At 35.0% G+C, this 57,671-nt stretch carries 37 protein-coding genes and 1 pseudogene (2 of these 38 only partly in view); 22 read left to right on the top strand and 16 right to left on the bottom strand.

Features of this window, described 5'->3' with window-relative positions; translation table 11 throughout:
• The 4 genes in view from ACZZZT_RS14360 to ACZZZT_RS14345 are tightly spaced (at most 51 nt apart) and all read left to right on the top strand, a layout consistent with a single transcriptional unit that may run on beyond the window.
• On the top strand, window positions 1-577 hold the 3' portion of the coding sequence (locus tag ACZZZT_RS14360; RefSeq protein ID WP_073398148.1) for a phage tail protein. Its footprint begins 11 nt before the window's first position; the window shows 577 of its 588 coding nt (coding positions 12-588); the start codon falls outside the window, past its left edge; the stop codon is at window positions 575-577.
• A gap of 51 nt (window positions 578-628) precedes the next feature.
• The gene (locus ACZZZT_RS14355) at window positions 629-1,765 is read left to right on the top strand and encodes an ABC transporter substrate-binding protein (protein WP_463460889.1); all 1,137 of its coding nucleotides are present in this window, start codon (window positions 629-631) and stop codon (window positions 1,763-1,765) included.
• 41 nt (window positions 1,766-1,806) lie between these two features.
• A complete protein-coding gene (locus ACZZZT_RS14350) occupies window positions 1,807-7,311 on the top strand; it encodes a T9SS type A sorting domain-containing protein (protein WP_463460888.1) in 5,505 nt (1,834 codons plus the stop codon).
• 51 nt (window positions 7,312-7,362) lie between these two features.
• Window positions 7,363-8,211 (top strand): porin family protein, encoded by an 849-nt coding sequence (locus ACZZZT_RS14345; protein WP_463460887.1) that lies wholly within the window; start codon window positions 7,363-7,365, stop codon window positions 8,209-8,211.
• Between the two features lie 554 nt (window positions 8,212-8,765).
• Here ACZZZT_RS14345 and ACZZZT_RS14340 read toward each other — a convergent pair.
• The 9 genes and pseudogenes from ACZZZT_RS14340 to ACZZZT_RS14300 form a co-directional block, all read right to left on the bottom strand.
• The gene (locus ACZZZT_RS14340) at window positions 8,766-11,162 is read right to left on the bottom strand and encodes a TonB-dependent siderophore receptor (RefSeq protein ID WP_463460886.1); all 2,397 of its coding nucleotides are present in this window, start codon (window positions 11,160-11,162) and stop codon (window positions 8,766-8,768) included.
• 172 nt (window positions 11,163-11,334) lie between these two features.
• Entirely contained in the window at window positions 11,335-12,831 is a 1,497-nt protein-coding gene (locus tag ACZZZT_RS14335) for an aminotransferase class V-fold PLP-dependent enzyme (RefSeq protein WP_463460885.1), read from the bottom strand.
• 23 nt (window positions 12,832-12,854) lie between these two features.
• Window positions 12,855-14,818, bottom strand: a pseudogene (locus tag ACZZZT_RS14330) (protein-disulfide reductase DsbD family protein).
• A 381-nt stretch (window positions 14,819-15,199) separates the two neighbouring features.
• Window positions 15,200-17,689 carry a M16 family metallopeptidase gene (locus ACZZZT_RS14325; RefSeq protein WP_463462438.1) on the bottom strand — a complete coding sequence of 830 codons (2,490 nt, stop codon included), beginning with the start codon at window positions 17,687-17,689 and terminating at the stop codon, window positions 15,200-15,202.
• On the bottom strand, window positions 17,653-17,991 hold the full coding sequence (locus ACZZZT_RS14320) for an insulinase family protein (protein ID WP_463460884.1): 339 nt from the start codon (window positions 17,989-17,991) through the stop codon (window positions 17,653-17,655). The genes ACZZZT_RS14325 and ACZZZT_RS14320 overlap by 37 nt, the downstream gene beginning before the upstream one ends.
• A 90-nt stretch (window positions 17,992-18,081) precedes the next feature.
• Window positions 18,082-19,221: a redoxin domain-containing protein gene (locus ACZZZT_RS14315; protein ID WP_463460883.1), complete on the bottom strand. Its 1,140-nt coding sequence runs from the start codon at window positions 19,219-19,221 to the stop codon at window positions 18,082-18,084.
• A gap of 115 nt (window positions 19,222-19,336) precedes the next feature.
• Window positions 19,337-20,743 (bottom strand): RagB/SusD family nutrient uptake outer membrane protein, encoded by a 1,407-nt coding sequence (locus tag ACZZZT_RS14310; RefSeq protein WP_463460882.1) that lies wholly within the window; start codon window positions 20,741-20,743, stop codon window positions 19,337-19,339.
• A 17-nt stretch (window positions 20,744-20,760) separates the two neighbouring features.
• Window positions 20,761-24,297 (bottom strand): SusC/RagA family TonB-linked outer membrane protein, encoded by a 3,537-nt coding sequence (locus ACZZZT_RS14305; protein ID WP_463460881.1) that lies wholly within the window; start codon window positions 24,295-24,297, stop codon window positions 20,761-20,763.
• 316 nt (window positions 24,298-24,613) lie between these two features.
• Window positions 24,614-25,765 carry a FecR family protein gene (locus ACZZZT_RS14300; RefSeq protein WP_463460880.1) on the bottom strand — a complete coding sequence of 384 codons (1,152 nt, stop codon included), beginning with the start codon at window positions 25,763-25,765 and terminating at the stop codon, window positions 24,614-24,616.
• 279 nt (window positions 25,766-26,044) lie between these two features.
• Between ACZZZT_RS14300 and ACZZZT_RS14295 the strand changes: the two genes are divergently transcribed.
• From ACZZZT_RS14295 to ACZZZT_RS14210, 18 genes are all read left to right on the top strand, one after another.
• Window positions 26,045-26,647: an RNA polymerase sigma factor gene (locus ACZZZT_RS14295; protein WP_463460879.1), complete on the top strand. Its 603-nt coding sequence runs from the start codon at window positions 26,045-26,047 to the stop codon at window positions 26,645-26,647.
• Between the two features lie 919 nt (window positions 26,648-27,566).
• Window positions 27,567-28,262: an ABC transporter ATP-binding protein gene (locus ACZZZT_RS14290; RefSeq protein WP_463460878.1), complete on the top strand. Its 696-nt coding sequence runs from the start codon at window positions 27,567-27,569 to the stop codon at window positions 28,260-28,262.
• A 26-nt stretch (window positions 28,263-28,288) separates the two neighbouring features.
• Window positions 28,289-30,580 (top strand): TonB-dependent siderophore receptor, encoded by a 2,292-nt coding sequence (locus ACZZZT_RS14285; RefSeq protein ID WP_463460877.1) that lies wholly within the window; start codon window positions 28,289-28,291, stop codon window positions 30,578-30,580.
• An 8-nt stretch (window positions 30,581-30,588) separates the two neighbouring features.
• The gene (locus ACZZZT_RS14280; protein ID WP_463460876.1) at window positions 30,589-31,071 is read left to right on the top strand and encodes a hypothetical protein; all 483 of its coding nucleotides are present in this window, start codon (window positions 30,589-30,591) and stop codon (window positions 31,069-31,071) included.
• On the top strand, window positions 31,005-32,024 hold the full coding sequence (locus tag ACZZZT_RS14275) for an ABC transporter permease (RefSeq protein WP_463462437.1): 1,020 nt from the start codon (window positions 31,005-31,007) through the stop codon (window positions 32,022-32,024). Before ACZZZT_RS14280 ends, ACZZZT_RS14275 begins: the two co-directional genes overlap by 67 nt.
• 1 nt (window position 32,025) lies before the next feature.
• Complete coding sequence (locus ACZZZT_RS14270) at window positions 32,026-33,372, top strand: DUF3526 domain-containing protein (protein WP_463460875.1); 1,347 nt, start codon at window positions 32,026-32,028, stop codon at window positions 33,370-33,372.
• 247 nt (window positions 33,373-33,619) lie between these two features.
• Window positions 33,620-34,261 carry a hypothetical protein gene (locus ACZZZT_RS14265; protein ID WP_463460874.1) on the top strand — a complete coding sequence of 214 codons (642 nt, stop codon included), beginning with the start codon at window positions 33,620-33,622 and terminating at the stop codon, window positions 34,259-34,261.
• A 418-nt stretch (window positions 34,262-34,679) separates the two neighbouring features.
• Window positions 34,680-35,156, top strand: coding sequence for a sigma factor (locus tag ACZZZT_RS14260; RefSeq protein ID WP_463460873.1), 477 nt, complete (start codon window positions 34,680-34,682; stop codon window positions 35,154-35,156).
• Between the two features lie 189 nt (window positions 35,157-35,345).
• Window positions 35,346-36,449: a FecR family protein gene (locus tag ACZZZT_RS14255; protein ID WP_463460872.1), complete on the top strand. Its 1,104-nt coding sequence runs from the start codon at window positions 35,346-35,348 to the stop codon at window positions 36,447-36,449.
• Window positions 36,450-36,491: 42 nt separating this feature from the next.
• A complete protein-coding gene (locus ACZZZT_RS14250; RefSeq protein WP_463460871.1) occupies window positions 36,492-39,818 on the top strand; it encodes a SusC/RagA family TonB-linked outer membrane protein in 3,327 nt (1,108 codons plus the stop codon).
• Window positions 39,819-39,822: 4 nt separating this feature from the next.
• Entirely contained in the window at window positions 39,823-40,062 is a 240-nt protein-coding gene (locus ACZZZT_RS14245) for a hypothetical protein (RefSeq protein ID WP_463460870.1), read from the top strand.
• A gap of 38 nt (window positions 40,063-40,100) precedes the next feature.
• Window positions 40,101-41,300, top strand: coding sequence for a RagB/SusD family nutrient uptake outer membrane protein (locus tag ACZZZT_RS14240; protein WP_463460869.1), 1,200 nt, complete (start codon window positions 40,101-40,103; stop codon window positions 41,298-41,300).
• Window positions 41,287-42,528, top strand: a complete 1,242-nt coding sequence (locus tag ACZZZT_RS14235) for a hypothetical protein (RefSeq protein WP_463460868.1) — start codon at window positions 41,287-41,289, stop codon at window positions 42,526-42,528. Before ACZZZT_RS14240 ends, ACZZZT_RS14235 begins: the two co-directional genes overlap by 14 nt.
• Window positions 42,529-42,602: 74 nt before the next feature.
• Window positions 42,603-42,749 carry a hypothetical protein gene (locus tag ACZZZT_RS14230; protein ID WP_463460867.1) on the top strand — a complete coding sequence of 49 codons (147 nt, stop codon included), beginning with the start codon at window positions 42,603-42,605 and terminating at the stop codon, window positions 42,747-42,749.
• Between the two features lie 82 nt (window positions 42,750-42,831).
• Window positions 42,832-43,980: a cytochrome-c peroxidase gene (locus tag ACZZZT_RS14225; RefSeq protein ID WP_463460866.1), complete on the top strand. Its 1,149-nt coding sequence runs from the start codon at window positions 42,832-42,834 to the stop codon at window positions 43,978-43,980.
• Window positions 43,981-44,177: 197 nt separating this feature from the next.
• Window positions 44,178-44,828: a VOC family protein gene (locus ACZZZT_RS14220; RefSeq protein ID WP_463460865.1), complete on the top strand. Its 651-nt coding sequence runs from the start codon at window positions 44,178-44,180 to the stop codon at window positions 44,826-44,828.
• Window positions 44,829-45,131: 303 nt separating this feature from the next.
• A complete protein-coding gene (locus tag ACZZZT_RS14215) occupies window positions 45,132-45,749 on the top strand; it encodes a porin family protein (protein ID WP_463460864.1) in 618 nt (205 codons plus the stop codon).
• A gap of 46 nt (window positions 45,750-45,795) precedes the next feature.
• Entirely contained in the window at window positions 45,796-46,269 is a 474-nt protein-coding gene (locus tag ACZZZT_RS14210; RefSeq protein ID WP_463460863.1) for a hypothetical protein, read from the top strand.
• 169 nt (window positions 46,270-46,438) lie between these two features.
• On the opposite strand, the gene ACZZZT_RS14205 is transcribed toward ACZZZT_RS14210, so the two are convergent.
• The 7 genes from ACZZZT_RS14205 to ACZZZT_RS14175 form a co-directional block, all read right to left on the bottom strand.
• A complete protein-coding gene (locus tag ACZZZT_RS14205) occupies window positions 46,439-48,013 on the bottom strand; it encodes an RICIN domain-containing protein (RefSeq protein ID WP_463460862.1) in 1,575 nt (524 codons plus the stop codon).
• A gap of 29 nt (window positions 48,014-48,042) precedes the next feature.
• Window positions 48,043-49,308, bottom strand: a complete 1,266-nt coding sequence (locus ACZZZT_RS14200; RefSeq protein WP_463460861.1) for a hypothetical protein — start codon at window positions 49,306-49,308, stop codon at window positions 48,043-48,045.
• Between the two features lie 309 nt (window positions 49,309-49,617).
• Window positions 49,618-50,529, bottom strand: a complete 912-nt coding sequence (locus tag ACZZZT_RS14195) for a carbohydrate-binding protein (protein WP_463460860.1) — start codon at window positions 50,527-50,529, stop codon at window positions 49,618-49,620.
• 25 nt (window positions 50,530-50,554) lie between these two features.
• The gene (locus ACZZZT_RS14190) at window positions 50,555-51,490 is read right to left on the bottom strand and encodes a glycoside hydrolase family 16 protein (protein WP_463460859.1); all 936 of its coding nucleotides are present in this window, start codon (window positions 51,488-51,490) and stop codon (window positions 50,555-50,557) included.
• Between the two features lie 2 nt (window positions 51,491-51,492).
• Window positions 51,493-53,001, bottom strand: coding sequence for a glycosyl hydrolase family 18 protein (locus ACZZZT_RS14185; protein ID WP_463460858.1), 1,509 nt, complete (start codon window positions 52,999-53,001; stop codon window positions 51,493-51,495).
• Between the two features lie 248 nt (window positions 53,002-53,249).
• Window positions 53,250-55,916 carry a beta-1,3-glucanase family protein gene (locus tag ACZZZT_RS14180; RefSeq protein ID WP_463460857.1) on the bottom strand — a complete coding sequence of 889 codons (2,667 nt, stop codon included), beginning with the start codon at window positions 55,914-55,916 and terminating at the stop codon, window positions 53,250-53,252.
• Window positions 55,917-56,039: 123 nt separating this feature from the next.
• Window positions 56,040-57,671: the end of a family 16 glycosylhydrolase gene (locus tag ACZZZT_RS14175; protein WP_463460856.1), read on the bottom strand. Its footprint extends 2,331 nt past the window's final position; only the last 1,632 of its 3,963 coding nucleotides appear in the window; its start codon lies beyond the right edge, outside the window; the stop codon is at window positions 56,040-56,042.

The raw sequence follows: 57,671 nt of genomic DNA, 5'->3' as shown, positions 1-57,671 counted from the left end.
CATTGCGACCATCAAAGCTTTTGCTTTTAATTTTGCACCAAGAGGCTGGGCATTTTGTAACGGACAAATCATGTCCATAGCACAAAACACAGCACTTTTTTCGTTAATCGGAACAACTTATGGCGGTAATGGCCAAACAACATTTGCTTTGCCTGATCTAAGAGGCAGATCTATTGTACACCCTGGACAAGGGGCTGGATTAAGTAATATTAACTATGGAGAAGTAAGCGGAACTGAAAGCGTTACTTTAACAATAAACAATATGCCAGCTCACGGACATCCTATTCCTGCATTGGGTCTTACTGCTGTTACAACTATTAACGCATTAACCGGCGGCACAGTTAGTAATGAAACTGATGGCGGCAACAATTCATTTTCAAGTGGAGGCTCTACAGCAAATGTGTATAGTGAGCCAGGAGGTACTGCTACTCCTATTAAAGGAGCAACAACAACTGGAACAACTGCAGTAGGCAATACTGGTATTGCAGGAGGAAATAATCCAATTGGTATAAGAAATCCTTATTTAGGAGTTTACATGAGCATTTGCTTAGAAGGTATTTTTCCTTCCAGAAATTAATAAAATATGAAACAGAGGTATCTATACCTCTGTTTTTTTTAATCTCATTTTATGGATAACGACATCAAAGTAGGAATTTTAATTCCAAAATCGCAACAGTATCCTACATTAGATAAAGATTTTATACGAGGCTTAAAACTTAATAATCTCAAAGTAAAATTTTTTGTGGAGAGTATTGGTATTGGTTCCAGCGAGAAAGTAATAATTGAGAAAATACAAAAATTAATTTTTCAGGAAGAAGTATCTGTTATCATTGGCTTTTTTGGTCATAATAATATAATGGAGGTTTATAATTATGCTTCACAAAATGATATTTTATTACTGGCTGCAGATCTTGGAGCGACATTACCTTATGAAACCACCACACCAAAAGGAGTTTACATTAATTCGTTTGGATTAACGGAATCCTGTTATCATTTAGGCGGCTATTTAACAGACAAAAAATTGCAAAGAATTGCAACAGCCAGTTCTTTTTATGATTCAGGTTACGGTATGCTGTCGGCAATTGAATATGCTTTTCAGGAAAAAACGAATTTTTCAGGACATTATATTACTCCTTTTGTTCCCAGAGAAGATGAATCTTCACAAATGGATCAATCTATAAATGCTCAGGAGCCTGATGCTGTTTTTGCTTTTTATAGTGGTTTATATGCTCAGGAAAATGCTGATTTTATAAGCCAAAATAAAATTACTCAAAAGTATCCGTTTTATGTTACTCCGTTTTTTATTAATGATAAAATTCTGGATGATTATAAAAATGACCCTCACGAGCTTTATGTAGTAAGTTCCTGGATGCAAAATGATAGTGACACTGCAGATTTTACTATCGAATATAAAAAAGCATATGCAGAGAATCCGTCGGTTTTTTCTATTCTGGGGTACGAAAACGGACTGATTTTAAAGAACATTCTTCTTAATGCTGATAACAATCTTAGTATTGATTTTTTAATTGAGGAGATGAACAAATTAAATATTACCGGGCCAAGAGGCAATATTCGATTTGATAAGGACACCAACAGAACCATATTTAATCATTACATCTATGAATTAAATATTGATTCTCTTAATACTATAAGCTTTAAAAAAATTGAAACATTGATAAATGACGGACATTTTATTAAGGCTTCTACTTCATTTACTAAGCCAGATAAAATAGGCGGCTGGCACAATGCTTATCTATGTCATTAAACTAACATTATCTATTATGAAAAAAATTACTATTATTCATTATGCTCTTATGTACATTTTTTGTGCATCAAAATGCAAAGTCACAGACTTTAGCAGCGGGCGATATAGCTTTCATTGGCTACAATACCAGTCCTCTGGATGGCTTTTCTTTTATTACATTAAAAGATATACCTGCAGGTACAGTAATCTATTTTACTGAACGCGGCTGGGGTAACGGAACCTGGGTAGCAGGAAGTAACGAAAGCCATTTACAGTGGATTGTGCCCGGACCAGGACCAACTCCTGTAGGGACAGTTGTATCTGTAATGGAAACGGCTGATGATACATTTACAGTAACAGGAACAACGGGCATTGGTTATGCTCCTGGTTTTACTGGTTTTAATCTTTCTGCCGGTGACCAGATTTTGGCTTACCAGTCAGCAAGTGGTGTTTTACCTATTTTACCAAATTTGCCCACTTTTATTGCAGGTATTCATGGAGAATATAATTCTGCTGATTATGATGTGACAACTAAATGGAATCTATCAACTACAAGCGGAGGTCCTGGAAGTGCTCAGCCATTAGGATTAACCAATGGTTTAAATTGTATTTCTTTATTTCCTGCACCAGGTCCTGAAGTTGCAAATAGCAAATTTACAGGAACATTAACTGGTACAGCTCTCGATATAATGACAAGTATTAATACCTATACAAATTGGTCTCATAACGGCACAGTAAATTATACTATAACTCCTGTAAGTTACCCAACTCCGGCAATTACTACCGCAGTCGCACCAACAGTTACAACTACCGCAGCCGGAACTATTAAATCTGTTTCTGCAACACTTGGTGGTGTGGTATCCGCAGATGGTGGTGATGCTAGTATTGTAAGAGGAATAGTTTGGGCTACAACAGCAAATCCTGTTATTGTTACAAATAATACTGTTCAAATTGGAACCGGTACAGGAACATTTTCAAATGTTATAACAGGACTTCCTCCTGCTACAACTATTCATTTTAGAGCTTATGCAACAAATAGTGGAGGTACCGGTTACGGAAGTGATTTAACCTTTACTACAGGAGCGGCTTTGAGTACCTCATCAACTCCACAGACAAATATTAGCTGCAATGGCGGTACTAATGGTTCTGCCTCTGTGGTAGTAACTGGCGGTACTACTCCTTATACTTATGCATGGGCTCCATCCGGAGGAACAAATGCAGCAGCAACAGGACTTGGTGTTGGCTCTTACACGGTAACCGTTACAGATGGTGAATCGACACAAATTACAAGAACATTTAATATAACACAGCCACCAGTACTTAACGGAACTCCGGCTACAACTCAAGTAGCATGTTTTGGAGGATCTAATGGTGTTGCCAGTGTTACAGCATCCGGAGGTACTCCCGGATATACTTATTTATGGAATACAGGAGCAACAACTTCTGCTATTACCGGACTTACCGCAGGAACTTATAGTGTGACAATTACAGATGCGAATGCATGTACAAAACTTGTAAGTAATATTATAGTGGCACAGCCAGCTGTTTTATCAGCTTCTCAAGGCACAATAACTAATGTAAGCTGTAATGGAGGTGCTAACGGATCTGCAACTGTTACAGCTACAGGAGGCGCAGGAGGATATACGTATTCATGGTCTCCATCTGGAGGAACGGCTGCTACAGCATCGGGACTTTCTCAGGGAAATTATACGGTTACGATTACAGATGCTAACTCATGTCAGGTAACTCAAAATTTTGCAATCTCACAACCTACTCCATTTTCTGTAACAACTTCACAAACTGATATATTATGTAATGGAGCTGCAACAGGATCTGCAACAGTAAATGTAACAGGCGGAACTGGTGCTTATACGTATTCATGGTCTCCATCTGGCGGAACTGGTGCAACAGCAACAGGACTTACAGCGGGAACTTATACGGTTACAATTAAAGATGCTAATCTGTGTCAGACTACAAGAACTTTTACTATCAATCAGCCAAGTGCATTGATAGCAACACCGAGTGCACAGACAAATATTGGATGCCGTGGTGATGCTACAGGATCTGCAACGGTAAATGTAAGTGGCGGAACGGGTGCTTATACCTATTCATGGGCGCCATCTGGCGGAACTGGTGTAACAGCAACAGGACTTACAGCAGGAACTTATACAGTTACGGTTACAGATGCTAACGGATGTATAGCAACACAAACTTTTTCAATTACTCAACCGGCAGCAATTTTATCTGCCACTACCGCAACAGTTGGTGTTAGTTGTTTTGGAGGAACTAATGGATCTGCTTCTGTAACAGTTTCAGGTGGAACACCAGGATATACTTATTCATGGGCGCCTCTTGGTGGTACTACATCAACTATTACAGGAAGACCTGCCGGAAATTATACCTGCACAATTACAGATGCAAATGGATGTACATTAGTTAAGAACTTAACAATAAATACGCCTCCTCTATTTTCGGCAACTGCAGTAAAAACAGATGTTTCATGTAATGGAGGTACAAATGGTACTGCTACTGTAAATGCATCAGGAGGTACTCCGGGTTACACTTATTCTTGGTCGCCATCTGGCGGAACAGGTGCAACGGCTTCAGGTCTTGTGGCAGGAACCTATACTGTCACTGTTACAGATGCAAACACATGTCAAACCACTGCAACCGTTACTATAGGTCAACCTTCAACTTTAGTAGCCTCAACAGCAAAAACTGATGCACTTTGTAATGGAAGTGCCAGCGGAACAGCATCAGTAATTGTTTCAGGAGGAACAGGAGCATATTCATACGTATGGTCACCTTCTGGCGGCACGGCTGGTACAGCAACTGGATTAGCAGCTGGAAACTACAATTGTTTAATTACAGATGCTAATGGATGTACTTTAACTAAAACCTTTACAATTAATCAGCCTGCAGTCTTAAATGCTACTACAACGCTAATTAATGCTACTTGTACAACTGGAGGTCAGGCAGCCGTAGGACCTGTAGGTGGTACCGCACCATATAATTATCTATGGTCACCTTCTGGCGAAACTACGCAAACAGTAACTGGATTAAGCAATGGAAATGTTAGCTGTTTAATTACAGATGCTAACGGATGTACAGTTACAAAAAACTTTACTGTAACCACAACAAATACATTAGTTGCTACAACATCTCAAACAGATATTTTATGTAATGGAAGCAATACAGGAACAGCAACCGTTGTGCCTTCTGGTGCTCCTGGTCCGTTTACTTATGTTTGGTCACCTGCCGGAGGAAATGCTGCAACAGCAACAGGACTTACTTCCGGAAATTATTCTGTAAGTATAACTTCTTCAAATGGCTGTTCAATTGTAAAAAACTTTACAATAACTGAACCTGCTGCTTTAACAGTTACACCTTCACAAACAAATATTTCATGTAACGGAGGATCAAACGGATCTGCTTCGGTAATCGTAACAGGCGGAACGGGAGGTTACACTTATTCATGGTCACCATCTGGTGGAACTGCTGCAACTGCATCTGGACTTAGCGCCGGAACTTACACAGTAACTATTACAGATGCCAACTTATGTCAGACAACACAAAGTTTTACATTAACTGAGCCAGCTGTCCTGGCTACTACATTCTCTCAAACAAATGTTTCCTGTAATGGAGGGTCTAACGGATCTGCTTCTGTAAATGCAACAGGCGGAACTGGTGCCTATACTTATGTATGGTCTCCATCTGGAGGAACGGCTGCAACAGCATCTGGATTATCTGCAGGTACTTATACCGTAACTGTAAAAGATGCTAACCTATGTCAAACTACAGCGGTTGTTACTATAACAGAACCTAATATACTTGCAGCAACAACATCACAAGTTAATGTTTCTTGTAATGGACAAAGTGATGGTTCTGCGACAGTAAACGTAACCGGTGGAACTAGTTCTTATACTTATTCATGGGCTCCATCCGGAGGAACTGCAGATACAGCTTCGGGCCTGGCAGCAGGAACTTATACCGTAACGGTAACTGATGCAAATAGCTGTACAGTAACACAAACTGTAACTATAACTACAATTCCAGATGTAACCTTACCTGTACCAGATGTAACAAATCTTCCTGATATTACAAATTATTGTTCGGTTTTACCGGCCGAAATTGCTATACCAACAGCAACTGATAATTGTTCGGGAATAATAACTGCAACAACAAGTGATCCTTTAAGTTATACTGCAGTTGGTAATTATGTTATTAACTGGATTTATACTGATGATAGCGGAAATACTGCATCTCAGCAACAAAATATTAATGTAATAGCTTCTCCTTTAGATCAGGTAACTTTTACCGATGCAGAATTTACTTATAATGGAAGTGTTCATACGATAGAAGTTGCTAATCTTCCTGCCGGAGCAAGCGTAGTTTATACCACTACTCCATCAACAGGAACATCAAACGGAGCTGTCGATGCTGGATTTTATACAGTTACTGCAATAGTATCACCTTCTGTAAGTTCGCCAAATTGTTCACCAATTACACTTACTGCACAGCTTGAAATCAAAAAAGCACCTCAACAAATTACTTTTGGAGCTTTAGCAGCGAGAATCCTTGGAATTAATAATGATTTCAGTTTAGAAGCTACATCAAATTCAGGTTTGCCAATTCGTTATTCGTTTACTTATACTTCTGCACTTCCTCCGGCAAACGTATCTGCGAGTGGTTTAGTGAGTATGATAAGATCCGGACAATTGGTAATTACTGCTCATCAGGATGGTGATGCCAACTATTTGCCAGCCGTTTCTGTTTCTCAAACTCTGATAATTAAAAACAACGATGTTTCAATTACAAGTATCACGATCAATGGTGAAGTGTATAGCGATCCCGCAAAAAATATTACGTATGTAATGGAATGTGGAGAAAACAATCCAAACATCGCTATTTTAAACAGTACAAATGCAACAATAACGCCATCTGCTAATTTTACGGTGCAAACTCCTAAACCGGGAATTTATACACAAAACGTAACCATAACTTCAGAAGATGGAAGTACTACTGCTAATTATACGATCAAAGTAGAAAAACCATTTGGTTTCTATGATATTGTGAAACAAAAATTCAACAATGTACTTCTTGTAAACAACAATCCTCAAACAAATGGCGGTTATGAGTTTACTGCATACCAATGGTTTAAAAACGGTCAATTGATAGGAACCGGTCAATATTATACTGCAGGAAATGATTCTAATAATGTATTGGATCCAACTGCATCATACAGTGTAAAAATGACTACTAAAGATGGAAAAGTACTTCAAACTTGTGGATCGACAATTACAATACAAAATTCACTACAAGCCAAACTTTATCCTAACCCTATTGAAGTTGGAAAAGTACTTACCGTAGAAGCCGATTTTCCAGCAGAAGATCTGGCAAATATGCAGATTTCACTTTATTCTGTTTCAGGAAAACTGGTTAAAACAGTTCAGTCATCTTCAGTAATAACTGAAATACAATTACCTGCAACGACTGAAAGCAATATGTATCTCGTAGTTCTTGAAAGTGCGAACATAAAAAAATCATTCAAAGTAATTGTAAAATAAATAAACCCGCCAGTATCAGATAAAAATGGTACTGGCTAATATAACTTTAAGATGAAAAAATATATAAGCAATCCTATAAAATCATTAACCATAGCCGGGCTTTTAATAATATGCCTAAATAGTTATGGCCAGGATAAAAAGCAGGAAATATCAATCTCTGTAGGCGGGCCTTTTTCCTTTCTGAAATATAATTCAGCTGGCGAAACAGTACACGGAAATGGTATTAATGCAGGAATTCGTTATTCTTATTATTTAAACGAAGGTTTAAGTATTGGAATTGGTGTAGAATATCAAACTTATAATTCTGATGCAAAATTTGGTTATTTGGCAGGACAATATATGACTACAGATGCCGAAGATGAAAATTTTCAGTTCAGATATAAAGCAACAAATCTAAGAGAAGAGCAAAAATTGGGCTACATTAATATTCCAATAGGCATTCAATTTGAAACTCCGGGAACATCACAATTGTATGTTGCAGCCGGGGCAAAAATTGGATTTGCAACAAGCGGAACTTACGAAACCAAAATGCAAAATCTAACTACAAGCGGTTATTATCCGCAATATAATGTAGAATTATTTAGTCCTGCATTTGCCGGTTTTGCCAGCACAGATAATGTTACAGCCAACAAACAGGATATTGATACAGATGTATCTTACTCTGCGACTTTTGAAACTGGTCTAAAACAAAAAATCGGAGACAGAAGTTCTATTTACATAGGTGTTTATTTAGATTACGGCCTAAATAATATCTATGATAAAAACAATAATAAAAACCTGGTGCAATACAATCCTGAATTGCCCGTGCAATTACAATATAGCAGCGTATTGGAAACTCCATATGCAAACGATGTGCGATTAGTTTCGTATGGACTTAAATTACGATTTGCCTTGCGTTAATCTTAATTTAGTTAATTAATGAAGCCGGTTTCTTGGGGGAAACCGGCTTTGTTTTTTATTTAAAGAACAAATTTTTACAAGATCGATTTTTGTTTATTTTTCAAATATCCTAATTGGAATAAAATGCGGATTATTGGAACGTAGACGCACTGCTGTGCGTCTCTACGATATAGATTGAACATAATTTGTCGTGAACATTTGAATAATATTTTTCAAATATTCTAATTGGAATAAAATGCGGATTATTGGAACGTAGACGCACTGCTGTGCGTCTCTTCGATATAGATTGAACATAATTTGTAGTGAACATTTGAACAATAATTGCCGAAATAAAAAAACATAAACATCTAATACCACGTATCCACACAAAAAATATCGCACAAAAATATCTACACAACGCATATTGTAGAGACACATATCTGCACAACGCACATCGTAGAGGCGCACAGCAGTGCGTCTCCCGCAAAGTAACCACACAGTTTATAAAAATTTTCAACTTGCAACAAAAAAAGCATGCGAAACCGCATGCTTTTCAATTAGAATTCTAAAAAATATTAGAATTTATAAGTAACACCAACTCTAAAATTTCTTGGAGCTTCTGTTTGCCAGTAATAAGCATTAAGCCATTCATAATAAGATCCACTATAAAGGTATTTATCCAAAATATTAAACACATTAGCAGTAACTTTTACTTTTCCAATTTCATAAGACAAACCTCCGTCAAGTTTAAAATAGTCCGGCAATCTTTCTGCTCCCGGGCTCCATGTATCAGTTTGACGTCCTGCAAGGAAAGTTCCTCCAATAGAAGCGCCAAATCCTTTAATTTTCCCGCTTTGAACAGTATAATTTAACCACGCATTTGCGGTATGTTTAGCATATCCGGGTACAACTGAACCTACAGTTAAAATATTAGATTCTGTAACTATTGATTCTGTAAAAGCATAATTTGCGATAAGATTCAGTCCGTCTAATAATTTTCCTCTCACATCAAATTCAAAACCTTCAGCTCTTTTTTCTCCTAATACAATTTTATACGGATCATTTGGACCATTGTTAGGATCTGCTGTAAGTTCATTTTCTTTTATAATTCGGTAAGCTGACAATGAAGTATTCCAGGATCCGTCAAACCAATCTTTCTTTATGCCAAATTCGATATTACTACCAGTAAGAGGTTTCACTTTATCTCCGTTAAGAATTATACCAGATTGAGGTAAAAATGCCTGATCATATAATCCGTAAACCGCCAGATTATCTGTTATAGAAAAACTAATACCCGCACGTGGCGTAATATGGCTATCTGCCTGAGTTTCTCCCCAACTTGTCTGGCTTATCCAGGTATATCTTGCCGCAAGAGTTACTCTTAATTTGTTTTCAAAAAAACCTAACTCATCCTGAACATAACCGGCAGCATATTCTGAACTCATGATTCCACCCGCAGCAGCAGCCCTAACACTAAGAGGTGTTGTATGATCAAAATTAGGAAGTCCGTTTGATGGAGTTCCATAATCCGGGTTATTTACATTAAACGGATCGTCTACTGTATCAAGATCATGAGATTGTCCCCAATCTGCCATATAATCTTTACTTGCTAAATCTATACCTCCTAATACTTTATGAGTGATTGGTCCCGTATTAAATTTTCCGTTAAGAAATATTTGTCCTAAATACATATTGCTTTCCGCATCCCAAATACCAACATTTCTAATAATTTCACCGGTACCTAAGCTCCCATCAACAGTTGGTCCTACCATACTTGGCCATGAACTGTATCCTTGTTGTAAATATTTAAAATAAGAAGTTTGTGCTGTAAGTTTCCAATTGTCATCAAACTTATGTTCAAACATCAGGTAACCACTGTGATCCTGAATATTAGTATCCGGCAATCCTGGCTGTGTCATTGTAAAATCTACAGGAGTTGTTGCATATCCTCCGGAATCAGCACCAAAAACATAATAAGAACCAACTTCGGTCATATTTGCATACTGAAAATTATATTCTGCAGTTAATTTTGTTTTATCATCAATTTGATATGAAATTACCGGAGCAATTACATAACGGTCGTTGTGTTCAAAAGGCCTGTGAGAACCTTTCTTTTGCGCAGCTCCGTTAAATCTGTACAATAATTTTCCTTTTTTATCCAGTTTCCCGTCAAGGTCAAGACTTACTCTGTAAAAATCATAACTTCCAACTAAAGCAGAAACCTCCCCTTTTGTAATTCCGGTTGGCTTTTTAGTCACCACATTATAAAGTCCGCTTGGATCACCACTTGAAAGCATAAATCCTGCAGGCCCTTTTACAAATTCAATATGATCTACAAAACTCATATCTTCAGTAAGTGGTCCCCAGAAAGAAGATACTACGTTGAAACCGTTACGGAAAGCCTGAATTTGAGAACCACGCATTGTAATATTGGTGTACAAATCGCCCCAGTGTTCTAAACGCACAGCACCGCTCACGTTACGAATAACACCATCACTCATACTTGTAATTTGTTGATCTTTTAAGGTTTGACCACTTACAATCTGAATGTTTTGCGGAATTTCAAGTACCGGAGTTTGTAATCTTAAAGATAAAGAAGGCTTATCCTGTTTGTATTTATTTTTTGTAATTACTACTTCATCAAGATCTTCTTTGCTCTCAGAAAGAGAGAAATTTTTAATTGTTGTCTGACCAGCAGTTACGACAATATTATCTTCTACAGAATTTATGCCAACTGATTTTATACTAATTGTATAATTTGCCGGCTTTACATTTTTTATCTCGTATTGCCCCCTATCATTGGTAACTGCATTGTATTTTGTTCCTTTAAGACGAACAGTAATATTATCTGCAGGAGTATTTCCGCTAAGGACAATTTTCCCGGTTACTTTTCCCGTTTCCTGTCCTAACATTGTTAATGAGGTCAGAAACAATAAACTAAACAGAATTTTCTTTATGGTTGTGATGTTCATTTTGGTTATGATATTAAAATTTTCTGACAAAAGTAATTGCTAAAATCTTTTTATCCAAATTATTTTTACTCATTCTAAATAAAAACAGTCTTTTAATTGTAAATAAACCTTCATAAAAAAAGCGGATGATATTATCTTCATCCGCTTACAGTTCTTAAAATAAAGTGAGTTTTTAAAAAGAAAACCAAAGTTTTACATCCTCACCAATTGTTTCTTCTTTTATTACATTATCAAACTCATTTGTACAAGGATTATATTGATAATCCTTTTGCCATTCTTCATAATGTAAATTCACTTTTTGAATGGCGTCACAAATAAATAAAAGCTCCTCATTTGTCATTGTTGGATGTAATGATATGCGAACCCAACCCGGTTTATCAGTCAAGTTTTTCTGAAGAATTCCGTTTGTAATTGCTTTTGATTTTTCTTCATCAATACCAAATAAATAATGAGCATAAGTACTTGCACAAGACCAGCCGCCACGAACCTGAATTCCGAAACGATCATTTAAAAGTCGTACTATTAAATTGTAATGAATGTTTTCTATAACAAAAGAAACACAGCCAATTCGCTCTGTTTTTAAATCTCCCAAAATACTAAAACCCTTTACTTTTTGAAGTTCTGAAAAACAAAGATCCAACAATTCTTTTTCTCTGTTTTTCATGTTTTCGATTCCCATTTTTTCTTTTAGTTCCAAAGCCAAAGCAGTACGCATAACCTGTAGAAACCCCGGAGTTCCACCATCTTCTTTAACTTCTATGGCGTCGCTATAATGGTATTCACCCCAAGGGTTTGTACATTTTACATTTCCTCCTCCCGGATTATCCGGAAAATTAGATTGATACAGTTTTTCGTTAAAAACCAAAACACCGCAAGTTCCGGGACCGCCTAAAAATTTATGTGGAGAAAAGAAAATTGCATCCAGTCGTTCTTCCGGATCTTCGGGATGCATATCGATTGGAACATAAGGTGCCGAAGCCGCAAAATCAATAAAACAAAATCCACCGTTTTGATGCATTATTTTAGCCAATTCATAATACGGCGTAATGATTCCCGTAACATTCGAACAAGCCGTAAACGAACCTATTTTTAAACTTCTGTTGGCATATTTTTTTATTTCTTCGGATACTATTTTGGGATCAACCAAATTGTTTTCATCGGCAGGCAAAACCACAACATCTGCTATAGTTTCGTACCACGGAACCTGATTAGAATGATGTTCCATATGTGTGATAAAAACCACTGGCCTTTCATCTTCATGAAGTAGTTGCAGACTATAAATATTATCTGCAGCACGCAAACCCATTATTCGCTGTAGTTTAGATAAAGCTGCCGTCATTCCGGTTCCGGTTGTCACCAAAACATCAAATTCATTGGCATTTACATGTTTTTTAATTAGATCTCTCGCATGATTATAAGCATAAGTTGAAGCTTTTCCCGTCTGGCTTGAAAATGAATGTGTATTGGCAATCATGGGGCCAATTTTAGTACACATGATTTGCTCAATCGGAGCGTATAATCTTCCGCTGGCAATCCAATCTGCGTACAACAGTTTTTGTTTTCCGTAAATAGATTCAAAATGATGATTTACGCCAATTGTATTTTCTCTGAATTCAGAAAAATATTCTTCGAGCTGACTCGTTTCCGGTTTATTCAAAATAGTATTCATTACTTTTATATCTTAAAAACAACTTATTTTTTAAAGTTTTTAATTCCCGAATTCAGCCAATTGTAATAATTTTCAATATCAGGATTATAAGCTGATGGTTCTGTTAAATTTGCACTATTATGATCTACAATTACATAAAATGGCTGTGCGTTTGCTTTATAGGTTTTTATTTGTAAATCGCTCCATTTGTTACCAATTGTTTTAATTTTTTTCCTGTAGTTTCAGATACATATTGCTCATTTTCAGGCAGCTCTTTTTTATCATCAACATATAAGGAAATCAAAACCACATCATTTTTCAAAACGCCCAAAACTTTTGGATCAGACCAAACTAATTCTTCCATTTTACGGCAATTTACACAAGCATAACCTGTAAAATCAAGCAATACCGGTTTGCCTGTTTTTTTGGCAAACTCCATTCCTTTATCATAATCATGAAAGGTGATAATATCCTGCGGACCATATTCTGCACCTTCGGGTAAGCTTTCGGTATTTGCTGTTCCTGTATTTTTAGAAAACCCAACTCCGTATGGAGATTCACTGTAATGCATAGGCGGCGGAAAACCACTAATTAATTTTAAAGGCGCTCCAAAAAGCCCGGGAATTAAATAAATGGTAAAACTTAAAACAAGCAATCCTAAACTTAATCTTCCAACAGAAATATGATTTAAGGGTGAATCATGAGGAAGTGTAATTTTTCCGAATAAATAAAAAGCCAATGTTCCAAAAACAGCAATCCAAATCGTTAAAAACACTTCTCTTTCCAACCAGTGCAATTGCAGAACCAAATCGGCATTGGATAGAAATTTAAAAGCCAAAGCCAATTCCAGAAATCCTAAAACTACTTTAACGGTGTTTAACCAGCCACCGGATTTTGGCAAAGCATTCAGCCAACCCGGAAAAGCTGCAAATAATGAAAAAGGCAATGCAATCGCTATTGAAAATCCTAACATTCCAACAATTGGTGCAATTCCGCCTTTTGATGCTGCTTCGACCAATAAAGTTCCCACAATTGGGCCAGTACATGAAAATGATACAATTGCCAATGCCAAAGCCATAAAGAAAATACCAATAAGCCCTCCTCTGTCTGCTTGCGAATCGACTTTGTTGGCTAATGCATTGGGCAGCATAATTTCGAAAGCGCCCAAAAACGAACAGGCAAAAACGACCAACAAAACAAAGAAAACAATATTAAACCAAACATTTGTGGAAAGCGCATTTAGAGAATCGGCACCAAAAACCGCTGTTACAATCGAACCTAATAAAACGTAAATAATTACGATTGAGAATCCGTAAATTAAGGCATTTTTAATTCCTGCAGCTTTCGTTTTACTTTGTTTTGTAAAGTAACTTACTGTCATTGGAATCATTGGAAATACGCAAGGCGTTAACAAAGCAGCAAAACCGGATAAAAATGCTATAATAAAAATGCTTAACAAACCTTTTGAGTCATTCTTTTTATCAGTATCAATTTTATCTTTTTTTACAGCAACAGTTTCTTTTTTTGCAGTAACAGTTTCATCGGCAGAAGCCACATTCTTAGCATTCGGAATTTTAAATACCAATTCTTCCGAAGACGGTGGCAAACAATTGCTGTCATCACAAACCATGAATTCAACTTCAGCCACAATATTCGAAACAGCATCCGAAGTGAATTTTATTTTTTGTGTAAAAAGTGCTTTATCTTCAAAATATTTAATTTTCATATCGAAGATTTTATCAACTACTTCGTGTCCTTTTCCTTCGGTAGTTTTACCCAATAATTCGAAGTTTTTCTTTTTGAAAGTAAAAGCCGTTGGCGATGGGCCGCCTTCTTCAATATATTGTCCGTACAAATGCCAGCCAGCTTGTATTGTGGCTTCGGCTTTTAAAAGATATTCTTTTTCCGAAATTTTTTCAACCGCTGTACTCCATTTTACGGGATTGTACATTTGTCCAAAAATGCTTCCGTAAAAGAGCAGCATTACTGTTATGATGATATTTTTCATTTGGTTATTTAATTTTTTTCCTGTTTGTGATTTATATAAATACATAAAAACATAGGTTCAAAAACGACATAGGTCGCCCTTGCCCAAAACAACAGATCTTAAAAGCTCAGCGAAAAATTTAGATTTTCCGGAAACTTCCAAAATTGAATTTTAAGTCTACGTGTAAAATGTAAAGAAATTGTATTTTTTAAAAGAGCTGTCGGCAAAACAGCTCTTTATGGTCTTTCATAGAAAATGGCTTACTAATTCAGATTCTAAAATGAAAAATGAAAGACTGCTATTAAAATTTATTTTTGTTTAGGTTTTCAGAGTTCAGCGTGCTACAACTTTGTCAAAGTTTAAAACTTTGACAAAGTTACTTGAGGATTACAAAAAAGCTATTTATTGCAAAGGCTTACCATCCTTATCAAGAGACCCGGATTTAATGATAATCATTTTATCTAACTGAATGTATTTCCTGATAGCATCGTTTACTTCTTTCAACGTTACTTTCTCGATATCTTTTGGATATTGTTCGATATAATTTGGCTCTAAACCTCTTTCGATAAAACTCAAAATTGTTCTGGCCATACCGTTTGTAGTTGACATTCCTACTTTAAAACTTCCAATTAAATTGGTTTTCTTGTTCTCTAATTCTGCTGTGGTAATTCCGTCTTTTACCCATTTATCAACCTGAACCATAGTGGCATCCAATCCTTTTTGAAATAAAGTTGGGTTAAATGATGCATTAACAAACCAATATCCTCCGGTCGTGATATTTCCGCCTAAACCAGATGAAATACTATATGTTAAACCATCATTATCACGAACAGTCTGCATTAAACGTCCCGCAAAACCGGCACCTAAAGTGTAATTAGCAATGTAAAACGGAATATAATCTGCGTCGGCTCTTTTTAAACCTGTGTATTGCCCAATAAATAATTCGGCACTTGGTTTTTCAGGAATAGTAACCACTTCTGTTTTTGATGCTGCTTTTTGAGTGTCATTAAATTTCAATGTTTCAGTCACACCGCCATTCCAGTTTTTAAATGATTTTTTTAAAGATGCAGCTAAGTTTGCCCCTTCTGTATCGCCCACAATTACAAAGTGCATAGATGCAGGACCGAAATATTTTTTATGAAATGCTTTTACTTCATCAAGCGTTGCATTTTTGATATTGGCTAAATCCTCTTCAACACTTAAACTGTAATTTGGATTTCCTTTTTCATAAATCGCCTGTGATAAAGCAATATCTCCTCTTTCACCCGGATCGTTTAAGTTTTGCTGTGTATTTCCGGTAAATTGCATTTTCAGGTTTTCAAATTCAGTTTTGTCAAATAATGGCGAACGCAATTCTTCTGCCAATAGAACAATAACCTGATCCAGATCTTTTTTCAGACATTTAAAACCAATATTGATTTTCGTATTTGATGCACCAATATTAATGTTTACGCCTAATTTTTGAAGTTTTTCAGAGAATTTGAATTTATCATTAAGCGTAGTTCCTTTTGATAACAAGGATGTTGTTAACGAAGGAATCATCGAATTTTTAGTTTCACTGGCAAAATTTCCTAATGAAATACTTGCTGAAACGGTAACAAAATCTTTGGCAGAAGTTTTTACAGAAACCACATCGATTCCGGCAATTTTTTCTCTTTTATAAGATGATGCTCCTTTTTCAATTGCATTTTCAATGTTTTCATCAATAGCTTCTCTTGCAGTTTTTTGTTCCGATGAAAAAGCTGAATGACTTTCTTCTAAATGATTATGATTTGAATCTCTATAATAAAACGGACCATTTTCTGGCATAAAATTCCCTGCTTTTGCCTGATCCTGTCCTTGATTTCCTGATTGTTTCGGAATAAAATATCCTGTTGTACTTTGATCTTCAACTAAATATTTTTGAGCCACACGTTGCACATCGGCAGGCGTTACTTTTTTTAGTCGGTCAACTCCTGTTACAAAATCTGTCCAGTCACCAGAAGCAATTGCTTCATTCAATTCTGATGCAATAACACCAGAACCATCACGTGCTAAAATAGTCTGGGCACTAATTTTTGCCACAACACGATTTACTTCATCCTGCGTTACGCCTTCTTTTTGAATTTTAGCTACAACCTCACTTATTTTAGCATCAATATCTTCATGTTTTGAGGTTGTTGGAAAACCAACGCCAATGGTAAAAAGTCCCACTTCTTTAAAGTTCGTTGCACTGGCATACGCGTAAATTCCCATACGGCTGTCTACAAAAGTCTTGTTTAAAATCGCCGAAGGTCCCGAGCCAATAATTTCACCCAAAATATTTAAAGCCGGTAAATCTTCATGTAAAGCACCCGGAATTTTATAAGCTTTGTTTACAACGCCCAATTCTCCCGGTTTTTTAACTACAATTTTACGAGGCCCATATTGTTGAGGTTCTTCTGTATACGGCTGTGGCATTTTGTTTGGCGCTTTGGTAATTTTACCGAAATATTTCTCAACTAACTGAAAAACATTTTCTTTTTGAAAATCACCAATAATGGTCAAAGTTGCGTTATCCGGCCAGTAATAAGTGTTATAAAAATTACGTAATACTTCAATTGGTGCTTTTTCAATATCTGATTTCCAGCCAATTGTCGAATGATGATACGGGTGTGCAATATATGCCGAAGCCCAGATTTCTTTGTCCAATAAACTATTTGGGTCATTTTCGCCACGTTCAAATTCGTTACGAACGACTGTCATTTCTGCTTCTTTATCTTCTTTTAATAATAAAGAATTACGCATTCTGTCGGCTTCGATTTCTAATGCCAAACCAATTTTATCACTTGGCAAAGTTTCAAAATAATTGGTACGATCATACCAGGTTGTAGCGTTTAATTGTGCTCCGGTATTTTGTAGAACATCAGTAATTGTATTTCCGTTTTTTTATTGAAAGCTGTAGTTCCTTTAAACATTAAATGTTCAAGAAGATGCGTTGAGCCAGTGTTTCCTAAAACTTCATTTTTAGAACCTACACGATATACAATTTGAACGGTTGCAACCGGAGATGCATTATCCTGCAAAAGCAAAATATTCATACCGTTTGGTTCATATAAATATTCTTCGATTCCACCTAACTCTTTTATTTTCTTAAAGTTAACAGATTTATTTTGCGCTGAAATTAAGGTACAAAACGCTAATGAGCAGTAGCCCAAAAAGATGTATTTTTTCATTTTTTGTGATTGATATGTTGTTTTTTAGATTGTGATAACTTTCTCAAAGTTAAAAACTTTGAGAAAGTTTAACTGCCTATTTTGTATTATTTAAGACTTACTGAAAATTTCTTTCAATTTTGACTGAAGCGCTTCTTCTCTAAGATTTTTAGCAACGATTTTTCCGTCAGGTCCGATTAAATAATTTGTTGGCACTAATTTTACGCCATATAAAACAGCGGCTTCATTCTTCCATCCTTTTAAATCAGAAACATGTGTCCACGTTAAACCATCTTTTTCAATTGCTTTTTGCCAAAGATTCTTTTTATCATCCAAAGAAACTCCTAAAACATCAAATCCTTTGTCATGGTAGGTTTTGTAAGCTACAACCACATTTGGGTTTTCTTTTCGGCATGGACCGCACCAGCTTGCCCAGAAATCTACTAAAACATATTTTCCTTTGTAATCTGAAAGTTTAACCACTTTTCCGTTTACATCGGTTTGAGAAAATTCCGGAGCAGTTACACCAACAGCGGTTTTGTCATTAAGATCGATTGCTTCTTTCAACTGTTTTCCGTAAACTGATTTTTGTACTTCCGGAGATAAAACAGCGTAATACGTTTTTACCTGTTCCGGAGTTCCGTATGATACAATTCGGTCATTAATTACTAAAGCTGCAGCAATTTTATCTTTATTTTTTCTGATAAATTTATCGGTTAAACCATCTGCAAAAGTTTGAAGATCTTTCCACTTTTTATCCATCATCGTTTGCTGTTCAGCAGTCAGTTTTGCTTTTCCGTTTTGGGTTAAAGAATCTGATAATTTGTAAACAGGACCGGCAATACTTTGTATTTTTTTGAATTCGTTATTGTAATACGACTTGTAAATATCGTTTTGCGTTGCACCGCTTACTTTAGCTTTAAAAATAGAATCTTTTTTAGCTTCAACTTTTATACTTTCATTATCTAAAAGAAAAAATGCACCATACTCTTCTCCTTTTAATTTAATGGTATATAATAATGGTTCTGAAACTTTTCCTGTAAATGTAAAAGTTCCTTCTTTATTGATTTGAGCAGAATCTGCTATTTTTTTGTTTCCTTTTTCATCTGTATTTTCCAGATAAACAGTTCCTTTATCTAATCCGGCAATTGTACCGTTAATAGTAAATCCTTCTTCTTTTTTAGAGCATGAAGAAAGTGCGGTTAACATTGCCAATGCAGCGAAACCAGATTTTAAGATTGTACTTTTCATGTTGTTATTTTTGTGTTTATTATTTTTTTTAGTCTCAGTTCAGTCTAGGTTTTCAGTCGCGGATTGAGAACTTTGTCAAAGTTTAAAACTTTGACAAAGTTGCTGAAACTGAATACTACTTACTTACATTCTGCGTTATCGTTCCGTTTCCTGGGTTTTGTGTAGCGCCTAGCGGAAATGGCATTGTCCATAAATGCGATTCTGATGATAATGTGTAAGTATTTCCGTTTGCTGTTTTGGTGTAACTTACTTTATAAACGCCTTCAGCATTTAAACGACGCGCATCTGCAAAAGGAATCAGCGTGTTATTAAGTTCGTTATTTTTTGTTCTAAAAATAGCATTCAAAGCCGTAGTTTTATCAGTAGTCGAAATATCCTGATAAGAAGCTGGCAGAATACGCGTTTTACGAACTGTATTTAAAACATCCAAAGCCTCACTAATTTGCCCTGCACGTGCAAGGCATTCGGCTTTAATCAAATACACTTCAACAGTTGTGATGCCTCCAAAATTAAAAGCACCGGATAAGGTTCTTCTGTAATACGTTTCTGCACCCACTGTATAAATTTTCCAGCGAGAGATAAATTTGGCATCTCCAGTTTCAAAACGCTGTGCACGTTCTACCGGAATACTGTTTTCTGTGGTTAAAGTAGAAAAAGTACCGTGACGAAACGTATAATTTTCTACATAATTATACCCCATTGGAGATATGGTAGTGGTATACGAATTTGGAGCATCAATAATGGCTTTATTTGTATTGTAATAGCCTATCCAGTCGTATAATTTATTGTTTTCTGCTAATGCTAAATCTGCATATTTCAGGGCTTCTGTATAATTATTCATTTGCAGATAAACTCTTGCATAAAACGCATAACCGGCACCCAAATTTGGATGTAAAGCTGTTTGAGAAACTTTCGGCAAATATGGCAGTGCGTCTTTAACATCATTCAGAATAAAATCATACATTTCCTGAATTGTAACTTGTTTGTTTGGTGCATTAATATTGGCACTCGTTATTAACGGAACTGATAATTTTACAGAAGCTGTAGAAGCGACATAAGTATCAGCATAAAAATTAACCAGATTAAAATAATTCATGGCGCGCAATACTTTTGCTTCTGCCCAGACTATTCTTTGTTCAGCTTCGGTTGCTTTAGTTGTAGTTAATGCATTTTCGATAATTAAATTAAAAGTCGAAATTCCGGCATAACTTGAATAATAAGCAGTTTCGTCTGATACCTTCAATGCAATTCGATCTGCATTTTCGTCCCACATATAATTTGCATTATACAATCTATTGCTTGCTAAAGAGGCAACAGTTACATACTGATCGTTTAATAATTGTGACGCTCCGGTAATATCAACTCTGTGATTCGTGTATTCGTCACGCAAAAAAGCTTCATAATCTGCTAATGTTGTTGGTGATTTTGATCCTTTTGGAACATCGCTCAAATAATCTTCGCAAGAGACAAATGTTAATCCTAAAGCTAATAAACACGCTATCTTTTTATATATATTTTTCATCGTCTGGTCTTTATAAATTAGAAATTAACATTTACACCCAAAACAAAACTTGGAGAAGTGAAACCGCCTAAAATGAACTTAGCATCTCTGCTTTTTGCAAAAGTATATACGTTTTCTGCGTTTAAATTGAAACGTATGCCGTCTAGTTTTACTTTTTTAATAAGTGCCGCCGGCATTTGGTACGCTAATGAAATGTTGCTTAACCTTACATTTGAAGCATCCAGAATATTAATATCTGCATACGAATAAATAGTACGGGAATCTGAATTAAATTCAGGATCATATTCGTAAACTGCTCTCGGAATATTTGTAAAAGCTTCGTCACCAGGCTGCATCCAACGATCGGCAATATGATTGTTTACTACTGTAATATCAGTTACGTAACCTCCTGCTGCTCCATTGTAACTATTATTTAGCATTGGAAGAAATGAATTTCTTACCTTGTGTCCTAACTCATAAATGAAAAGTGCAGAAAGCGAGAAATTCTTATAATTAGCAGAAGTATGGAATGAACCGCTATGCGTAGGAACTGTTGAACCATAATCTTCAATCGCTTCTAATTGTCCCGGATTGTATTTTACTGCTGTTCCCGAAGCATCATAAACTTGCGGAATTCCTGTACTGCTTAATCCTGCCCATTTATAGCCATAAATAGAATTAAAGTTGGTGCCTACTCTTGGAAAAGAATCAGCATGATCTAACTGCAGGTAATAAACAGGAGCTTTTACATTTACATAATCTACGTTGTTTTTGTTATTTGCATATAAAACAGCCGCGTCCCAGGAAAATGAAGGTGTTTTTATGATTGTTCCTCTTAAACTAACTTCGATACCTTTGTTAGTCATTTCTCCGTTATTGATTTTATAAGTAGAATACCCCCATCCTTCTGTTGGAATTCCCTGGCTGCTTGCTAATAAGTTTTCGCCTTTTTTGTTATAATAATCTAAAGTTCCTCCTAATCTGTTTTTGAAGAAGGAGAAATCTAAACCAACATTGGTTGTAGTTGTTTTTTCCCAGGATAATTCCGGATTTGGTCTTGCGCTAACTGTCCCCTGATTACCTCCAACATTTGGATTAGAATTATAATAAGCTGTTAAATACGGTGCAGAATCTTTAGCAATATTTCCACCAATACCATAAGAAACACGAACTTTTAGTGCGTCTACCCATGAAGCAGTAAAGAATGATTCTTTATCGATATTCCATCCGGCTCCGGCAGACCATGTAGGCTTATTTTGATATTCGCTGTCTGTTCCCCAAAGATTAGAACGGTCCCATCTTAAACTTCCTGATACTGAATACTTTTTATCATAAGTATAACCTCCTGTTCCATAAACAGAAACGTAACGGTTTAATAATTCTTTTTCTAATGAAAAATCGTCTTGTATCATAGATCCGCCAAAAACACTTCCGTATACTTTAAGAAGATCTGCCTGATTTACCGGTGCAAAACCTAAAGTCTGAGCATCATAACCATAACGTGTATTAGTATTGAATTGTAACTTAGTGTGACGAATTTCCATACCTCCAATAGCAGACACATCATGTTTTTCGTTAAAAGTTTTATTGAAATTTAACTGTTGGCGGAAATTATAAGCATTTGTAATTTGCTCTGTATTTTTTATAATATCTCCGTAAGGCAAATTATAAACTGCTTTGTTATTGGCAATTGTCACCATACTATTTACCTCACTTCTTACGTAATACGAGTCTTTATCAAATAACTGGTTTGCACGATCTGAGCCAAATTCGTATTGAAACATAGCATTATAAGTAAATGCATTACTGAATTTTACATTAAACTTGGCAAATGTTCGGTTTAAGAAACTTTTATTTTCTGTAAGATTTCTTCCCAGCTCATCCATTGGTGTAATGTTCATACCATAAAGACCATAGTTTTTGATAGAATTTAGCGTAAAAGCATTGTAGCGGGATTCTGGTGTAGAAACAAAATTAGTACCATCATTATTAACCAATTGATTATACGGCTGATACTTAAATCCAGGATTATTTGGAACAGAAGCTGGATTTGTAGGCAGATAACTTTGCGTATCACCTTTTCCAAAATTGGTATAAGATCCTAAATCCAAAGAAAGCCAGCTGTTAATCTCAGTTGAGTTTTTTAAGTTAAGACCAACTGTTTCGTTTTCAGAATACATATCTTCAAACTGATTGCTTTTGTATGTCAAAGAAGCATTAAAAGTATTTGTTTCTGTTGCTTTGCCTAAACTAAGATTATGCTGTAAAAAATATTGATCACGTTTAGCATATTTAGCTACATCGTCATAATATTTATAACCTTGAGAGCCAAGCTGATCTAAACGACCATTCATTTCTGTTTGCGAAATATTTCCTGCATAACCATTTAAAATAGTCTGCATTCCTAAACTTGTAAATACAGCATTATTAAGCAATGATTGTGAATAAGTATTTGCATTAGCCGTTTTTAAATTAGGGTTTCCGTCTGCCCATCCTCTTTCTAAACTGATAATATCTGCAGAATCTGTTAGGTTTCCTGTGTAATTTCTATAGGGAGTAATTGTTAAATTACTTGAAAATGAAATATTTGTTTTTCCTGCTTTTGCTTTTTTAGTTGTAATTACCACAACTCCATTAGCTGCACGGGCACCATAGATAGAAGAAGCAGCTGCATCTTTTAAAACCGTAATCGTTTCAATATCTTCTAAATTCAGGTTAGGCAAATTTTCTTCTATAGTAGCATAAGGAGTTAATTTTGTATTCTCTACCGGAAATCCATCAATAACATATAAAGGTGTACTTGTACCGGTCATAGTAGTTGTACCACGAATTTTTCCATTTTGATATCCAACGATACGTCCTTCCAAAATGTTATTTAAACTACTTAAACGTTGCTCCTGAAAATCCTTTGCTTTTAAACTAGAAAAAGATCCTGTCGCTTTTTCTGCACTAATGTCCTGATAACCTGTTTTTAAAACAAGACCTTCTAATTCCAGAACATCTTCCTTCAAAACAACATTTATAACACTTCTGCCCTCAACTTTTATTTCCTGTCTCTCAAATCCTAAATAGGCAAAAGCCAGAGTAGTTTCACTGCTAACTGCAATAATCTGATATTCACCATTAAAATCAGTCTGCACACCTCTTCCCGAACCGTTATCAGAAATCGCGGCACCTACTAAAGGCATTCCTTTTTCGTCTGTAACTCTACCTTTTACGATAAAATCCTGAGCTTCATTTACAACTGGTTTGGGTTTGGTTTCTTCCGGTGCTTTTTTGGCACTTAGAATAATATGAGATCCCGAAATTTTAAAATCCGTTCCCGTATTATTAAAAATTACGCTCAAAATATTTTCCATCGAAACATTTGTTAGACTAATGTCTATCGTTCGATCAAGATCAACAGATCTAACATTGTAAACAAATCTGTAATCTGTAGTATACTCAAGCTTTTCAATCACTTTTGCAACAGTCATATTGTTTGCATTGAAAGAAATCTTCGCTTTTTGTGAGTACGAAATCCCAGCGTGCATTACAGATAAAGTGGTCAATAAAAATATTGTAGTCAATTTCATTTTCAAATCAAATTTCAAAAAAGGCTTATCAAACCTAATTTTGTTCAAGAGTTTTTTCATACTTTTAAATGTTTTTTAGTGTGGTTGGTTAATTAACTGATCGCATTTTTATCTACCGGAAAATGTTGGCGCATTTTCCGGTTCTTTTTTAAACACGATCCTTTTAGCGGGATTTTTGCTTCATAGGCGTTTTTTAAATTTTAGATTCTTATTTAATTTTAGATTGTTGATTTTAGATTTTAGATTCTGTATTAATTCTATTTTCTATTTTCTATTCTCTTGCTTCTTGCTTCTTGCTTCTTTCCTCTTAACCAAACTACCTAATCACAATCTCATCTTCATCAATCTTATAATCAATAGCATAACTGTCGCTGAAATATTTTAAAACCACTTCTATAGGTTCATTATCAAAACGGGCGTTAAAAATTTCTTTTCCTAAAGCTTTATTTCTGTTGATGAAAGTTACATTGTAATGACGTTCAAGTTTTTTAATGATCGACGCAAAAGATTCATTTTTAAATACTAAACTGCCTTTTACCCAAGCCGTATAATAATCTGTATTTACTTCTGCCTTTGTAATTGTCGATTGTCCTTTTACATTCGTTCCTTTTAATCCCGGAGTTAAATAAACCTGATTTTCGTTTGTTTTTTGACCTTTATAAAGCGAAACTTTACCTTCAACCAACACAATATCGGTGCTTGTATCTTCTGTATACGAATTCACGTTGAATTTAGTTCCCAAAACTTCCACATCAACTTCCTGAGTATTAACCGTAAACGGATGCGCTTTATCTTTGGCAACTTCAAAATAAGCTTCTCCGGTTAGAAAAACTTGTCGGCTTTTATTTTTGATAAACTGAACCGGATATCGCAACGATGTTCCTGAGTTCAAATGCACAATGGTTCCGTCTGATAATTGAACTTCAAACTTTTTACCGTACGGAATCTTCAAAGTATTATAAACCAATTCTCCGCTCGATAAGGTATTTGTATAAACCAATTTGCTTTTGCTTTGTTTTCCTATTATGTTTCCAAATTTATCGGTAACATTTCTCTCTTCAGACGGATCAATCGTTTGTTCTGATTCGTTACCAAATTGTAAAACAATATCATCTTCTCTCGGAACCACAACATTATCTTTATGATGAAATAAAGTCGAATTTGTATAGAAATAAAAACTACCCAAAACCAATATCAATATCGCTGCATATTTATAATAAGAGGAGAATCTTCTTTTATAGAAAACATTTTTCTCACTTTGAATTCTTTCGGATAATTGTTTTTTCACTTCCGTTGAATCAAAAGTGTACATGACCTTATCAACGGCATAATTTGTTTTTACAAACTCTTTAAATGTGATTTTGTTCTCGTCCTTTTCAAGCCACTTTGTTAACTTTTCAATTTCTTTTTGATCGGCCTGATTGGTGATGTATTTTACAATTAATCGTTCTGACTTTTTCACTGTCATTTTAGTTATTTTTAATATTATTACGAAGCCAAAAAACAAAACCCTAACAATTTGATAAAGTTTTTTTCATTTTGATGAATTTTATGTTTTTCACAAGTCTTTTCTCTCAATAAAACTATACTAATTCAATAGAAATAATAAGGTAAATGATTTATCTTTGCTTTTTTGCTCCTTTTTATTTGTAATAAAATTCAAGTAAAAAATGGTAAAACACCGATTCTGAGCGAAATTAAGCTACTAAATGAATCCTAAAACCCATTAATTTATATATTTGTTTCTATGAAAAATGATGATTATAACGATAACAACGTACTAATTGACGCTCTGAAAAACGGAGATGAAAAAGCGTATGCTTATTTAATCGATACTTATCATCATAAACTTTGCGTTTATGCAAACAGTCTGGTAAAAAACATTTACAGCGCCGAAGATATCGTACAAAATGTTTTTATTAAAGTTTGGGAACAGCGCACCAGATTAAAATCAGATCATGCCCTTAAAAGTTTTCTTTATAAATTGGTTTACAATGAATTTATTGATTTGTACAGAAAAAACCAATCGTTGTTTTCTCTGGAAAAATCGTATTATGATGCTTTAAATTCTATTGTTTTTGAAGATGATTCAGAATCATTTCAGCGTGTTTTAAATGTTGTAAACAAAGAAATTCAAAACTTGCCGCCAAAATGCAAAGAGGTTTTTATTTTGAGCAAAAAAGAAGGTTTAACCAATATAGAGATTGCCGAACATCTTGACGTCTCTGTAAAAACAGTCGAAGCTCAAATCACGAAAGCCTTCTCTATTTTGCGTACTTCTCTTGAAGAAAAAGTAAAAAATGTGCTGTTTTTATTATTCGGAAAAAAGAAAAAACTGGGATTAAATTAAAGTACAGCATTTTTGTCCCGAATGCACAAATTTCCACTAATTTAATCTTTGTAAAAAAATATTCTGCCACGAATTTCACGAATTATCACGAATTATCACGAATTAATTAGTGTAAATTCGTGAAATTCGTGGCAAACAAAAATCATTTTAATCATTCAATCTGTGGCAAAAACTACCAAATCAATTCGTGCAAATTAGTACAATTCGTGGCAAACCAAAAAAAATAAAAAACTAGTTCTAATTTATTTCTATATTTGCAACCAAGTTGCGTTATTTACCACAAAAATATTTTCCAAAATCAAGAATGAAGAAAAAGAAATTTTTAATAATTAATCTTTTAATGTCGTTGACAGTATTGTTCGCCATGCTGTTTCAAACGATACATTCTTATGAGCATGTTTATAAGCAATTAACAGAGAAACCGTGCGATCATAAATACAGCGCTCATAAAAATCAAATTACACACAGTCATAGTGTAGAAAATAATTGTCCTGTTTGTCATTTTACATTTAGTACTTTTATTTCAAATTCATTTCATACTTTTTCATTTCACAAACAAGAGGTTTCAACTTTAACTGTATTTTTCTACAGTAAAAAAACTTCAACATTTTTTAAGGGCAGTCTCTTTGCTTTACGAGCGCCTCCTACTCTATTTTAGTTTACTTAACGAAATTTATTTAGAATGAACTTTTGCCTTATTTAAAAGCAAAGAGTATCACTATTTCATTTTTTTGATGAATTCTATTTTGGCGAATAGAACAAAATCTCAAAATGTGTTTTCTCTCTTGAAGAAAACTGCTTAATTCGTTAGTAAACAACACCTCCACTTTTATATAATACACTGATTAATAAGCTTTAATAAAGTTTATTGATTCGATAATCTTATTATTAAAATTAAATCCCAAACAAATATAAAACCATGCTTACAGCAGAAAATCTGACTAAAAAATACGGCGATAATATTGCCTTAAACAGCTTGAATTTAACAATTAACAAAGGAGAAATTTTTGCTCTTTTGGGACAAAATGGTGCCGGAAAAACGACAACAATAAACCTTTTTCTTGGATTTATAAAACCAACGCAGGGAGAAATTAAAATCAATGATATTTCGGTTGTAACCGATGCTGAAAAAACAAAAAAAGATGTGGCTTACATTCCCGAAACTGTAATGTTATATCCCAATCTTACTGGTTTAGAAAACCTTAAATTCTTTTCTTCCCTTGCCGGATTTAACTATTCTGTCGGAGAACTGACTTATTTTCTAGCAAAAGCCGGTTTGCAAACCAAAGCTCACGATCAAAATCTTGGAGGATATTCTAAAGGAATGCGACAAAAAGTGGGAATTGCGATTGCGATTGCCAAAAAAGCAAAAGTGCTTTTATTAGACGAACCTACAAGTGGTTTAGATCCAAAAGCTTCAAATGAATTCTCTCAAATCCTCAAAGAACTTTCTGCAGACGGAACGGCGATTTTAATGGCAACGCACGATATTTTCAGAGCGCGAGAAGTCGCAACACATATCGGAATTATGAAACAGGGAAATCTGGTAACGGTTATTGAAGCTGAAAAAATTTCGGCCAATGAACTGGAAGATTTGTATTTACAAACGGTTTAAAAGGAAAGATTTCCATCAACATAAAAATGAAACAGCTATTTTCCTTTATATTTTTAATAATTGGGACACATTACGTACAATCTCAAACCAATAAAATTAATGATAGTATTGCTAAAGATTCCATCAAAACAGAAGCACTCAACGAATTGCAAACCGTAGAAATTGTAGGCCGGTCTACCAAAAAATACAACAGCGATTATTCTTTTGCAGCGACAAAAACAGCGGCATTAAACAAAGATATTCCGCAATCTATTTCGACTGTCACCAAAGAATTAATTGCCGATAAAGCTGCTTTTTATCTCGCCGATGCCGTAAAAATGACAAGTGGTGTAATTCCGTCAAGTTATTACAATCAATACACCATTCGCGGAATCAGCCAGAATGAAGAAGGTCAGATCATCAACGGAATGCGAACGCGCCAATATTATTTTCTTCAGCCTTTGACCACAAATATTGAACGTGTTGAAGTAATAAAAGGTCCGTCGAGTGCGACATTTTCTTCTGTAGATCCGGGCGGAAGTATTAATTTGGTTACCAAAAAACCTTTGGCGACAGACCGAAAAGAAGTAACTTTAAGTGTCGGAAGTTTCAGTACTTTTCGGGGAACATTAGATTTTACGGGACCTTTAAACGAATCAAAAACACTTTTATATCGCGTAAATGCAGCGTATCAGGAAGCCAAATCGTTTCGTGATTTAGTGGGCAATAAATCGTTTTTGGTTTCTCCATCGTTCAGTTATATTCCCAATGAAAAAACGGCTATTAACGCCGAATTAATCTTAAGCGATATGACTGGAATTCTGGATCGTGGTCAGCCAATTTTTGGTGCTGTTGCCGGAGTTACCAATTTAAATAAAACACCAATTAGTTTGAATTTGGGTGCGCCAAGTGATTTTTTTAAGTCGAAAGAACTTATTATGATGACCAATTTTGCGCATAAATTCACTTCAAAAATTGGTTTTAATGCCCAATATATGAAACAATCCTGGACAGAAGATCTTCAGGAACACAGAACAACAAATGCTTTTGCGGTCGATATGAACAATCAGCCCGTAACCAGTTTGGCGATGATGCAATTTGTTCAGCGCGAGCAATATTGGAACGTAGACAATTTAAGTACTTATTTTAATTTCGACCTAAAAACCGGAAGTCTAAAACATAAATTACTGGCGGGTTACGATTTAAGCAGTTGGAACAAAACCAAAGGCGGCGGACAAAATGCAGCAAGAGGATATTTATTAAACGACGGAACTGTTGCCAGCACTTTTGTTCCTGCAAACGCTTCAAACTACCAAACCATAACGGTTGACGGTGTTGTATTGCCAAAACCAAATGTAAATTTTTTCAACTTAAATAATCCGGTATACACCGTTCGAAGCCCCGAAGATTATACTTTGAATGTGAGAACAGCCCTTCCATCGGCATTAACGACAACCAATGCCATTTATATTCAGGATATGATTCAGTGGGAAAGATTTACTTTTTTGTTGGGTTTGAGAAACGAGTGGTTTGAAGACATTACAAATTATGAAACCAACAACGAACTAAAAGTAAAAAAACAAGCTTTACTGCCTCGTGTTGGTGTTACTTATGCTGTAAATAAAGCTATTAACGTATATACAACTTATCTGGAAGGCTATCAGCCACAATCGAACACGGTTACTTTAATGCCGCAAACAGGTACTTTACCAGCCGGAAGTTTATTTGATCCGCTTGAAAGTAATTTGAAAGAAGCAGGTTTAAAAGCAACCTTTTTGGACAACACAATAAGTTTTAATGCAGCAGTTTACGAAATCAATCAGCGTAATATTTTGATGAATGCCAATGATCCTGCAAATCCTGATTTATTGGTAACAAGAGGTGCCGAAAGAAGCCGTGGTTTTGAGTGCGATTTGGCGGGATATATCACGCGCGATTGGCAAATCAACGCTTCATACAGTTACATCGATGCCAAAATTGTAAATGATCGTGATGCTTCGTTAATTGGCGCAAGAAAACAAAATACACCAAAAAACAGCGCCAATTTATGGACACGCTACAATTTTAACTCTGATTCTGTTTTAAATGATTTTGGAATTGGTTTGGGAATGCAGTATCAAAGCAGCAAAATTCCTTGGTTTACAAGAGATTTTACCCTTCCTGATTTTACCGTTTTTGATGCCGCTTTATATTACAAACCCACTAACAGTAATATGCAAATTGCCATTAATGCGGGCAATATTTTCAATAAAACCTATTGGCTGGGTGCACAAAATTATCTGCGTTTATTTCCTGGTGCGCCACGAAATGCAACGCTTACTTTAACTTATAAATTTTAATAAAAGCCATGTCTTTACACGTAGAAATTTTAATTGCAAAACATTTAAAAAATTCAGCTTTTAAGAATTCGGCTGTTTTTATAATTACTTTTTTTATTGGTATTTTACTCGCTTACGCCGTTTTTTCAGGCTGGGAAAATTATACCAATCAAAACGAAACCAGCGCAAAATATCAGCACGAATCCCGCGAAGACTGGTTGAAAAATCCGGATAAAAACCCGCACCGAATGGCACATTACGGCAATTTTGCTTTCCGAAAAAGTACTTCACTAAGTGTTTTTGAATTTGGAATGGAACCGTTTTTTGGAAATGCCATTTTCCTGGAAGCTCACAAACAAAATACAGCCAATTTTTCTGAAGCCGGATTCTCTAACAGTATGTTACGTTTTGGCGAAATTAGCATTGCCATGATTTTGCAAATTTTATTGCCTTTGCTGATTTTTTCTTCGGATTTAATTCGGTCGCCGCCGAAAGAGAAAACGGAACTTTAAAACTGCTTTTAAGTCAGGGAATTAACTGGAAACAGCTTTTGTTAGGTAAAACTCTCGGCATTGCTGCTGTAATTATGATATTGTTTATCCCAACAATTATCGTTTTGGTTTTCATTTGGTTAGTGCTTCAAAACTTCACCATTTCATTTGATGAAACGATTAAGATGATTCTGTTTATTGTATTTCATTTTTTGTATTTAATATTCTTTTGCGTCATCGCGGTTCTGATTTCTGCTTTAAGCAAAACCTCAAAAAAAGCTTTGATTTCCCTTATCGGAATCTGGCTGCTTTTTACGATTATTTTACCAAGAGTTACACAGGCAATTGGCGCTTATATTTTTGAAGCTCCTTCCAAAATAGAATTTAACAGCAATATCGAAAAAGATATTCTGAAACAAGGAGACAGCCACAATCCGAATGATTTGCATTACAAGGCAATCAAAGATTCATTGCTTGCGGTTTACAAAGTCGATTCGGTTCAAAAATTGCCTTTTAATTATTCCGGTTTTATCATGACCGAGGGCGAAAAAATAAGCGCCAAAATTTACAACAGACATTTGGATACTTTACTTCATGTTTACCAAAAACAAAACAGTTTTTCCAGAGCCATGTCATTTTTAAATCCGTATATCGCGATGAAAAACCTCTCTATGGCCTTGTCAAATACCGATTATGATTCGTATATCGATTTCCAGAAACAAGCCGAAACCTATCGCTATAATATGGCTCAAAAAATGAATGCTTTACAAATTAAATATATCAGTAATGATAAAAGTAAACCGGCTTTAATTGGCAAAGATCATTGGGCAGAAGTAAAGGAATTTCATTATGAACCAAAAGGAATCCGGGCAATTTTAAAAAATGAAATCACTTCGGTCATTTCTCTTTTTCTGTGGATTAGTTTACTGTTTATTTTCATCAAAATAGCCTCAAAAAATCTTAAAGCCATTTAATATGTTAGCATTACTATTTAAAAATTTCATTCGATCGAAAGGAACAAAAATTGGATTATTGTTTCTATTTCTTATCGGATTTATAAGCCTTTTAATTGGAAAACAATTTCAGGAAAAACAAACTAAAAATATCGCCGAAGCTGCTGAATATCAAAAAGAACATATTGCGCGAAATGCAGCTTTTCATAAAGACGAAATTGGGCTTCTGCTCTATTATGTCAAGTTTTCGCTAGTCAATAAAACTTTCCCGATAAACAGTTTGGCAATTGGACAGCGAGACGTAAACCCGTCGATTCAAAGTGTTACGATTCGTGGTTTAGAAGGGCAGAAATATGATTCGGAATTAAATAATCCGAGTAATCTTTTATTAGGAAATATTGATTTTAGTTTTGTTTTGGTTTATCTTTTTCCACTTTTAATAATCGCTTTTACCTATAATATTGTTTCTGAAGAAAAAGAAAGCGGAACCTGGAAAATTGTAGCAACACAAACTGATAATACATTTTTATACATCATTAAACTATTCTATATTAGAATTTTAAGTTTAATTGCATTACTAACAATTGTAACTTTGATTGCCATTTTTATACTGAATATTCCATTTAACAAATCACTTTTTACATTTTACACAATCAGTATTTTGTATCTTCTTTTTTGGTTTTCGGTTTGCTTTTTTATTGTTTCATTGCAAAAGAATTCAAATTTTAATGCGGTTATTTTGTTAACAATTTGGCTGTTTCTGATTATTATTTTACCGGCAACAATCAATACTTATATTGTAAATAAATATCCGGTTCCCGAAGCTTTGGAACTTACATTGAAACAGCGAAATGCCTATCATGAAAAATGGGATATGGATAAGCAAACAACGCTTGATAAATTCTACAAGCATTATCCTCAATTTAAAAGTTATCCTTTGCCGGATAAGGAATTTAGCTGGCTTTGGTATTATGCCATGCAGCAAATGGGTGACGACGAATCGGCAATTCAGTCAAAAGAATTAGAAACCAAGCTGACACAAAGAAATCAGGCAAGCCAGACAATTGCACAATTTATTCCGACTTTGCACACACAGATTCAGTTGAATGAAATTGCAAAATCTGATTTGGGAAATCAACTTTTGTTTATGCAAAAAACAAAAGACTTTCATGAAAAAATGCGATTGTATTTTTATCCGAAGATATTTGATAATGCTCCGGTAGAAAAAGAAAACTGGTCTAAATTTAAGGTTGAAACTTTTAGTGATAAATCAGAAATAAGTTTTACGAAGTCTTTTGTTCCTTTACTCCTTTTCAATTTATTGCTGATTGGTTTTGGATGGCGAAATTTTAAGCGTAACGTTTTTTAACCGCAAAGTACGCTAAGCTTTATGGTGAGTTTTACCACAGAGATTCACAAAGGTTTCCACAGAGATTCGCAAAGATTGTACAAAGCTTTGATAATTTATTTCGCGCAAAGTCGCAAAGCCGCAAAGTTTATTTTCTTTGCGGCTTTGCGACTTTGCGCGATTAATAGAACAGCTTTTAATAAAACCTTGCGCTCTTTGCGATAAAAAAACTTTGCGTACTTTGCGGTAAAATACACCCCAACGATAAATGAAAAAAATAATCTTAGTAAGCTTACTTGTTATTGCGGTTTTCTACATTCTTAAACAATTCGTTTACAAACCTTATGCATGGAAAAAAGCAATTAATAGTCCGGAACATAAACTACAATTGGGCAGTTTTATTTTTAGCAAAAAAAGAGGCTCAAACGGAAGCCAAAGCATGCAGAACTATTATTTTGCTTTTAAAGTAATTGAAATAAACGGCGATTTGGTAAGACTTTCGGTAATCAGAAAATTATCTGATAAAAATAACCTTTTGCAATCTGATTTTTCGACTACAAAAGAAGCTTATAAAAACTTAAAACAAAACATTCAAAATCTCACGATTACCGGAATACTAACAGAAGATTTATACAAAATTGATGGCGCAACATATACCATAAACGACTATTTAATAAGCAAATATCCAGATCTAAAAAAGTCGAGATATTATTATCAGGATATTCCGGCGACTAAAAAAAATACCACTGTACCAACAAATCCGGACGATCTGATTACGTATTATGATTTAGTTTATTCGAAGGAAGAAATCATTAAAAACGGCAGACTTTCTCCGTATACAATGACAAATAGAACAAAAGGCGAAATTGATACAGGATTATCTCAAGATATCGATTTGATAATTAACTAATGATTTTATTCACCATATAAGTATATAAGTTCATATAAACTTTGCGCAGATTAAAACTAAACTTTAATTAAGACCATATAATACTCTCTTTATAGGTTAAATATTTTTTCATGATATAAGTTCATAAACTTTTACAGTTTTTTAACCATACAAGTTTGTATAAGTTTAAGTTTGTGATTAATATTTGATGACCTATATTAAGCTTTAAATTATCCCAAAGTTTATATGAACTTATATAACTTATATGGTGGGAATTTTTTTTTACGCTTATTCTGAATAATTTTTCTGTAAATATTCTTTATTTGAATTTTATTTAGAATTAGTATAAATAATATTTTATATTTGCCGGATTCTGAGCAAAACGAGTAGTTTTTAAAAATTACTTATATTGCTTTTCCAAAAACAGAAATCCGTTTCGATGATTGATAATAACAGTTTTGAACTTAATCTTTTTGAATCTTTTAAAAAAGGAGATCAGGCTGCATTTACTTATTTCTACGACAAATATTTCCGCCGGATTCAGGCTTTTAGCGTTCAGTTTGTTTATGATAAAGATGAAGCAGAAAATCTGGCTCAGGAAGCTTTGCTTTATTTATGGCAAAACAGGGAAAGTGTTGATTCTATAAACGGAATTCAATCTTTTCTATACACTTACGCCAAATCAAAATGCTTAAATATCATAAGGCACAACAAAGTTAAAGATCGGTTTAAGAATGATGTATTAAATGTAAAAGAAAATGAACTTAATATCGAAATTCTGAATTCGATAAGTTTTGACACTTTAGAATTAACCGAATTAGAACGCATTATTCACGAATCGATCAACGAACTTCCAACTAAAACCCGAGAAGTTTTTATAAAAAAACGATTCGAGAACAAAAAAATGCAGAAATAGCAGAAGAAATGCAAGTGACTTTAAAAGCTGTAGAAGCCCATATGACAAAGGCTTTGAAGATTTTAAAAACAAAATTATCTGATTATTTATTTTTACTTTTTATTCTTATTTGTAATAATTAAAAATAAAAGGTAGGGTTTTTTATTTCTGAAGTGTACTTACTAAAACCAAAAGATTAAAAACCAAAAAATGATATCGGAAATAATCTATAAATATTTATCGAACGAAGCTTCAGAACAGGAAATTCAAACTCTTTTTGAATGGATCGATGCTTCGGAAGAAAATAAAAAACAGTTTATAAATTTAAAAAAGACCTGGGCAATAACTTCGTTGTCTGAAGATTTTTCGAGTGAAGCTATTCCTGTAATTTCAATCAAAAAGAAAAACAAACTAACAACCTACTTAAAATTTGCTGCCGTATTTTTAGTCCTCTTCGGATTAGCAAAACTAGCTTTTAATTATAGTCAAAAAACAGCATCTTCAAAAGAAATTGTGTTAGAACTCGCAGACGGAAGTTCAGAGTTAATTACTTCAAATAACCAATCGAAAGTAGTAAATGACAAAGGAGATTTGATTGCCAAAAAATTTCCAAATCAAATTATTTACTTCGGAAAAGTTCAGGACCAGGAAGTGGTGTATAATACACTTAAGGTTCCGTACGGAAAAAGATTTAAACTACAGCTTTCAGACGGAACGGTTATTAGTTTAAATTCGGGAACTACTTTAAAATATCCGGAGCAATTTGGTGTAAACGGAAAAAGAAATGTTTATCTGACCGGTGAAGCTTTTTTTGAAGTGGTCAAAGACAAAACGCATCCTTTTATTGTGCACGCCAACAAAGTCGAAGTTGAAGTTTTGGGAACAAAATTTAACGTAAGCGCTTATCCTGAAAGCCCAACAGTAAATAGCACTTTGGTCGAAGGAAGTATTCAAATGGCAGAAGCCGAAAACAAATCAAATGCTGTTTTATTGGTGCCAAACCAAATGGCGACATGGCAAAACAATTCGAAAAAAATCACCACCAAATTCGTAGATACAAGTATTTATTCGGCCTGGACAAAAGGCGATATTGCTTTTAAAGATACCCCATTTTCAACTATTGCAAAAATTATAGAGCGCACTTATGATGTAAAAATCATCAACGAAAATTCTGATTTGGCCAGACAGAATTTTACCGGTTCTATAAAAATTAGTGAGTCGAGCGTCGAGAATATTTTAGAATTGCTAAAACGCGACACTCCATTTAATTACGCAATAAAAGAAAATACTATTACTATTACCAATATTCCATAATTAACTAAAAACATGACATTTACGATACCCAATTTAAGGAAAATGCTATTTTTCCTAGCCCTGTTCATATCTGGTTTTAAAGGTTTTTCCCAGAATAAAACGATTACTTTACATGAAAAAGAGCAGCCTTTAACTGTAATTATTAAAGCTATCGAAGAGCAAAGTAATTTCAGAATCATTTATAATGCCCGTAAAATCGACGCCGATCAAAAAGCGTCTATTGATGTAGATAATGCAACTTTAGAAACTGTTTTGACGCAATTGTTTAAAGGAAAAAATATTTCGTTTTACGTTCAGAACAAGCAGGTTTTACTAACTAGCTCCACTCCTGTTTCAACAGATAATTCTTCGCAGGAAACAGAAAGATTCATTACCGGAACCGTTTATAGTGCCAAAGACAAACTGCCTCTTCCAGGTGCCACAATTCGCATAAAAGGAACTGGAATGGGTGCTGTAACCGATTTTAATGGAAAATTTGCTTATCAGCTAAAAGGAAATAACATCAATAATCTTGTTCTGGAAGTTGCTTTTTTAGGAATGATTCCACAATCTCAAAAGGCAGAAAACAAGAAAGATTTTGCGTTTTATCTTGAAGAATCTGTAGACGAATTAAATCCCGTTGTGATTACGTCATCTTACGGAACTACAAAACTGAAGGAAGAAATTGTGGGGAGTATTTCCACAATTACAGCTAAAGATATTCCGGTGCAGCAAGCCTCAGAAAGCGTTGATAAAATGCTGGAAGGACAAATTGCGGGAGTTTTAATTGAAAACACTTCTGGAGTTGGTGGTCCTGTAAAAATAAATATTCGTGGACAGGGAAGTTTGAAATCGTTAAGTAATTCCATTTTAGGTACATCTACTCAACCTTTAATTATAGTTGATGGTGTAATTATGAGTGAACAAACTGGAATTGACAGCCAATATTTTGACGGAGGAAGACTCGCAGAAGGATTGTCAAATCCATTGGCAATGATTTCGCCTGATAATATCGAAAATTTCACTGTTTTAAAAGATGCCGCAGCTGTTGGTATTTATGGTGCCGATGGTGCAAATGGTGTAATTTTGATTACAACCAAAAAAGGAAAATTAGGAAAAGCTAAATTTGGTTTCTCCAATCAGCTTGGTGTTTCTTCTGCAATAAATCAAATTAAATATTTAAACGGAGAACAATATACAGAAGTAAGAAATCAATATTTAAAAAATACAACTTCCGGTTATGTTCCAGTTGCTTACAATGGTGTTGATACAGATTGGTTTGGTTTATTAAACAGATCTGGCATTTATAATAAGTATAATTTTAATGTTTCAGGAGCCACTTCAAAATTCTCTTACCGAACCAATATTTCTTATTTAAATATTGATGAACCACAAGTAGGAAATACTACAAAACAGCTTAATGGAGGGATAAACTTAGGTTATCGTGCATCAAAATGGGATATTAATTTATCGCTTAATCCTAGTTATATTAAAAAAGATGCTCCAAACATCTATTATGATTTTGCTTATTTGCCCACTATATCTCCATACAATGCTGATGGAACTTATGCCAATTTAGGTGTATCCGGTGGTAATACAGGAGGAAATCCATTGGCAGCAATTGAGCAAAACAAAAATGAGACTGAATCACGTGGACTTTTAGGAAGTTTGAATGTAGCTTATGAGCTAAATAAAAACATAAAATTCTCTACTTTATTTGGAATGGATTATGTTGATAAAGTTCAGGATCGCTGGTTCTCTGGCGAAAACGAAAGCGGGCAAAATAACGGATCTTTTATTTTAAATGGCACTACTTATCCAAACTGGGGAAGACGACTTTTTAATAACCGAAATTCAACCAAATGGAACTGGCAGGGACAAATGCTATATAATAAACAAATCAATCCAAATCATGGTATTGATGGCGTAATAGGCTTTGAGCTTTCTGAAGAAAAAACCAATTTTGATTATGCATCGGCTTCCGGTTTTTCAAATCCAAATGTAATTAACAGAGTTGAAGACGCCATTCAGGATGATGACACCACAACTCCGTTAGTTGATGAAAGAACGACCAGACAAGTTAGAGGATCTGATTTTAGTAATAATTCAAGAGTTTCTTTATTTACACAAATCAATTATAATTATAAAAAGAAATATTACGCTTTAGTCAATTTTAGACGTGACGAAAGTTCTGTTTTTGGAGATGATACCAACGTTGCTTACAACAGCGGCGCAGGTTTGGCCTGGATTACAAGCAACGAGGATTTTTTAAAATCAAGTTCATGGATAGATTTATTAAAACTTAAAATTAGTTATGGCTCAACAGGAAATTCGAGAATAGGTTCTTATCGCTCAAAAGGACTTTATACGCTTTCGCAAAATGGATATAACGGATATCTTGAAGCTAATCCAAGTGCAGCACCAAACGGAAATCTAAGCTGGGAAAAAAACCTAAAATTTAATACAGGAATTGATTTTAATGTATTTAATACTGTTGAATTATCATTAGAATATTATTATGATGACTTACAAGATTTGATTACAAGTAGAAATATCCCAACTGAAACAGGATATGGAACGGTACAATTAAATGCTTCAAGCATGTATAATAAAGGTTTCGAATTTTCAACGCGAATAAAATGGTTTCAAAAAGGTAAATTTAAGTGGACATCAGCATTTAATATATCAACTGTAGACAATAAAGTAACCGAGTTAGTTGGTTTAGGAAGCAACTATTCTATCGCAAACCTTGCACTTGCACAAAAAACAGGTTACAGTACCACTACAATTTGGGGTGTAAACTGGGTAGGAATTGATCCTGCAACGGGCAGAGATCTTATTAAAAAAGATGGACAGCTGTATGATTCTACGACTTATGCAAGAACATTTAGCGAGGCTGACTGGGTGCCAATTGGAGATTTACAGCCAAAAGCTTTTGGTGGTTTCAGCAATTCTTTTTCATTAAACAATCAAATTACTTTATCAATTAATGGTGCTTTCCAGTGGGGTGGAGATAAATTGGTTTCAGAAGAAATAGTAGCAAAATACAGAACTTCGTCAAACAGAAATATGTCTGTCAACGCTTATGATTATTGGAAAAACCAAGGAGATATAGTTTCACAGCCTTCTCCTGGAGATAATACCATAATTTCTAACATGAGTAAATATGTTTATGATGCTTCGTACATTAAAATAAGCAATATTAACCTGAGCTATAATGTTCCTTTAAAAAACACTTTTCTTGATACATTAACTCTTTTTGCAGATGTTTCTAATGTGCTTTACTGGTACAAAGAAAAAAGTCCTTCCGGGATGAATGGCATTAGAGAATTTAATTACACTTATCCACAAGCCAGAACTATTTCGTGTGGAATTAATACTAAATTTTAAAAAGATGAAATACTTCAAAAATATAAAGAGGTTTAAGTTTCTTATGCTTTTGGCAGCAATTTGTTTGCTGCAAAGCTGTAGTGATTTTTTAGAACAGGAACCTGGAACTCAAATTTCAATTACTGAGCAATTAAAAACGAAACAAGGTGTTTTACAGGCTTTAAATGGTATATACGGCGATCTTGAAACGGATGTTAGAGGGGAACGTTTTGCTGTTTATGCAGATTTGCAGGGGGAAACTTAAAATTTAGTCCATCATTAACAAATGGTTCTCAAGGACAATTGACTATTCCGACTAACATTAAAAATCTGTATTCTTTTGGAGATATTGCTGATGAGTCTAACTTCTCAATTTTTTATGGCGATAGTTATGATATTATCAATCAGGCCAATTTAATTTTAGAATTTACAGATGCTTTAACAGACGCCACTGAAGCTGAAAAAAACCAGATAAAAGCCGAAGCTTTAACAGCAAGAGCATATGTGCACTTTTTATTGAGTGAAATATACAGTCAAAATTATGGTTATACTGATGACGCATCACATTTGGGAATTGTGTATAATACAAAATCTATTACCGAAGGAATTCAATATCCTTCGAGAGAAACCGCTGCAAACACTTATTCCTTAATCATTAAGGATATAACAACAGCTTTAAATCTTTATTCTGACAGTTCACTTTTGCAAGGTCCGGTTTATTCCTTTTTTAATACTAAAAATACAAAAGCACTTTTGGCAAGAGTTTATTTGTCTAAAAAAGACTGGAAAAATGCTTATGAAACTGCAAATGATGTAATTGTAAATTCTGGCGTAAGCTTAATGAATTCTGCTGATTATATTGCGCAATGGGAACAACCCGATCTTCCTGTTTCAGAAGTTTTATTAGAATTTTCGATTCCAAAAGGTTCAGACGGAACAGCCAGTGGATCATTATCTTCCTATTTTGGTTATACCAGCGATGCCAGTTACTCCAATTATGTCGCATCGCAAGACTTATTAAGTTTGTATGAAACAACAGATATTAGAAAACAATTGTTTTTAGAAAAGCCATTATCAACATTGGTCAACAATCAACAAATCAAACAAAATTATTATTTTACTAAAAAATTTCAGGGAAATCCGGGATACGTTGCTTTTAGATTGAGCGAACAATATTTAATTCGTGCCGAAGCAGCATTGGAACTAAATAATACTGATCAGGCAAAAAAAGATATTAATACCATAAGAACCCGGGCAAATGCAAGTGAATTAACAGATACTGAAGATTTGAAAGAGGCATTGTTTCTTGAGCGAAGAAAAGAATTGTGTTTTGAAGGTCATCTGTTTTTTGATATTGCCAGAAATAAAAAAGATATTTCCCGTAATGATGGCTGTATATCTCTTAGTTGCGGTTTAACCTATCCGTCGCCAAAATTTGTATTGCCAATACCACGAAGCACTATTATTGTTAACCCAAACTTAAAACAAAATGAATCATATTAAAATTATAGCTGTAAGTATCGTTTTAACGTTATTTGCTTCATGTTCAAAAGATGATTACAAATTAGATTCTAAAAACATAGATCCCTTTATCAGGTTTAATTTCCAGACTACAAGCACTGGTATTCCGTTAGAATATCCAGCAATAAATACTTCATTATTGCCTGCCAGTACATACGATAATAAATCTGTGAAAACTTTAAAAATACCAGTAACACTAACCTCTACAAATTTAAAAAATGCTGTAGAAGCTTCTTTTAGTGTAACAACAACCGGAAGTGAAGATGATTTTACTTTAAATCCTGTTGATAAATTATTATTTGAAGGAACAAAACTTACTGATACCATTTTTCTTTCTTTTGATAAAAGATGGCAGCCAAATCAAAGTATTACACTAAAACTTAAAGAAACTTCAGATCCGGCAATTCACATTGGTAATTTGAATACATCTGCGGTAAATGACGTATTTACAGTAAATTTGGGAGAAATAAGCACGACTTATACTTTTCCTGTAAACCGAATTAATATTAAAGGAGTTGCCGGAGAAACAGTAGATTTTAAAATCAATTTCCCAAATGGATTCTTACCATCTGAGATTGAAAATCTTGATATATTTACATTTCTTAATGGTTTTGAATATTCTTTAACACACGATGATTTTGGGGATGACAGAAGCTCAATTACGTATCATTTAACGCTTTTAGAAGATATTCAAAATGATGATGTTCGTTATGTAACTGATATTACTTTAAACAATACAACAAATTACACCGCTACCGGAAATACTATTCTACAAATTATAAAACCAATTAAATCACCAAGAGATGTTCAGGCCAATCCGGCATCTAAATTTTATGATTTATCAAATCAGTTTTACCTGACTTACGGCGAGCATTGGTTTGATAAAAGCGGTACATGTGCATGGCAGACTTTTAATGCCTTTACGTTTCCTTTAGTAGTAACAAAAGACAACGAAAATGCTATTTTATATAGTGATAAGGGTACAACCAATACCGCTGATGATGTTTATCATGACGCTTTTATAATTGGATTTAATGTTGTAACCGGAACAAACACAACAAATTCATTTGGGTTAAAAAGATTTTTTCTAACGAAAGTACAGCAGCGCAATATTCTCCCGGATTTAATATTACTTCGGCTCTTGAATTTTTTCCAACAAATGGAAACAGCAAAACCGATGGAAAAGTACTTGTTATTCCGCAATATATAACGATTGGAACTACTAAAGTATCTCATGTTATTGCTATAGCTGGTGAAGGAACTTATAAAGAAATTAGTACCGGTTTGTTTGAAATTTCTTTTGAGTTAAAACTAACCAATGAGGAACTTTTTGGAGGAACGGTTTCTACACAATATAAAATGTATAACAACAAAACATATCCAAAAATAGACCCAATAAACGACGCTTGCCCTAAAGAAGTTACTCTTTAAGTTTTAAATTAAAAAAGTTTCAAGTTTCAGGTTTCACCTTCTGTCACAACTTGAAACCTGAAAATTGAAACAAAAAATAAATATGAAATTAAAAACCTTAATAATACCTATCGTCCTTCTCCTAAGTTTAACAGCTTACAAAAGCGTTGAACAGCCAGATTATATTGATATTACAGAATTAAGAAAACTGTATTCAGGCGGTGATGCTTCGAAATGGCCTGCGGCAGAATTACACGAAAGTATCGATAAATCTAAATTTGAGGATATTGGCGTTTTGCCTGCAGTTCCGTATCCGGATTACAATCCGTATTCGAAAGAGAAAGAAGCTTTGGGGAAAATATTGTTTTTTGATCCGAGATTGTCTTTGAGTGGACAAATTGCCTGCGCTTCCTGCCATAATCCTGAATTGGGCTGGACAGATAATTTGACGCGTTCTTTTGGTCATGATCGCCAAACGGGAAAACGAAATTCGATGACGATTTTAAATTCGGCGTATGCCAAAACTTTATTTTGGGACGGCCGAGCTTCCAGTCTGGAAGATCAGGCACAATTCCCGATTGGAGATCCATTGGAAATGAATGAAAAACTAACGATTGCTGTTGATAAAATTGCAAAGATTAAAGGATATAATGCTCTTTTTACAGATGCTTTTGGAGACAAAAAAGTGAATCTGCAAAGAATTCAATATGCCATTGCTACTTTTGAAAGATCTATTAATAGTCCGAAAAGTAAATTTGACAATTTCATTAGTGGAAAATCTGAAGCATTTACAGATGCTCAGGTCAAAGGTTTGCATTTGTTCAGAACCAAAGCGCAATGCATCAATTGCCACAACACGCCTTATTTTAGCGACAATGAGTTTCATAACGACGGTCAAACTTTATTCGGAACTAAAAATGAAGATTTTGGAAGATATAATGTGACCAAAGATGTAAAAGATATTGGAAAATTCAGAACGCCAACACTTCGTGAAGTCGCCAACACAAAACCCTGGATGCATCACGGACATTTTCCGTCTCTGTTAGATGTTGTTGAATTGTATAATGGAGGAAATCCCTCTCCTATTCAGAAAAAATATCTGGGAACGGCAAGAGATTCCCTGATTCCAAAAGTAGATCCGGTACTTAAAAAATTAAATTTAAACAAAGAAGAAATCAGCGATTTATTGGCTTTTATCGAAACATTAAGCACACCAACGAGACGTATTATGACGCCAATAATGCCAAAATAAATTATTTGATAAATTGTGAATGCGCCCCAAAGTTCCACAATTTTAAAGCTCGTTTCATTTATATGAAACGGGCTTTTTTATTTCCGTTAATCTTCTTTCATATCATTTTTTTATAATCTTATCAACGTATATAATCACCTTTTCACGATAATACGAGTGCCGTTTTTTAAATTTGATCTAAAGAAAAAACACCTCACATGAAACTAGAACAAATACAAATTCAGACCAATAATATTCAGAAAACAACTGCATTTTATCAGGACATTCTTGGGCTTTCCATCATAGAAAAAAACTCAAAATGGGTTACAATTCAGGCAGGGAATTCTATTTTAAAATTTATAGAAAATTCAACTTTTAATTCTATTTATCATTTTGCTTTTAATATTCCGGAAAATAAACTTGAGGAAGCTATCGAATGGTGTAAAAACAAAGTGGGGTTAATTGTAATTGAAGATCAAAACGTGATCGCCAATTTTGAGGCATGGAATGCCAATGCGGTTTATTTCTATGATAATAATGGCAATTTATTGGAGTTTATTTCCCGATATGATCTTGAAAATGCTTCAACAGAAAATTTCAGTTCTAAATTAATTTTAAACATTAGCGAAATTGGAATTGTAACCGAAAATTCGTTGGAATTAGGAAATCAATTAATCGAAAAACATGCGTTAGAATTCTTTTCTAAAAATAATAATAGCGAAGTTTTTTCTGCTCTGGGAGATGATGAAGGTTTACTAATTATCGTAAAACCAAACAGAAACTGGTATCCAACGCAAACTCCGTCTCAAAGTAATCCAACCGAAATTAGAATTCAGAATAATGAAAATATTTTCGAATTAATTTTTTAAGCATTTCAAATAATTTTATACGAAATATATACACAATGTATATCGTAGAGGCACACAGCAGTGTGTCTACGCAAAGTATATCAACAAGGAAAACAAAGTCCGTTTCATTAATTTGAAACGGACTTTGTTATTTTTTATTGAACGAATTTCACTACAATCTTGTTTCATTTTCTAAAGTGAAACCAAGTTGCGGCGTTTAAATACTTTTTCTAAATAACTAAAATTAATTTTGAATTATAATTTTAAAATCCCCTGTTAAGTCTTTAACAAGAACTAATTACAAATCAAATTAAAACTAAAATTATGAAAAAGTGTAATCTATTATTCGTTATTTTTTTATTTTCAATTTTTGCAAAAGCACAAACTTCAAACTCATTTCTGCTTAATTTATATGCAGGTTATGCCTTTCAGGATAAAGTAGAATATGATAACTCTTATGCTTATGTAGAAGACGGTTTTGAATATGGTATCGGTTTCGAGTATTTTATTGTAGAAAATAGTTCTATCGAATTAAAATACAACAGACTCGATACAAAATTGCCTTTATATGGTCCCTTAGGAACGCAACTTAATGCCGGAGATGATAAAGGTGCATTAAACTATATTTTAGTTGATTACGCACATTATTTTGATATTGGTTCTAACGTGATGCCCTATCTTGGTGCCGGTGCCGGTATTACTTTTCTTGAAACACCTCAAAGCGGAACCGAAAATTATTTTGCCTGGGAAATAAAAGGTGGTGTAAAAATTAAAACTTCTTCGCCTTGGTCTATCAATTTAAATGCTTATTTGCAATCTATGTCCGCCTCAGTTGGTACCAGTTATTACTGGACTTATTATGGTCCGGTTGGTGTAACAGATTTTGTAGCCACCTATCAATTTGGTTTAGGAGCAACTTTAAGTTATGATTTCAGTAAATAAAAAATAATCTATCAAATATTTTTCAACTAAAATAAAACTTCAAATTATGAAAAAATTATTTCTATTGTCAGCCCTTCTTATTTCTACGATCTTATCTGCTCAATCTACAGATGATGTGATACTTGTGCAAAGTCTTTACGGAAAATCTAAAGGAGATATTATAAAAGATTATTTGAATTTGGCAGAACCACAAGCTACAGCATTTCAGGCTGTCTACGATAATTATGAAGCCGAGCGCAAAGCTTTGGGTCAGAAAAAAATACAACTAATAAACGACTACGCTATCAATTATGATAAAATTACGGATGAAAAAGCAGATGAACTGGCAAAAAATAATTTGAAAAACAATGTTGATTTTGAAAAGCTTTTATCTAAAGCTTACGGCAAAGCAAAAAAAGCAATTGGACCAATTAATGCTGCAAAATTTATCCAGTTAGAGCAGTATTTTCAAACTACAATACGATCTGCAGTTCAGGACGAAATTCCGTTTATTGGAGAATTGGAGAAAACGAAAAAATGAGTTTTGAATTATAAATTATGAGTTTTGAGTTAGTAGTGAAAAATCACAAAATTTAACTCAAAACAATAACTTATAATTACATTATAATAGAAAAGGCTGCCGTTTAAACGGCAGCCTTTTAACTAAAATTACAAGCCATAATTTATAACTCATAATTCATAACTAACTCTTACTTTTTAATAAAACGTTTGATCGTTTTAGTTCCATATTTCTCAAAAACAATAAGATAAATTCCGTTTCTTAGACCCGAAACATTTAGATTATTGTCGTTGATTTTTTGTGACACAACCAAACTTCCTGTTTGGGAATCTACCACGCTTACGTTTCCTCCCACTACATCTGTAGTAAAGAAAAGTATATCTGTAACCGGATTTGGATATACGTTTAAAGCAACTGAATTTACCTCATCTTCAACAGTAATAGACGAAGCTACAGGAGTTGCTGCTGCGCCAATTTTGGTAATCCTGATCCAGTTAATGTTCATTCCCGTATTTTGAATATAGATTCCAAAATTATAAGTTCCGGCATTTACGCTAACCGTTTGTGTTACGGTTTGCCAATTTTGCCATCCTCCGGTATTGGGAATATCAACATTTCCTAAAATAATTGTGCCACCGTTTAAATCAGATGATAATCTGCCACCTGCAACCCCGCTCGCTATTCTGTATTCAATTAAATAAGAACCTGTTGTTGGGAAATTAATATTATTATAGGCCAGCCAATCTCCCGTTTCTGTATAACCAACATTTGAGCCTCCGCCCGTATCCGTTGTAACTTCGGTCTGAATTCCGCTCATAGCAGAATAATCCTCAGCCTGAATTAGGGTTGAAGTTTGCGCAGTTGTTGTTGAAATTAATTTCCATTGTCCGCAAATCTGTCCATTATCCTGCCATTGCTGTACGTTGGCACCATTTGTTGTGCTTGCACCCGCAACCTCAACTAATTTACCGCTATGTCTGGCAATAATTTTATAAAATCCATCTCCGGTAGAAAACAATATAAACTGTTGATTTGTAGTTCCGTTGTACGGATATTGCTCTACATTGGCACCATTGTCTTTATTAAAATTATTTACATCTAAAGACTGACCGCTATGATTGGCAATAATTTTATACAAACCGTCGCCTAAATGGGTGAACGTAAACTTTTGATTTGTAGCCGAATTTGCAGTTCCCTGAGCCACATTGGCACCATTTGATAAACTTGCATTCCAGACATCCATGTTTAAACTGCTGTTTCTGTTTTGCAAAAAGAAAGTTTGATTTCCTAAAGTGGTAACTCCGTTTGCAAGAATTCTAATCGAACTCACTTTATCATTCCAGGTTGTGTTCAAACAAGAATTATCAGAATTAATTACAGTTGAAGCTCCCGTAAAATTATCGTCCTGATATAAAATTGCCTGAAATCCCTGCGTGATTCTTAATGAAGAAATATCATCATTTAAAATTCCCAAAGAATTTAAACGTGCTAAATTGTAATCACCAATTGTTAATCCGCCAGAAAATCCGGTGTAGTTACAATCTTTATAAGCCGTAATCACATCTGTTGAAGCAGCTATATTTCCTCCCGGCGGAATTGTTCCTGTAACCGTATAACTTCCGATAGAGCCATAAGCCGAATATCCGCCATAACCAGCACTTCCGGCACCGTTGCCATCAACACCAATAAAGTATTTTCCAGCTGGCAAATTCACATTCATAGAAGCGTTTAAAGCAAACGGATCAGAGTTCCAGTACGTTCCCATTTCTGCTCCCGCTGAATTGTATAAGCGAATTAAAAGATGCAGATTTCCATGTCTGGAAACGGTATTTGCATTGATCGAAACATTTCCTCCGCCTGTTGTAAACGTAAAGAAATCATAATCGGCTTCGCTGGAAATAATTCCATTTTTTGGTTGATGGCTCCGCTTGCGTTATAATCTAAAGTGGCTGCAGAAGCTGTAGTGTTTCCGTAATCATCTCCTCTGTAACCTACTCCGAATTTATTACTTGCAATAATCGCAACATCATCTTGTTTGTTGTTAGCATAATCGTATTCGCCTTTACTCCACTGAACCACAGGTCTGTAATATCCTGCACCCATAATTGGCGCCCACGAAGTATTGTTTATCCCTACGAAATAATCTTCTGCAGGATTTGTACGTCCGTCATGGCCAAGGTCAAAAGTATGGCCAACTTCATGCGCAGAGGCATCTCCACCAGATTTACCCGAGGTAATAAATACCCAGCAAGGTACATCGTTGTCCCAATTGAAGGAACCAATATACGCTACTCCCCCCGCCCCCGGGGCCGCAGTATTGGTTGGAGTTACCACCACACGCATTCTTCTGTTTCTTGGGTATGAGTTAAAAACAGCTTCACTTGTTGTAACATTCACGTTGAAAGGTCTGTAGTCTTCAGCGACCACTTCCCAATGTTCCTGAACGGCTGCATCGCTCATTCCGGATGGCGCTGCGTTGATCGCGTTTCCGTTGTTCCAAAGATTTCCTGCCGGCATATTGTATCCGTCAAAATCTAAAAAAACACAGCCTGCCGCACCAGGTAAACTTTGCAAATTCAACAAGGCCTGAGCAATTTGAGCTGCTGCTGTTTTACTTGTTATTTGACTTTTTTCAGGAACATTTTCATAGTTCACGCAAATCAGCGTATTGATATCTACTTTCGATACAAAAGCATTTCCGCTGGCGTCCGAATAATATTTGTAAGCTTCTTTTGTTTTCTTTAAAATAATGTGACCTTCCAGCGATTTATCCATCACTTTAATATAAAAAGACGATTCTGGAACATTCTTAATTTCTCCAATCAAAAACTCACTTGAAGCATCTGATTTTTTGTAATTGACTTTTGCGTCGAAGTTTTTACGCTCCGCCTGAAGCAAAACGGTTTTCTCAGCCGTACTTTTTGAAGCCGTAGTTGCGAGTCCGTTCTTTAAAGTGTTCATAAAAGTTTTACTTGAACCTAAAGAAGTCTGCGCCACGGCGAAACTGCTAAAAGCAATAAAAACAAATAAACTTAACCGAAATCTGTAATTGTTTTTCATATAATATTTGAGGTTTGGGGTTACTTTTTAAAATATTGTGTCATTTATTTTTCACGCAGATTTTGCAGATTGAGCAGATTTTATTCTCATTTTTGTCATTTCGACGGAGGAGAAATCAAATAAAGTGAAGACACACAGTACGTCGCTCACTCGGTGTGATTTCTCGTTCCTCGAAATGAAAAACCACACGGAAAGAGGCTAAATAAAAATCTGCCACAATCTGCAAAATCTGCGTGAAAAAATCTTTTTAATACTATAACACAGCTAATGAAATTTTTAATTTTTAATTCTCAATTTTTAATTAAATCCTTATTTCTTAATAAAACGTCGCACCGTTTTGATTCCGTCTTTTTCGACCAAAATCAAATAAACTCCGCTTTTTAAACCGGCAACATCAATACTGTTTCTATTGGCTTTTTGCGAAGAAACAGTAGCGCCATCCTGAGAATTGATAATGCTTAAATTTGCTCCTATAATTTCTGCAGAAAAGAAAAGCTCTGATTCTGTCGGATTTGGATAAACAGTCAAACTTTCAATTTTATCTGTTGAATCTGATTTTGCTGCTAAAGCCGATGCCGATTTCGTGATTCTGATCCAGTTGATATTCACACCCGTGTTCTGAATATAAATTCCGAAATTATACGTTCCGGCGTTTAAATTTACGGTTTGAGATACGGTTTGCCAGTTTTGCCATCCTCCGGTATTCGGAATATTAACAGCACCAAGCTGAATCGTTCCTGCACTTAAATCTGAAGAAATGATTGCTCCGCTGACACCACTTGCTACTCTGTATTCAATTAAATAAGAACCAGATGTTGGAAAATTGATGTTGCTGTAAGACAACCAGTCAGCCGTATCGGCATAACCTACATTTAAACCTCCGCCTGTATCTGTGGTTGCTTCGGTTTGAATTCCGCTCATGCTGATATAGTTCTCCGCTTCAATCAATATTGAAGGAGAAGAATTGGTTACTGCCCTAACTCTTACAGAACTAGCAATATCATTGAAACTATTAGCCACCAGACACGTATTATCTGAAGTAATAATAGCAGAAGAACCAGCAAAATTATCATTTGCATAAAGCACTACTTCATAACCGGTTTGTACTTTAAGCGAAGAAATATCATTATCTAAAATTCCTTTCGCCTGTAAATTAGCTAAAGTATAGTTGCCAGCTGGTAAACTCACAGCATATCCGCCATAATTGCAATCTTTATACACTGTGGCAACACCACTTTGCGGTGTGTCATAAAAGGTTTGTCCAGCCAGATTTCTTCTTTTTCAATCCTTGTGCTTTATAACTGGCAACCAAAGTATTAATCTGAGCCAGATCTACTGCTGTGTTTTTATAATATAAAACCCAGTCGGTCATGAAAGTATTTTCTCTGTTACCAGTTCCGATACCTAATACATTGTTCCAAATCCAGTTTGCAAATGCGATCTGCATCGTACTTCTGGGATAAACCGAAAGACCTGCCTGAGTTTCATTGTCTGTAACAGAATGCGTTGCAATAAGCGTGTTATCCATATAATATCTAATATTCACGCCATCTGTACATGTAGCAATAAAGGTATGCCACCCGGCTAATGATTTTTGCTGGGTCGAATAGGTTTTCCATGGCTTCCATGGATTTGCGATATATTTGTGATAAGAGGTTGTATATCCTACTCTGTTATCCGGAGAAACACCCCATTTATCAGCAGCCATATATTCAATGATATCCAATTCACTATATTTTGAACCATCCTGAGCAAGTGCTGAACTTACAATGGTAAAAAACGTCTGTATATTGGCATCTTTACTCGCAAAAGCTTCATCTGATAAATATACTCTTGATGCATACGTTCCTTCAAAATATTCATACGAACTTTCTATTCTGGAATGTGTTATCGCTTTTGACTGACCATTAACGGTTGTTTTTAAAGTCATTAACTTATTCGATGCGTCATTCGGGTCTGTAATAAAATTAACGTTATTACGGCTGTAAGTGGCTCCTTCCGGAGGTCCACTTACGCCATTAATAATTTGCCATTTGTTAAACGATGCCAATTGCGGATCTGTATTACCGGAATAATTAAAATCATCAAACATGATAACCTGAGCCTGGCCGCTTAAAGCAAAGAAAATAAATGTTAGTATCAGTAACTTTGAATTACTTAAGACTTGTATATATTTCTTCATCCTTATTTTTTAATAAAACGTCTTACCGTTTTAACTCCGTCTTTTTCTACCAAAATCAAATAAATTCCGCTTTTTAAACCTGCAACATCAATACTGTTGCTGTTGGCTTTTTGTGAAGAAACCGTAGCCCCATCCTGAGAATTGATTACGCTCACGTTTGCTCCTGAAATTTCTGCAGAAAAGAAAAGTTCACTTTCTGTTGGACTTGGGTAAACGGTTAAACTTTCGATTTTGTCTGTTGCAGCTGATTTTGCAGCTAAAGCCGAACCTGATTTTGTGATTCTGAACCAATTTAAATTAAAACCTGTATTTTGAACATATATCCCGAAGTTGTATGTTCCTGCATTTACGTTTACGGTTTGAGTGATCGTCTGCCAGTTTTGCCATCCTCCGGTATTTGGTACATCAACAGCACCAAGCTGAATGGTTCCGGCACTTAAATCAGAAGATAATCTTCCTCCTGAAACAGCACTCGCTACTCTATATTCGATAACATAAGAACCAGATGTTGGAAAATTAACATTGTAATACGCCAGCCAGTCTCCCGTATCTGCGTAACCTACATTTAAACCTCCGCCAGTATCTGTTGTTGCTTCGGTTTGAATTCCGCTCATTGAAGAGAAACTTTCGGCCTGAATTAAAGTTCCGCCGCCAACTGGTGGCTGACTTCCCGTAATAACCTGATTTACGGCTGTCAATAAAGATTTTGATCCGGTTGCATCTTGCGATAATTCCCAAATCATAACACCACCCGCATTTTGAATTGCGAAAGTAGTTTTTGCTTTTATGGTTGGTATTCCGTTATAATAAATCGTATTTCCTACCTGATCCTGATTTTCTGCTCCCGGATATTGTGCTACAATATTCGCAAAAGAAATTCCCTGATTAGCAGAAGCTCCAAAACCATAACCGTAAAACGGAAGTCCGATAATGGCTTTACTTGCCGGTAAACCTCTTCCTGTCCAGTAATTAAACTGGTTTACAGCCATACTGTACGGAGAGTGCTGTCCTGGATTTCCTGGTGCCCAAGGACCTGTTGCATCGTACGCCATAATGTTGATCCAGTCATAAGCCGCAAAAGTAGATGAAGGCACATTGGCACCACCGTAACCTTCAGAAAGTGCTGCTGTAATTTGTTTTCCTCCTGAATGCAATTTATTCGCTAAAGCAATTACAAACCCTCCGTAATCACCGTTAATTGCAGGGCCTTCTAAATCTACATCGACTCCGTCAAAATTATGCGCTATCACATAATCGTAGATCTTTTGGATAAAAGCTGTTCTGTTGCCAGGCGTAATCAAATTAAAATAATTATCACGAATAGCGCCACCTTCAGAAATTGCGCCTCCGCCAAGCGAAACAAAAACTTTTACGTTTTGAGCGTGAGCCGCATTAATAATTGTGTTTGATCCTGAATTGAAAGTTAAATATCCGTTGGCATCCGGATTTTCAAACGCAATATTTATGTGCGTTAATTTGCTGTACTGAATAGTGCTCGAAAATGAATTCAAATCAATCCAATTGGGAATGTAAGCGATTACTTTTTTTGGGCGATTGATAAATTAACTACACCCAGAACCAAAATTAAGATCCATTTTAGCTGGATCACTTTGTAATTGTTTTTCATAGTAACATTTTTTAATAGATTAATAGATATTTAATTTTCGGGGAGAAAATATAATTTTAGATTTTAGACTTTAGATTTCAGATTATTATCTAATCTTAACCTAAAGTCTGCGATCTAAAATCTCTTTTAAAACTATTTTTTGATAAAACGTTTTACCGTTCTTTGGCCATCTTTTTCTAAAACAATTAGATAAATTCCTTTTTTAAGTTGAGAAACATCTACGCTGTTATTGCTAATTTTTTGTTTTGAAACTGTATTTCCACTTTGAGCGTCTACAATACTTGCATTTTCACTGCTTACAGCAGTTGTAAAATAAAGTGTGCTTTCTGCCGGACTTGGATAAACGTTTAATGCCGTATCTGGTCCTTCTTCAATTGTTTCTGTCGAAAGTGTTTTTGCAGCTAAACCAGCACCCACTTTTGTGATTTTAATCCAGTTGATGTTCATTCCCGTATTCTGAATATAGATTCCAAAATTGTACGTTCCTGCATTTACGTTTACTGTTTGGGAAACCGTTTGCCAGTTTTGCCATCCTCCGGTATTTGGGATATCAACATTTCCTAAAACAATCGTTCCACCATTTAAATCAGAAGATAATTTACCGCCAGTTACACCACTTGCAACTCTGTATTCAATTAAATAAGAACCTGTTGTTGGGAAATTAATGCTGTTATACGCCAACCAGTCGCCTGTTTCTGTATAACCAACATTCGAACCTCCTCCGGTATCCGTTGTTGCTTCCACCTGAATTCCGTTCATGGCTGAATAATCTTCAGCCTGAATTAAAACAGGCGTTTGTGAAGATGTTGCTGCAACCAATTTCCATTGCGCACAAGTTTGTCCGTTATCCTGCCATTGCTGTACATTGGCACCATTTGTAGTGCTTGCACCAGCAACTTCTATTAATTTACCGCTGTGTCTGGCTACAATTTTATAAAATCCGTCGCCTGTAGCAACCAATACAAATTGCTGATTTGGTGTTGCATTGTATGGATATTGCTCTACATTGGCACCATTATCTTTATTAAAATTATTTACATCTAAAGACTGACCGCTGTGGTTAGCAATAATTTTATACAATCCATCACCTAAATGCGTGAATGTAAATTTCTGGTTGTTTGCTGAGTTTGGAGTTCCCTGCGCCACATTTGCAGCGTTTGCGGTACTTGCGTTCCAAACATCCATATTCAGATTACTATTTCTGTTTTGAAGATAGAAAGTCTGATTTCCTAAAGTGGTAACTCCATTTGCCAGAATTCTGATCGAAGTTACTTTGTCATTCCAGGTTGTATTCAAACAAGTATTATCAGCATTAATTACGGTTGAAGTTCCTGTAAAATTATCATCCTGATACAAAATTGCCTGAAATCCTTTTGCTACTTTAAGTGAAGAAATATCATCGTTTAAAATCCCAAGAGTATTTAAACGAGCCAGATTGTAATCTCCAATCGTTAATCCTCCTGAAAAACCTGCGTAATTGCAATCTTTATAAACCGTAATAACATCTGTTGTAGCAGGAACCGAAGGAACTGTTCCGGCATATCCTCCAAAAACAGCAATTACTTTTGTTGGCTGTGGTGTATGAAGAGATGGCGACTGATCTGCAACATCATCATAAGCAAAACCGTAAGCCAAATTATCAATGCTGATTCCCGGTAAATGCCAGAATTTAGAATAATGATTGGTTGGATTCACCTGATAAAATTTCGAAGCATCGTACCAGTTTTGCTGACCCGGATTTGGCGTTGTGGTATTCACAACATGTCTGTTTATTGCCGCCGTTAATTGTGCCTGAATAACCAAATCTAAATCTCCATCAACCAATCTTCTGTCCAGAACGCCTTTTCCTTCAAGTGCTTCCTGAGTTGTAGGTCGGTTCTGAACTCTTCCTGTACGGCCTACAAATCCACCGGATTGTCCCACCATTTCCAGTTGTTCTCCAATAACTCTTCCCTTGAAAACTCCCGCGTCTCCGGCATAAAATATTAAGTCTTCGTTTTTATATTTGTTCCAAATGGCATCAATATAAGATTTTAAATAATTAGCCTGAGGTCCTACAGTAGTCCCTCCTGTTCCATCTGCAAAAGCAGGCGTTTTTGAAGGTGCCGTAATTTCTCCCGTTGCATCATTTACACAACCCTGAAATTCTGATGGTACATTGGCTTTAAAAGCAGCTACGATATCAGCATGTTTTTTTAATTCACCCACTTTTTTCTGATATCCGTTTGCACCGAATAACTCTAATCCCATTGGATATTTATATGAATCCACACGTGAAGGATTTCCGAAGAAACCATATTGATTATTTGTCAATTCGATGATTTCATATAAAATTCCCTGATTTGGATCTGTAACATTCAAAGGATTTGGCGAAGTATATCCTGATGGCGCACCATTGGCACCAAAAAAGTAAAAATACAATTGTTGCCCTTTGGCAATAAAAACTCTACAGCCTGCGATTAAGGGCAATGTGAAAGTTTTGTTCGGGATTTCACTTAACTTGGTAAAACAAGCCGCATATTTTGAGTTTTGTCCCGGGCCGGTATTCCCGCCAATTGTTGGTCCTGTAACAGTATTATAAGACGGACTCATTGGCAAAACCTGACTCGTTTTGGCATTGACCCAAACGTGATTTCCGGTTGTATAATCGATACCTACAATGGCAACGTACAATTCGCTGTCATTAAATGTAGAACTATTTGTGATTGTAAAAGGTATGGCACCCTGGCCGTACATAAGGTTTGAAAACACCAGAAACAGTGTTAACAAAGATGATATTCTAAGTTTAATTTTATTCATATCTAATTATTTTGGGGTTACTTAAATAGTTTTCAAATCAAAAATTGCTTTTGAAAAGCGTTTATTGATCCGTAAAGTGCAATGCTAAAACTAACAAAGACATTGCACCAAACGGATTCATAATTATTGCTTAATCAGTTTTTTAGTCCAGCTTTTTTGATCTGATTTAATATTCAGAATGTAAATTCCTCTTGTTAATCTGCTAATATCAATTACGCTTTCCTGTGTATCAGCATCTACTTTTGTTTGTATTAAAGCTGTTCCTGAATTATCATAAATCGTAATCACTTTATGATCTAATTTTTCAGGTAATGAAACCTGAATATAACTACTTGCGGGATTTGGATACATTACAAATTCTGCATTGGCAACTTCGGCTTCGTCCACAACATTTGTTATTTTAGCTGATGATGCAGATCCGTAAGCTTCAATTTCAAACAATGAATATCCGTACGGAGCCAGCGCTTTTGCAGTACATAAAATTCTCAGGTATCTTCCTGTTCCGCTTACCGCTAAATCATCTGTTCCGCCATCACTTGCAGTTTGCGTATTTATGGTTTCATTTTCTGTGAAAACATTATCTGTAGAAAGTTGTATTTTATATTGGGTTGCAAAAGCCGCTTCCCATTTTAAAACCACACGATTAATGTTGTAATTAGATCCTAAATCAACATAAATCCATTCGCTTGCATTGGCAAAACTACTCGCCCATCTTGTTGTTGTTGCGTCACCGTCTGTGGCTTTCGCCGAAGAATAAGTGGCATTTTCTTCTGTTGAAGCTATTGCAGTTTTGGCCAAAGCCAAATTGACATTGTTATTTGGAGGTGTAATATTTCGAACAATTACGTCGCTGAAAACTCCCGTTGCCAAAGTTCCATTTGCATGGGAAGTCACGGCCATTCCCACATAAATCGTGTTCGCCATTGCAATCGTTCTTGGTGTTCCAAGTTGTGTCCAGGTAGTTCCGTTATCCGATGAATAAGATGTAAATACATTTCCTGAACGAACAATGCGAAGCCATTTTGGAGTGGTTCCCGCCGCTCCCTGTTGAATTGTTGCTACAGAAACTGCATCTCTTGATAAAAACTCTACTCCTGCAGCAGCTGTAATTGTGGTCATAGCATGTTTAGAAGTTGGCGTAAGCGTTTCTCTAAACATCACTCCTGCTTTTGCATAAGTATTGGTATTTGTCAATGAATTTACTCTGGCAATAATCTCAGCATCGCCTGTAATAGATTGATTTACATATTGAAACTGATCACTTGATTCCCAAATATCAGTTCCTGAACCTTTTATAGTGAAAGTTCCGCTGGCGTGTGTTGCTTCTCCCGCCGGAGTTACAGCACCTAAATCTGTGCTTACCCAAGGCGCAGGTAAAGTTGCCGGAGGATTTTCTGTAGAAACTAAATTTAAAGCTCTTAAATTATCAAAATAATAGGTATTTCCTGAATTTGTTCCAGGTTCAAATAAGAATACAAAACGATTTACATCGCTGTCTAATGTAGAAGCGTCCGGAGTACTTGCATATGTAAAAGTTACGGTATGCCATGCATTGCTTTGTTTTACAACACCTTGGTAAATGCTATGTCTTCCCGCAGGATAATTGGACGGAATCGAAGCGCTGCTTTCTGCCTGCCATGAAATTATAGATCCAACCGGCGCTGAAGTATACACATCCATCGCAAACTTTTTAGTTCCTGATTTGAAATCTCCAATATTGGTTAAAGTGGTATTGAACGAAAAATTATCATACAA

Source organism: Flavobacterium sp. AC274, assembly GCF_979258275.1.
This window is presented reverse-complemented; position numbering and strand designations above follow the sequence as displayed.

Coding starts and splice junctions, on each gene's coding strand:
- ACZZZT_RS14300 (WP_463460880.1), bottom strand. CDS start 25,765: ATGACAGTGAAAAAGTCAGAACGATTAATTGTAAAATACATCACCAAT.
- ACZZZT_RS14320 (WP_463460884.1), bottom strand. CDS start 17,991: ATGAAAAAATACATCTTTTTGGGCTACTGCTCATTAGCGTTTTGTACC.
- ACZZZT_RS14220 (WP_463460865.1), top strand. CDS start 44,178: ATGAAACTAGAACAAATACAAATTCAGACCAATAATATTCAGAAAACA.
- ACZZZT_RS14265 (WP_463460874.1), top strand. CDS start 33,620: ATGAAAAAAATAATCTTAGTAAGCTTACTTGTTATTGCGGTTTTCTAC.
- ACZZZT_RS14340 (WP_463460886.1), bottom strand. CDS start 11,162: ATGAACATCACAACCATAAAGAAAATTCTGTTTAGTTTATTGTTTCTG.
- ACZZZT_RS14215 (WP_463460864.1), top strand. CDS start 45,132: ATGAAAAAGTGTAATCTATTATTCGTTATTTTTTTATTTTCAATTTTT.
- ACZZZT_RS14210 (WP_463460863.1), top strand. CDS start 45,796: ATGAAAAAATTATTTCTATTGTCAGCCCTTCTTATTTCTACGATCTTA.
- ACZZZT_RS14245 (WP_463460870.1), top strand. CDS start 39,823: ATGAAATACTTCAAAAATATAAAGAGGTTTAAGTTTCTTATGCTTTTG.
- ACZZZT_RS14270 (WP_463460875.1), top strand. CDS start 32,026: ATGTTAGCATTACTATTTAAAAATTTCATTCGATCGAAAGGAACAAAA.
- ACZZZT_RS14315 (WP_463460883.1), bottom strand. CDS start 19,221: ATGAAAAGTACAATCTTAAAATCTGGTTTCGCTGCATTGGCAATGTTA.
- ACZZZT_RS14310 (WP_463460882.1), bottom strand. CDS start 20,743: ATGAAAAATATATATAAAAAGATAGCGTGTTTATTAGCTTTAGGATTA.
- ACZZZT_RS14200 (WP_463460861.1), bottom strand. CDS start 49,308: ATGAAAAACAATTACAGATTTCGGTTAAGTTTATTTGTTTTTATTGCT.
- ACZZZT_RS14250 (WP_463460871.1), top strand. CDS start 36,492: ATGCTATTTTTCCTAGCCCTGTTCATATCTGGTTTTAAAGGTTTTTCC.
- ACZZZT_RS14280 (WP_463460876.1), top strand. CDS start 30,589: ATGTCTTTACACGTAGAAATTTTAATTGCAAAACATTTAAAAAATTCA.
- ACZZZT_RS14350 (WP_463460888.1), top strand. CDS start 1,807: ATGCTCTTATGTACATTTTTTGTGCATCAAAATGCAAAGTCACAGACT.
- ACZZZT_RS14225 (WP_463460866.1), top strand. CDS start 42,832: ATGAAATTAAAAACCTTAATAATACCTATCGTCCTTCTCCTAAGTTTA.
- ACZZZT_RS14295 (WP_463460879.1), top strand. CDS start 26,045: ATGAAAAATGATGATTATAACGATAACAACGTACTAATTGACGCTCTG.
- ACZZZT_RS14205 (WP_463460862.1), bottom strand. CDS start 48,013: ATGGGAACGTACTGGAACTCTGATCCGTTTGCTTTAAACGCTTCTATG.
- ACZZZT_RS14335 (WP_463460885.1), bottom strand. CDS start 12,831: ATGAATACTATTTTGAATAAACCGGAAACGAGTCAGCTCGAAGAATAT.
- ACZZZT_RS14305 (WP_463460881.1), bottom strand. CDS start 24,297: ATGAAATTGACTACAATATTTTTATTGACCACTTTATCTGTAATGCAC.
- ACZZZT_RS14345 (WP_463460887.1), top strand. CDS start 7,363: ATGAAAAAATATATAAGCAATCCTATAAAATCATTAACCATAGCCGGG.
- ACZZZT_RS14290 (WP_463460878.1), top strand. CDS start 27,567: ATGCTTACAGCAGAAAATCTGACTAAAAAATACGGCGATAATATTGCC.
- ACZZZT_RS14235 (WP_463460868.1), top strand. CDS start 41,287: ATGAATCATATTAAAATTATAGCTGTAAGTATCGTTTTAACGTTATTT.
- ACZZZT_RS14285 (WP_463460877.1), top strand. CDS start 28,289: ATGAAACAGCTATTTTCCTTTATATTTTTAATAATTGGGACACATTAC.
- ACZZZT_RS14180 (WP_463460857.1), bottom strand. CDS start 55,916: ATGAATAAAATTAAACTTAGAATATCATCTTTGTTAACACTGTTTCTG.
- ACZZZT_RS14255 (WP_463460872.1), top strand. CDS start 35,346: ATGATATCGGAAATAATCTATAAATATTTATCGAACGAAGCTTCAGAA.
- ACZZZT_RS14260 (WP_463460873.1), top strand. CDS start 34,680: ATGATTGATAATAACAGTTTTGAACTTAATCTTTTTGAATCTTTTAAA.
- ACZZZT_RS14190 (WP_463460859.1), bottom strand. CDS start 51,490: ATGAAGAAATATATACAAGTCTTAAGTAATTCAAAGTTACTGATACTA.
- ACZZZT_RS14355 (WP_463460889.1), top strand. CDS start 629: ATGGATAACGACATCAAAGTAGGAATTTTAATTCCAAAATCGCAACAG.